Source organism: Methylobacterium sp. E-046 (assembly GCF_022829625.1).
GTDB classification, from domain to species: domain Bacteria; phylum Pseudomonadota; class Alphaproteobacteria; order Rhizobiales; family Beijerinckiaceae; genus Methylobacterium; species Methylobacterium longum.
In genome coordinates, this window is the sequence record NZ_JAKSYP010000277.1 from 113173 (window position 1) to 170843 (window position 57671).

The following is a 57671-nucleotide window of genomic DNA, read 5'->3' on the forward strand; positions in this document are numbered from 1 at the left end:
GACGACATGAGCGACCGCATGAGCGACGACGCGACCCGCCACCGCGCGAAGATGGAGAAGCGCAAGGCCGTGCAGGACGCCGAGGTGGCGGCCAAGACCGTGGAAAAGGGCCTGCTCCTCGTCCATACCGGCCCCGGCAAGGGCAAGAGCACGGCGGCTCTGGGGCTGATGCTGCGGGCGCTCGGCCGCGGCTGGCGGGTCGGCATGGTGCAATTCATCAAGGGCGGCTGGGACACGGGCGAGCGCCACGCCATGGCGGCCTTCGGCGAGCGGGTCGTGTGGCACACCCTCGGCGAGGGCTTCACCTGGGAGACCCAGGACAAGGCCCGCGACATCGCCGCCTGCCGCCACGCCTGGGAGGTCGCCGAAGGCCTGATGGCCGATCCCACGATCCGCCTGCTCGTCCTCGATGAGCTGAACATCGCGCTGCGCTACGACTATCTCGACCTCGATGCCGTCGTCGCCGCCCTGCGGGCGCGCCGGCCGGACCTGCACGTGGTGGTCACCGGCCGCAACGCCAAGCCGGCCCTGGTCGAGGCCGCCGACCTCGTCACCGAGATGGGCAGCGTCAAGCACCACTTCGCCGCCGGCGTGAAGGCGCAGGAAGGGATCGAGTTCTGAGCCCGCCGCGCGCGAAGGCGCCCAAGAAGGCCCTGATGATCCAGGGCACCGGCTCCGATGTCGGCAAGTCGCTGCTCGTGGCGGGGCTGGCGCGCGCCTTCACGGAGCGGGGCCTGAGGGTCCGGCCGTTCAAGCCGCAGAACATGTCGAACAACGCCGCCGTCACCGCCGACGGCGGCGAGATCGGCCGGGCGCAGGCGCTCCAGGCCCGGGCCGCCCGGGTGGCGCCCTCCGTGCACATGAACCCGGTCCTGCTGAAGCCGCAGAGCGAGGTCGGCTCCCAGGTGGTGGTGCAGGGCCGGATGGTCGCCACCGTGAAGGCGCGCGATTACCAGGCCTGGAAACCCCGGCTGATGTCCGCCGTCCTGGAGAGCTTCTCACGCCTCGCGGAGGACGCCGACCTCGTCCTCGTCGAGGGCGCGGGCTCGGCCTCCGAGGTCAACCTGCGCGCGGGCGACATCGCCAATATGGGCTTCGCCCGGGCCACCGACACGCCGGTGGTGCTGGTGGGCGACATCGACCGGGGCGGCGTCATCGCAAGCCTCGTCGGCACGAAGGCCGTGATCGACCCGGAGGACGCCGCGATGATCGCCGGCTTCCTCGTCAACCGGTTTCGCGGGGATCCGAGCCTGTTCGCCGACGGGATGCGGCTGATCGCCGAGCACACCGGTTGGGCGGCGCTCGGCCTCGTGCCGCATTTTCCCGAGGCCGCGCGCCTGCCGGCCGAGGACGTGCTGGGGCTCGCCGGCTCGGAAGCGCGCGGGCCCGGAGCCGTCACGGTGGCGGTGCCGGTGCTGCCGCGCATCGCCAATTTCGACGACCTCGATCCGCTGCGGGCGGAGCCGGGCGTCCGCGTCACGCTGGTCCGGCCCGGGACACCGATCCCCGCCGAGGCCGCGCTCGTGCTGCTGCCGGGCTCCAAAACCACGATCGACGACCTGGAGGCTTTTCGCCAGGAGGGCTGGGACATCGACCTGCGCGCCCATGTCCGGCGGGGCGGGCGGGTGCTGGGACTCTGCGGCGGCTACCAGATGCTGGGCCGGAGCCTCGCCGACCCGCACGGGATCGAGGGGGCGCCCCGCACGGTGCCAGGCCTCGGTCTGCTCGAGGTCGACACCGTGATGACGCCGCAGAAGCGCCTCGCCGCCGTCACCGGCACGAGCCTGCCCGACGGCGTGCCGTTTGCCGGCTACGAGATGCATATCGGTGCGACCGAAGGGCCCGACGCGGCCCGGCCGCTGCTGCGCTTCGCCGACGGGCGCCTGGACGGGGCGGTCTCGGCGGACGGGCGCGTGGCCGGGACCTACGTCCACGGCCTGTTCGCGCAGGATGCGCAGCGGGCGGCCTGGCTCGCGCGCCTCGGGACGGCCTCGGAGGGTGCCGGCTACGAATCCGGGGTCGAGGCGGCGCTGGACGGACTCGCGCGACACATCGCGGCCCATGTCGAATGCGACCGCCTGCTGGCGCTTGCCCGGTAGGCGGGGCGTGAGCCAGGGATGACTCCGTGTCATGCAGGTCCCGCCACGAAGGACCGCACGCGCCCAGAGGAACGCCCCATGCCCCCCACGCCATTCCCCGCCGGGGAGGATCTCGCCGCGAGCACCGTCCGCACCGTGACCCTGCGGCTGATGCCGCTGCTCGGCCTGCTCTACCTGATCGCCTATATCGACCGGCAGAACGTCTCCTACGCCAAGCTGGAGATGGTGGGCAGCCTCGGCCTCTCCGAGACCGCCTACGGGCTCGGGGCCTCGCTGTTCTTCCTCGGCTACTTCCTGTTCGAGGTGCCGGCTAACGTCTTCCTGGAGCGGGTCGGCGCGCGGATCTGGTTCGCGCGGATCATGATCACCTGGGGGATCGTCACGGTGCTCCTCGGCTTCACCCAGGGCACGGCGATGTTCTACGTGCTGCGCTTCCTGCTCGGCGCCGCGGAGGCCGGCTTCTTTCCCGGCGTGCTGTTCGCCCTGACCCTGTGGTTCCCGCATGCGCACCGGGCGCGGATGATCGGCTGGTTCATGATCGCCAGCGCGGTCGCCAACGCGGTCGGCGCGGCGGTGGGCGGGGCGCTGCTCGGCCTGAACGGGCTCCTGGGCCTCCAGGGCTGGCAATGGGTGTTCCTGGCCACCGGCGCGCCGGCGATCCTCATGGCCGCGGTGGTGCTGGTCGTCCTGCCGGACGGCCCTGAGACCGCGCCCTGGCTGTCGCGGGCCCAGCGCGACTGGCTCGCCCGGACGCTCCGGGCGGAACGCGAGGACGGCGGCCATGTCGACCACGGCAATCCCTTCGCCGCGCTCCTCGACCGGCGGGTGCTGATGCTGGCGGGCGTCTACATCTCCCTGCCGCTGGCCGCCTACGGCCTCGGCTACTGGCTGCCCACCGTGGTGAAGGGCTTCGGGGTCTCGAACCTGACGAACGGCTTCCTCAACATCATCCCCTGGATGGTCACGGCCCTCGCCCTCTGGTGGGTCCCGCGCCACGCCGCCCGCACAGGCGCGCAGGGCAACGCCCTGACCTGGCACGTGGTCGGACCGGCGCTGGTCGGGGCGGCGGGCCTGGCGCTCTCCGTCGTCCTGCCGGGCAACGCCGTGAAGTTCGCCTGCTTGTGCGTGGCCGCCGCCGGGACCTTCGCGGCCCAGCCGGTCTTCTGGTCGATGCCCGGGACCTTCCTGCGCGGCGCCTCGGCGGCGGCCGGGATCGCGGCGATCAACTCGGTGGGCAATCTCGGCGGCTTCGTCGCCCAGAACGCCGTGCCGTTCATCCGCGACCAGACCCGGAGCGACCTCGTGCCGATGCTGTTCCTGGCGGCGTGCCTGGCGGTGGGGGCGGGGCTGATGTTCGTGGTGCTCTCCGCCCTGCGCCGGGACGCCGCCCGGCGGGCGGTACCGAATGCGGTGCGGCCGGCCTGAACGGGGACCGGCCTCGTGCGTTATCGTTCCTCAGGCCGACTCCGTCGGCAGGATGATGCACCCCGCGCCCCGCGGGACATCTTTGAGGAGGGTACCGCGATGAGCCAGGGATTTCCGCTCATGATTCTCGCGTTCGGAACGCTCGGCGGCATCTGGTTCCTGGCCGCCGCGGCCCGGAAGCAGGTCGCCGACGCCAAGGGCAGCCCGGAGCGCTCCAACCTGATCCACCAGCACGGCGGCGCGCCGCGGCCGAACATGCCGGGCACCGAGCACTGAGGCGCCTTCAGCCGGCGGCGATCCGCCGGCAATGCTCGAGGGCGGCGCCGATCAGGTTGTCGCTGGCCTCGGGCGTGCGGAACGCCGAATGCGCCGAGAGGGTGACGTTGGGCAGGCCGGCCAGCGGGTGATCCGCCGGCAGGGGCTCGATCGTGAACACGTCGAGTCCGGCCCGCGCCACGCGGCCGGCGCGCAGGGCCTCGATCAGGGCGGGCTCGTCGATCACCGCGCCCCGTGCGGTGTTGATCAGCATCGCGCCCGGCTTCATCGCGGCGATCCGCGCCGCCGACAGGAAGCCGCGGGTCTCGTCGGTGAGGAGCAGGTGGAGCGAGACCACGTCGCTCGCGCCGAGCAATTGCTCCAGGGATACGAAGGCGACACCGGGATGCGTCTTCGGGGTCCGGTTCCAGGCGAGCACGCGCATGCCGATGCCCTGGCAAAGCCGCGCCATCTCGGCCGCGATCCCGCCGAACCCAACGAGGCCGACCGTCTTGCCGGTGAGCTGGATCGCCTCGGTGCGCAGCCAAGTCCCGGCGCGCATCGCCCGGTCCATCTCGGGCAGCCCCCGGGCGGCCGCCCACATCAGCGCGAAGGCGCATTCGGCGACCGCCGTGTCGCCGTAGCCCTTGATGGTGTGGACGGTGACGCCGAGGGCGTCCCGGAGCGCCTCCGGATCCATGTAGCTGCGGGCGCCGGTGCCGAGGAACACCACGTGCCTCAGGCCCGCGCAGGCCCGGGCCACGTCGCCGGGCAGGGCGGTGTGGTCGATCACCGCGATCTCGGCCCCGGCCAGGATGCCGGGCAGGTCCTCCGGGGCGATGCCCGGGTTCTCGTGGATCGCGACGGGTGGATCGTCCGGCCGCAGCAGCCGCCGGGCCACCGCCGCCAGGGTCTCGCTGGCATCCACGAACACCGCGCGCATCGGCGCCTCCGCGTCTGGTCTTGCCCGCCAGGATGCGTCCGGAGGGCGGGCCGTGCCAAGGCCTGGATCGAGGGAAGGCTGGATCGAGAGAAGGCCTGGATCGAGAGAAGGCCTGGATCGAGGGGCGGTCTGGCTCAGCCCATCAGAGCGAGGCAGAAGCCGAGAAGCCCCAGCACGAGCCCGCCCTGGAGCCAGCAGGCCGTCCGGTAGAGCGCCAGCGCCTGGGCGATGTCGTCGGGCGTCGCCTCGGTGCGGCCGCCGCCCATATGGGCGTCCGGGACCAGGGCGCCGTCGTAGACCCGCGGCCCGGCGAGCCGCAGGCCCAGCGCCCCCGCCATGGCGGCTTCCGGCCAGCCGGCATTGGGCGAGCGGTGCCGGCGCGCGTCGCGCATCATCGCGCGGAGCGCCCCGCCGGCGTCGGCGCCGCGCAGGATCGCCGCTCCGGCGATCAGCAGACCGGCGAGCCGCGCAGCCGGCAGGTTCACGCCGTCGTCGAGCCGCGCCGCCGCCCAGCCGAAGGCCTCGTAGCGCGGGCTGCGGTGGCCGATCATGCTGTCGGCGGTGTTGATCGCCTTGTAGAGGGCGCCCCCCGGCAGGCCCAGGCAGCCGATCCAGAAGGCCGGCGCCACGATCCCGTCGGAGAAATTTTCCGCGAGACTCTCGATCGCGGCCCGGCAGACCGCGGGCCCGTCGAGGCGCTCGGGGTCGCGCCCGACGATCATCGATACCGCCCGGCGCCCGGATTCCAGGCCGCCGGTGCGCAGGCCGGTCTCAACGGCGGCGACGTGCTGGTGCAGGCTGCGCTGCGCCGGCAGGCTCGCGCAGAGCAGGCCGAGGAGGAGCAGGGCGGGGAGGGCGCCCGTCAAGCCGGCGAGCCCGGTCAGCGCCCAGGCCACCGTACCCACCACGGCGAGGAGGAGCGCCAGCGCGCCGCAGCCCGCGATCCGCCGCCGGCGCTCCGAGCCGCGGTTGAGGCCGCGCTCCAGGGCGGCGATCAGCCGGCCGATCCAGGTGACAGGGTGACCGACCGCCCTGTAGAGCGCGTCCGGATAGCCGGCCGCCGCCTCGATCCCGAGGGCGACGGCGAGGACGGCGAGCGTGTCAGCGAACGTACCGGGCAGATGGACCATTCGGTGTGGAGCGTTCCCGCGCGTGAGGTCGCCCCGATCGCGCATGGCGGCGATCTCGGCGCACTCCGACAAGCCTTTCCCGACGCGCCGGAGCCCTGGCTCGACCTCTCGACGGGGATCAACCCGGTCCCCTATCGCGTGCCGCCGGTGGAGGCCAGCGCCTGGACCCGCCTGCCCGAGGCCGGCGAGGTTCGCGCGCTCCGGGAGGCCGCCGCCGCGGCCTACGGCGCGCCGGATTCCGACCACGTCGTGCCCGCGCCCGGCACCCAGATCCTGATCGAGACCCTGCCCCGGCTCCTGGCGCCGACCCGGGTGGCGGTCCTCGGGCCGACCTATGCCGAGCACGCCGCCGCCTGGGCGCGGGCCGGGCACGCTGTGACGGAGACCTCGGACATCGACGCCCTCGGCGAGGCCCGGGTGGCGGTGATCGTCGATCCCAACAACCCGGACGGGCGGACCCATCCCCTGGCCGAGCGCCGGGCCCTCGCGGCGGCGCTCGCCGCCCGGGGCGGCCTGCTGGTCGCCGACGAGGCCTTCGCGGACCTGGAGCCGGTGGAGAGCCTGTGCCCGCACGCGGAGCCGGGCACCGTGGTTCTGCGCTCCTTCGGCAAGGCCTACGGGCTCGCGGGCCTGCGCCTGGGCTTCGCGGTCGCCGAGCCCGAAACGGCGGCCCGGATCGCCGCGGCGCTGGGTCCCTGGGCGGTGTCGGGCCCGGCCCTGACGATCGGGCGCGCGGCCCTGTCGGATGCGGGCTGGCGCGCGGAATCCGCGCGGGCGCGGGCCGCCGATGCGGCGCGCCTCGACCGGATGATCGCCCGGGCCGGGGGCCGGATCGTCGGCGGCACGTGCCTGTTCCGGACCGCCGATTTCCCCGACGGGCCGGACCTCTACCGGCGGCTCGCGGCGGCCGGGATCGCGGTGCGGCGCTTCGCCGGGCGCCCGGAGCGCCTGCGCTTCGGCCTGCCGTCCGACAAGGCGGCCTGGTGCCGGCTGTCGCGGGTGCTCAGGTAGAGCGGCCGCCGGGCGGGTGTCGGTGCGGGTGCGGGTCGCGGGCCGCCACGATCACGGCCAGCGCCGAGAAGGCGAGCCCGACCGCGCAGACGCCCCGCCAGCCGACCAGCAGGAAGGCCTGCGAGCCGGCATAGGCGCCGAGCGCCCCGAACACGAACAGGGTCGTGAACAGCACGGTGTTGATGCGGCCCCGCGCCCCCGGGACCAGCGCGTAGGCGCGGGTCTGGTTGGCGATCAGCGCCCCGTTCATGCCGATGTCGATGAGCAGCACGCCGAGCGCCACCGCCAGCAGCGACCACGTGCCCCCCGCCCAGAGCACCACGAAGGAGAGGGCGACCAGCAGGCTGCCGCCGAGGACCACGGGCTTCGCCCCCCGCCGGTCGGTGAAGCGGCCCGAGATCGGCGCCACGAAGGCCCCGCAGACCCCGATCACCCCGAACAGCCCGGCCCCGGCGGCGGTGAGACCGAAGGGCGGCCCCTCGACCAGCAGGGCCAGGGTCGCCCAGAAGGCGTTGAAGCCGGCAAACAGCAGCGCCTGCGACAGGCTGGCCGTGCGCAGGACCGGCTGCGTGCGGGCCAGATGCAGGATCGACAGCATCAGGGCGCGGTAGCGCAGCGGGTGCGTCTGCGCCGTGTGGGGGAGGGTGACCCGCGCGATGCCCGCCATGGCGAGCGCCACCACGGACGCGACCAGGAAGACCGGCCGCCAGCCGAGATGCGCCCCCAGGAAGCCGCTCGCCGTGCGGGCGAGCAGGATGCCGGTGAGGAGCCCGGTCATGACTTGGCCGACGATCCGCCCGCGGCTCGCGTCCGGGGCGAGTTCGGCCGCGAACGGGACCGCCTGCTGGGCCGCGCAGGACAGCACGCCGACCACCAGATGGGCGAGCGCGAGGGAGGCGAGGTTCGGGGCGAGGCCCACGGCCAGCAGGGCCAGGGCGAGGCCGAGGCACTGCCCGACGATCAGGGCGCGGCGCGGCAGAGCGTCGCCGAGCGGCACCAGCCCGACGATGCCGAGCCCGTAGCCGACCAGGGCCGTGGTCGGCACCCACAGGGCGGCGCGGTCGCCGAACTCGGCCACGATCAGGCCGAGCAGCGGCTGGTTGTAGTAGATGTTGGCCACGGCCCCGCCGGCGATCAGCGTGAGGCCGAGCCGGGCCTTCGCGTCGAGGCTCGTGCTCACGGCTGGATCGGGGGCAGGCCAGCGCGCCGCCGTGGGAGGGCCATGGTCGGGTCCATATGCGGGAGGGAACGGCAGGGCCCCGAGCGATACGGGCAGAGCGCGCCGCCCGGCAAGCTGCGGCGATGCATCCCTGCCGCCCCGGGCTGCGCCCCTTCACCGGCGTCGCCGCAGCACCATATGCCGTCGATGCGGTCCGCACCGGCCCCCATGCGGGCGGTGCCGAGACGTGCCGCAGGGCACGGACCCCGGGCGTCGGGGCGAGCGAGGTTCCGCCGGAGATACGGACGACGCGGCGGTTTCGTTCCGTGCGGACGCATCCGCCACCGTCGCAACAGGGAGTACGGAATGCCGAACTACCGCGTCGATTTCGCCAAGGAAATCCTCGGTGTGCCCTTCACGATCGGGTCCGTCGAGATCACCCGGGCCCGGGACCCCGAGCGCGCCCGTCGCGCGGCCGAGCTCCGTTTCGCCCGCCAGCACGGAATCGGCGATTGGCGGGAGCGGGCCGACCTCGCCACCGTGGCCGAGCGGCTCTGATCCGCACACGGCGCCGTCACACGCCCTTCGTGCCGGTCCCTTAGGCGAAGACCTGCGATCCGCGACCGGTCAAGCTCTGGTCGCGGCGGCCGCGCCGCCGTAGAGTGGCGGCGGAACCGGATCCGGCCTCCGCCCGCGGGCCGGTGGCTCCCGGAATCCGATCCAGCACGCTCCCGATCGACGAGCCGGCGTCGGGGAGCCGAAGGCGCTTCAGGTCCGGGCCGGCGGGGTCAGTGCAAGGGTCATGGCGGCGATCTCCTTCTTCGGCGACCTGCTTCAGACCATCAGCGAGCGCGGCCGCGACCTGATCGGCATCGGGCGCGGCGACATGGCCTCCCGGGCCAGCGCCAACGACCTCGTCAAGCTCTGCGAGGACCTGATCTCCCGGCGCGGCGAGGCCTCCGGGGTGGCGCTGGCCCGCCTGATCCTCGACCGCTACGCCAGCTTCGGCCAGGTCGAGCGCCACGTCTTCCTGCGGGCCATCGCCCTGGACTTCGACGCGGACCACGCGGCGGTCGACGCCGCGATCGCCGCCTACCGCGCCACCCCCTCCCGCGCCCGCCTCGGCACCCTGCACGAGGCCGCCGAGCCGCGCAGCCAGGAATTGATCCGCCGCCTCAACCTCGCCCGCGGCGGCACGCTCAGCCTCGTGCGGATGCGCGAGGACCTGTTCGACCTGCGCCGGTCGCTCCGGTCCGGCGAGACGGCAGATCCCGCCCTGCTCGACGCCGTCGACAGCCTGGACTGCGACTTCGAGCACCTGTTCGCCTCGTGGTTCAACCGGGGCTTCCTGGTGCTGCGCCACATCGACTGGACGACGCCGGCACACATCCTGGAGAAGATCATCCGCTACGAGGCGGTGCACGCCATCGCGGACTGGGACGACCTGCGCGCCCGGATCGAGCCGCCGGACCGGCGCTGCTTCGCGTTCTTCCACCCGGCTCTGGCCGACGAGCCGCTGATCTTCGTGGAGGTCGCGCTGACCGACCAGATCGCGCCGGCCATCGCTCCGATCCTGTCGCAGGCGCGCAAGCCCCTGCAGCCGCAGGCGGCCAACACGGCGGTGTTCTACTCGATTTCGAACTGCCAGAAGGGGCTCGCCGGCGTCACTTTCGGCAATTTCCTGATCAAGCAGGTGGTCGAGGATCTCACCCGCGAGATCCCCACGCTCAAGACCTTCGTGACGCTGTCGCCGGTGCCGGGCTTCTCCGCGTGGCTGGCGCGGGAGCGCCGGGCCGACAGCCCGCAGGGGCTCCTGCCCGAGGACATCGAGACCCTGCGGGCGCTGGACGATCCGGACTGGGCGGCCGACAAGACCCGGGCCGAGGCCGTGCGGAAGGCGCTGATCCCGGCCGCCGCGGCCTATTTCCTGCGCGCCAAGAACGAGCGCGGGCGCCCCCTCGACCCCGTGGCCCGGTTCCATCTGGGCAACGGCGCGCGCCTCGACCGCATCAACTTCCTGGGCGACACCTCGAAGAAAGGGCTGGGACAGTCGCATGGTCTGATGGTCAACTACCTCTACGACCTCGCGGCCATCGAGCGGAACCACGAGACCTACGCCAATCTCGGCACCGTCGTGGCCGCACCGGCCGTGACCCGGGAGTTGCGTGCCAAGCTGCCGCCGCCGCGGGCCGTGGTGCTCGCCGAGGCGTAGAAGCGGCGCCGGCCGGAATCGCGCCGTCGAGCCTTCACCGTCGAGCCTTCACCGTCGAGACTTCGCCAGCCCGACTTCGCCGTCAGCCCTCCGCCGTCAGGCGGGCGGCGAAGGCCAGGGTGATGCGCCGGGCCAGGGCCTCGGCGGCCTCGCCCTCCAGGGGAACCCGACGGTCGAGGATCAGGGCCGCCAGCCCGTGCACCAGCGACCAGGCGGCGAGCGTCAGGTCCTCGGCCGGCATTCCCGAGCCGGCCAGCGCGGCCGCCCGCCGCTCCAGGATCCGGTAGGCCTCGGATCCGACCGGGTCCCGGCACGGCCTCGTGAACATGAGCCGGAACAGAGCCGGGTGCCGGCAGGCGAAGGTCACGTAGGCCGCCCCCTGCGCGGCCAGCGCCTGCGCGCCCTGCGCGCCGGCATCGGCCGCCCCCAGCACGGCCGCGAGGTCGGCGAAGCCCCGGGCGGCGACCGCCTCCAGCAGTTCCTCCTTGTCCGCGAAGTGGCGATAGGGGGCCATCGCCGAGACGCCGCAGGCGCGGGCGGCCGCGCGCAGCGACAAGGCCGCCGCGCCGCCGGTTTCCAGCAGGTCCAGGGCCGTCGAGACCAGGGCCGCCCGGAGGTCGCCGTGATGGTAGGCCCCGTCCCGATCGGATGTTGACACTGTAAGCATCCGGATTCATGTTTACGGTGCATACAAACCTGGGAGACCGCGTCATGCAAGGTGCCCCCGTCCGCCGGTCCGTGGATCTCTCCGCCTATCCCGATCTCGTGGTGATCTATCTCGGCTTCCGGGTCTCCCGCTGGCGCGGCCTGCGCGCGCTGGTCGGCCTCGGGCGCGGCATTGCGGCCTCGGTTCGGTCGCGGCCGGACGGTCTCCTGGCCCACGAGACCCTGGTCTTTGGGCTGACCCATGTCGGCATGCGCCAGTACTGGCGCGACCTGGAAAGCCTGGAGCGCTTCACCCGCTCGGAGCCGCACCGCACGTGGTGGCAGGATTTTTCCCGGGATTCCAAGGGCTCCGGCTTCTGGCACGAAGCCTATGGCCGGGGCGGCATGGAGGCGATCTATGTCGGCATGGCGGCGCCGACCGGTCTCGGCCTGTTCGCCCCCGAACGGGTACCGGAGGGGGCCTTCCTGTCGTCGCGGCAGCGGCTCACCGCCTGAAAGGGCTCGCCGGATGGCCCCTCGGGCGGCTATGGGTGCGTGAGACCTAGGCCCGCGACAGCTTAAGCCTCACGATGACGAACCACCTCTTCTCCCTGATCCGGGACGGCGTGCCCGATCCCGCCAAGACCGCGATCGAGACGCCCGAGGGGCGCCGCTACACCTACGCGGACCTGATCGCCCGGTCCGGCGCCTACGCGGCGGCCCTGCGGGCAGCGGGCGTGCAGCCCGGCGACCGGGTGGCCGTGCAGGTGGAGAAGAGCCCCGAGGTCATCCTCCTGTATCTCGGCGTGGTCCGGGCCGGGGCCGTGTTCCTGCCGCTCAACACCGCCTACACGCCGGCCGAGATCGGCTACTTCCTGGGCGACGCCGAGCCCGCATTGTTCGTCTGCGACCCGGGCCGGCGCGACGCGCTGACCGAGGCCGCCGCGGGCGTCCGCACGATCTGGACCCTCGACGGGGCGGGCGGCGGCAGCGCGGCCGACGCGGCGGATCGGCAGGGTAGCGGCGGCGGCGCCTTCGCGGACGTGGTCCGGGGCCCGGAGGATCTGGCGGCGATCCTCTACACCTCGGGCACGACCGGGCGCTCGAAGGGCGCCATGCTGACGCACGACAACCTCGCGTCGAATGCCCGGACCCTCGTCGCGTATTGGCGCTTCACCGCCGACGACGTGCTGATCCACGCCCTGCCGGTGTTCCACACCCACGGCCTGTTCGTGGCGATCAACACGGTGCTGGCCAGCGGCGGCTCCATGCTGTTCCTGCCCCGCCTCGACCCCAAGCTGATCCTGAGCCTGATGCCCCGGGCCAGCGTGCTGATGGGCGTGCCGACCTTCTACACGCGGCTCCTCAAGGAGCCCGGCCTCACCCCGGAGGCGGCCAAGGGCATGCGCCTGTTCGTGTCGGGCTCCGCGCCGCTGCTCGCCGAGACGCACCGGGAATGGCAGGCCCGCACCGGCCACGCCATCCTCGAGCGCTACGGCATGACCGAGACCAACATGAGCACCTCGAACCCCTACGCGGGCGACCGGGTCGCCGGCACGGTGGGCTTCCCCCTGCCGGGGGTGTCGCTGCGGGTGGTCCCGCCCGAGGGCGGGCCGGCCCTGGGCCCGGACACGGTGGGCATGATCGAGGTGAAGGGCCCGAACGTGTTCCAGGGGTACTGGCGCATGCCCGAGAAGACCGCCGCCGAGTTTCGGGCCGACGGATTCTTCATCACGGGCGATCTCGGCAAGGTCGACGCGCGGGGCTACGTCCACATCGTCGGGCGCGGCAAGGACCTGATCATCTCGGGGGGCTTCAACGTCTACCCGAAGGAGGTCGAGACCGAGATCGACGCGCTGCCGGGGGTGATCGAATCCGCCGTAATCGGCCTGGGCCATCCGGATTTCGGCGAGGCCGTCACTGCCGTGGTGGTGGGCGGCGCGGGCTGCCCGGACGAGGCCGGCGTCCAGGCCGCCCTGGAAGGCCGGCTCGCCCGGTTCAAGTGCCCCAAGCGCGTGCTCTTCGTGGACGAACTGCCGCGCAACACCATGGGCAAGGTGCAGAAGAACCTCCTGCGGGAGGCGCATGCGGCGCTCTACCGGGACTGACCGGCCCGGTCCGCCGCAGGGTGCGCGAGCGCGCGGCGCAAGCCTGCGCCGCGCGACCCCGGATCGCGCGCACCGGCGTGACCGCGATGCGGACGTCCGGCGCCGAGCTCGGCCCTCAAATCAGAGGTTGTGCGCCGTCCGCTCGTCCTCCGGCGGCTTGTGGCCGTCCGGATCCGCCACCTTGCGGGCGGCGGCGTTGAGGTTGTCCGGATCGAGGGCGGTCTGGACGAACTCGCGACCGATGTTGGTCACTTCGCGGGCGTAGCGCAGGCCCTGGTCGCGGACCTCGTCGGCCCAGGGGCCGATGTTCTGGTCCTCCTGGCGGGTGCGCGGCAGCAGCGCGCCGAGCAGCAGTCCGGCCGCGACGCCGACAACGCCGACGAGGAGCGGGTTGTCATCCACGAAGCGCTCGACCGCGGTGCGGCCGCGGTTGAGGCCCTCGAGCCCCTGGCTCGTCAAGTCGTCCAGCGCCCGCATGTTGCGGCGGTGGAGGGCACTCCCGCGCTCCCGCGCGTCGTCGTAGACCGCGGAGGCGCGGTCCCGCGCCTGATCGGCCGCGCCGCCGAGACGGTCGCTGATGTCGTCGGCGAGATCCGACACGCTCCGGCGCGCCTGTCCGGCGAGGTCTGCGGCCCGGTCGCCCGCCGCCCGGACACCGTCCCTCGCGGCATCCCCCGTCCCGCCGCCCGACGAGCCGCCGGACGACAGCGGTGCGGTTCCCTGCGGAAGCGGGTCGTGCAGGCCGCGCGGGTCGGGACGGAGGGTGAAATCACCGGCCGCCGCGCCGGGCGCACCCGGATCGCCGAGGCCGGCCGCGTCCGGCCGCAGGCTCCTGTCGCTGGAACCGTGCGGCATCCCCGCCTCGGCGGCGAGCTGTTCGGGGATGCTGGAGGAGGGGGTGGTGCCCGGCTTGTCGGTCATGACGCTATCCTCGGATGTCGGTCGTCGGCGGCGCGCGGTCCGCGCGGGCGGCGCCGGTCTTCCCGGCCTGTGGGCCGGACTCAGGTCGTCGGTCTCAGATCCCGCGTGTCAGATCTCGGTCGTGTCGAGCGGATCCCGGGCCGGGCGCACGGTCGGGAGGTCGGGGTCGTATCCGCGGGCCGCGCCGGTGTTCAGGGTCGGCACGCGCTCGGCCGAGACCTGGGTGCGCCGGCGCTGGGCATCGCGCGCCATCCGGTTGAACAGCAGACCGACGCCGGCCGCGATCAGCAGCACCGGAACGGGGTTGCGGCGCACCGCGTCGAGGGCGCTGTCATAGGTGGTGTTCAGCGCCGGCACGCGCCGGGCATTGCCCAGCATCTCGTCCACGAGATTCGGCACGGAGAGCCGGCCCTGGATGCGGTCGATCGTATCGTCGAGCCGAGCGCGACTCTCCTCGATCTCCTTCTCGAGGTCGTTCATCGTACTCATCCGGACACGCGCTCCGAGAGGGCCTGGGCATCCTGACGGACCTGACGCGTGGTGCGCGTCGGGGCCAGGGTCGAGAGGGAGAGGACGCTGCGGGCCCACAGCGCCATCCCGAGGGCGAGAACCAGCAGCACGCCGCCCACGATCAGGGCCGAGAGCCACTCGGAGCCCACGATGGTGGCGAGCCACTTCACCAAGGCGCCGATCAGGACCAGCAGGGCGACCACGGCGAACACCGCCGAGCCGACCATGCAGGCGAGGCCGACGATGAGCTGGCGGACGTTGCCCGCCATCTCGGCGCGGAACAGCGCGATCTCCTTGCGGGCGAGTTCGTTGGTCTCCCGCAGGGCATCGCCGATCAGGCTCTGGATGCTGGAAGCACCGGGGGAGGCGCCGGCAGAGGTGCCCGCCTGCCGCGGATCAGGACCCTGGGCCATGGCGTCAGGCCCGGAAGCTGTCGCGGGCGTCGCCGTCCGCCGCTTCGGGCGGCAGGCTCGACGACTTGATGAAGCGGGCGGCGATCAGACCGGCCACGAAGGTGCCCACCGCCACCGCCACCGGTGCCCGCCGGGCGAAGGATTCGGCCTCGCTGTAGAACTCGCCGAGGCTGCGCCGCTCGATCGAGGAGCCGAGCTGCTCCAGCCCGTCGGCGGCGCTGTCGAAGAAGGCGCGCACGTTCGGCTTGTCGCCGAGGTCGCGGCCGGAACTGCGGATCGTCTGGGCCAGATCGTGGACCGACTGCGCGGCGTCGCTCTTGCGCTGCTCGACATAGGTCTGCGCCTGCAGCCGCGCCGCGTCGAGGAGCCCGCGCCCGCGCTCCGCTGCCACGTCGGCCAGCCCCTCGACGTCGCCCTGCAGGCCGCGCCACTGAGCGCGCTCGTCCGCAGCCCCGTGCGGCGTCTCGTGGAGCGGATCCGCGAGCGGGTCCTTGTGCGCGTCCTGCGGGAACTCGTTGCCGGCCATCTCGAAAGCACTCCTCGCGGCGCGGGGACGAAGCCGCTCGCGGCGACCGCGGCCCCCGCGATGGCTGAGTAACCGATTGGGCTGCCACCGGTTCCGGCACCGTCTGCGCCCTCGAAGACCGCGCGGCACGCCGCTCAGTCCACGTTCAGGCACGGTCCGGCAGAACTGCCAGGCTTGCGCGCCGCGCGCGCCCCGGATTTCCGTTCGGACCGATCGGAGGCCGCGGGCGCGCGGCGCCGGAACGGAGCCGAAGCGCCTGTCCCGGAACCGCAGGACCGCGACTTGACCCGCGCCCGGCTTCACGCTTGGGTTGCCCCGAGACACAACAAAGGATCGCGCAGGGTCCCCGCGCGTTCTGACATATAAGTGAAGTCCCGATGCAGGCGCGGCGAGATCCTCGACCAGACCCGCGCCCCTGATCCGGAGCCGACCCGAGTGGCACGCCTTGTGATCGTATCGAACCGCGTCGCCGTCCCGGAAGAGGGCGGCAAGGCGGTGGCGGCGGGCGGCCTGGCCGTCGCGGTCAAGGAAGCCTTCACGGCTTACGAGGGGCTGTGGTTCGGCTGGAGCGGCACCATCACGGAGGAGCCCTCGGAGGAGCCGACGCTGATCGACCGGGACCGGGTCCAGTATGCGGTCGTCGACCTCTCGCCGCAGGACCATCTGGAGTATTATGCCGGCTTCGCCAACCGGGCGCTGTGGCCGATCATGCACTACCGGCTCGGTCTCGGCGCCTTCTCGCGCTCGGATTACGCCGGCTACAGCCGCGTCAATCGGACCTTCGCGCGGGCGCTCGCCAAGCTGGTGGAGCCCGACGACATCATCTGGGTCCACGACTACCACCTGCTGCCGCTGGCCGCGGAGCTGCGCGGCCTCGGGCTCGACAACCCGATCGGCTATTTCCACCACATCCCGTGGCCGGCCGCCGACGTGTTCAACTCGCTGCCGGCGAGCGGCGAGCTGCTGCGCGCCATCGTCGACTACGACCTGATCGGCCTGCAGACCGAGGCCGACGTCCAGAACCTGCAGCGCAACCTCGTCGACACCCAGCGGGCGATCCCCCTCGGCGGCGGCTCGCTGATGGTCGACGGCCGCCGCACCCGGATCCGCGCGTTCCCGATCGGCATCGACGTCGCAGGTTTCAAGGAGGCCGCCGAGAGGGCCAACGCCAACAAGGTCGTGCGCGAGACCATCGCGGGCCTGCGCACCCGCAAGCTGCTGATCGGCGTCGACCGGCTCGATTATTCCAAGGGCGTGCCCGAGCGGATGGAGGCGGTGGAGAGCTTCTTCGCCTCCAATCCCGACCAGCGCGGCAACGTCACCTACATCCAGATCACGCCCAAATCCCGCAGCGAGGTGCCGGAATACGAGCAGCTCGCCCGCGACGTGAACGAGAAGGTCGGCGAGATCAACGGCTCGCTGGGCGACCCGGCCTGGACGCCGATCCAGTACATCACCAAGGCCTATCCCCGCCCCGTCCTCGCCGGCCTCTACCGGGCGGCCCGTGTCGGCCTCGTCACGCCCATGCGCGACGGCATGAACCTCGTCGCCAAGGAATACGTGGTCGCCCAGTCCGAGGACGATCCGGGGGTGCTGGTCCTGTCGAAATTCGCCGGCGCCGCCCGGCAGCTGCCCGAGGCGCTGCTGATCAACCCCTACGACCGGTTCGAGGTCGCCGAGGCGATCCGCGCCGCGCTCTACATGCCGAAGGCGGAGCGGCTGGCGCGCTGGAAGCCGATGGTCGAGCGCATGACCCGCGAGGATGTCGACTGGTGGGCCCGCAACTTCCTGGCGGAACTCGAGAATTTCCGCACGGTCGAGCGCGAGCCCCCCGCCGCCGCCGCGGCCGCCGAATAGCCGGCGCCGCCCGCTGCTTCCGCCCGCCGCCACCCGCGTGACCGGACGCCCCGCATGATCGCCGTCGATGACGGGGTGCCGGCGCCCCTCGGCGCCCATTTCGACGGGCGCGGCGTCAACTTCGCCCTGTTCTCCGAGCACGCCACTGCGGTCGACATCTGCCTGTTCGAGCCGGGGGAGCGGCACGAGACCCGCACGGTCCGGCTGCCCTGCCGGACCGACGACGTCTGGCACGGGTACCTGCGCGGGGTGCTGCCGGGCCAGCTCTACGGCTACCGGGTGCACGGCCCCTGGGATCCGGCCTCCGGCCACCGGTTCAACGCCTCGAAGCTCGTCCTCGACCCCTACGCCCGGGAGATCCGCGGCAGGATCCGCTGGCACGACGCGCTCTACGGGCACCGCCGGGGCCGGGAGGACCGGATCGACCGGCGCGACAGCGCCGTCTACATGCCGAAAGGCGTGGTCACCGCCCCCGAGGTGCCCGACCTCGCCCTCAATCCGGTGCGCCGGCCGCTCGCCGAGACGGTGGTGTACGAGGCGCACGTCAAGGCGCTGACCCGCACGCATCCCGACATCCCCGAGGCGGAGCGCGGCACCTACGCGGCGCTCGCCCACCCGGCGATCATCGAGCACCTCGTCAAGCTCGGCGTCACCGCCCTGGAACTCCTGCCGATCCAGGCCTTCGCGGACGACCGCTTCCTGGTGGAGAAGGGGCTCGTCAATTTCTGGGGATATCAGCCCGTCGGCTATTTCGCGCCGGATCCACGCTACCTGGGGGAGGGCGGCCTCGGCGGCCTCAAGGCGGCGATCCGGGAGCTGAACGCCGCCGGGATCGAGACCTGGCTCGACGTGGTCTACAACCACACTGCCGAGGGCGACCATACCGGTCCGACCCTGTCGTTCCGCGGCATCGACAATGCCAGCTACTACAAGCTGGACCCCGCCGATCCGCGCCGCAACCTCGACTGCACCGGCTGCGGCAACACCTTCGACGCGAGCCACCCGCGGGTGATGCAGCTCGTCCTCGATTCCCTGCGCCACTGGGTCACCGCCTACGGCATCGCGGGCTTCCGCTTCGATCTCGCCTCGAGCCTCGGGCGGGCGCCGATCGCCTTCACGCCGCAGGCGGCCTTCTTCCAGGCGGTGGCGCAGGATCCGGTCCTCGCCCGGATCAAGATGGTGGCCGAGCCCTGGGACATCGGGGAGGGCGGCTACCAGCTCGGCGGCTACCCGCGGGGCTGGAGCGAGTGGAACGACAAGTTCCGCGACGCCACGCGCGGGTTCTGGAAAGGCGATGCCGGCACCCTCGCCAAGGTCACCCAGGGCCTGACCGGCTCGCGGGAGGTCTTCGCCCCGTCGGGGCGCTCGCCGCTGGCCAGCGTCAACTTCATCGCCAGCCACGACGGCTACACGCTGGCCGACACGGTGTCGTACGAGGCGAAGCACAACGCGGCCAACGGCGAGGACAACCGCGACGGGCATAACCACAACGTCAGCCGCAACTACGGGGTCGAGGGCGACACCGACGATCCGGCGATCCTGGCGCTCCGCGCCCGCCAGACGCGCAACATGCTGGCCACCGTGATGCTGGCCCAGGGCGTCCCGATGCTGCTGATGGGCGACGAGCGCTCCCGCAGCCAGGGCGGCAACAACAACGCCTACGCCCAGGACAACCCGACGAGCTGGATGGACTGGGACACCGATCCGGATCCGCGTCTCACGGACTTCGTCGCCAACCTGCTGGCCCTGCGCCGGGCCCAACCGGCCCTGCGGCGGCGGCGCTTCTTCACCGGCGCGCTGATCGATCCGGACGAACCCCTGCGCGACGTGCACTGGCTCGCGCCGGAAGGCACCGAGATGGAGGGGCGCCACTGGTCCGACGACGGGCTCCAGGTGTTCGGGATGCAGATCGGCAACGACGGCGATCCGGGCGACCGGCTGCTGATGCTGTTCAACGCCGGAGAGGGGGCCTGCACGTTCCGCCTCGCCCCGGTGATCGGCGGGCCGTGGATGCCGGTCTTCGGCACGGGGGCGCCCGACGGCGCGCTCCCGCCGGATGGGGCCTCGGCCTGCGCGGCCGGCGCCGCCGTGCCGCTGCCCGGCCGGACGGTGCTGGTGCTCACGGCCCCCGGGACCGAGCACGGGAGCCGGGGCGGGTAGGGGCCCGGGCCGGGAGGACCGTCGTCGGAGCGCGCGCAGGTCCGGCGCGGGCATCGGCCGCGCCTTCGGGGCACGATCCCTCCCCATCCCGGGATGCCCGCCTCAGCGGGACCCGATGGCATCCCACAGGCACCGCCCGCGGCCGGAGGGCTCCGTCAAAACCTCCTCCGAGGTCTCCTTCGAGGTCTCCTTCGGGGTCGCGGCCGCGCTTCGGCCCGTCGGGTGGGCCGTCGAGGGCGCGCGTGCACGCGACGCGGGTTCCCGGCGGATGGCCGGACCGGGGGCTCTCGCGTCCCCGGCGAGGGAGATCGCGCGCGCAGATCCCGTCGCCCCCGCCGCGTCCCCATTGCCACACGCCCATCCCGCCATAGCTGCGCTGCGGGAACCGGAACGAGCCCGGGGCCTTCTCCCACCACTGGTAGATCCTGCCGCGCTTGCGCCCCGGTGCGCGCGGCCAATGACGAGGACGGTGGCCCGATGCGGCGCGCCCACAGCATGGAATTCGGGGCCGAGATGGTCGAGGGCGGCGTCCGCTTCGCCCTCTGGGCGCCCACCGCCAAGAGCGTCGACCTCGTCGTCGACGGCATCGACCATCCCCTGCCCGAATCCGGCGGCGGCTGGCGTCGCACCGCCCTGCCCGGGGTGAAGCCCGGCGCCCGCTACGGCTTCCGCATCGACGGCGACCTCGTCGCCCCCGACCCCGCCTCGCGCTTCCAGCCGGAGGACGTCTCGGGCCTCAGCGAGGTCATCGACCCGCGCGCCTTCGAATGGTCCGACGAGACCTGGGCCGGGCGGCCGTTCGAGGAGGCGGTGATCTACGAGTGCCATGTCGGCACCGCGACGCCGGAGGGCACCTATGCCGGCCTGCAGGCGCGGCTGCCCGACCTCAAGGCGCTCGGCGTCACCGCCATCGAGCTGCTGCCGCTCGCCGACTTCAAGGGCTCGCGCAACTGGGGCTACGACGGCGTGCAGCCCTACGCCCCCGACGGCGCCTACGGCCGCCCGGACGATCTCAAGCGCCTGGTCGACGCCGCCCACGGGCTCGGGCTGATGGTCTATCTCGACGCGGTCTACAACCACTTCGGACCGGCCGGGAACTATCTCCACGCCTACGCCAAGACCTTCTTCACCGAGCGCCACCAGACCCCCTGGGGCGCGGGCATCAACTTCGACGGCAAGGAGAGCGGCGCCACGGTGCGGCAGTTCTTCATCCAGAACGCCCTGTACTGGCTGGAGGAGTACCGCTTCGACGGCCTGCGCTTCGACGCCGTCCACGCGATCCTCGACGATTCGCCCCGTCACTTCCTGGCCGAACTCGGCGAGACGGTCCGGAAGGTCTTCCCGGACCGCCAGATCCACCTGATGCTGGAGAACGAGGCCAACCAGGCCCGCTGGCTGGAGCGCGACGCCGCCGGCCGGCCGAAGATGCACGACGCCCAGTGGGCCGACGACCTGCACCATTGCTGGCACGTCCTGCTGACCGGCGAGGATGCCGGCTACTATAAAAGCTTCGCCGACAAACCGGTCGCGCACCTCGCCCGCTGCCTCGCCGAGGGGTTCGCCTACCAGGGCGAGCCGTTCGCGACCCTCGATAACCACCCGCGCGGCGAGCCCTCCGGGCACCTGCCGCCCTCCGCCTTCGTGACCTTCCTGCAGAACCACGATCAGGTCGGCAACCGCGCCTTGGGCGAGCGGCTCAACCATCTGGCCGATCCGAAGAAACTCGACCTCGCCCGGGCCGGCCTCCTGCTGGCGCCGCAGATCCCGATGCTCTGGATGGGCGAGGAATGGTCGGCCTCGGCGCCGTTCCTGTTCTTCGTCGACTTCGCGCCGGACGAGGACCTGAACAAGGCGGTGCGCGACGGCCGGCGCCGGGAGTTCAAGAGCTTCGCGGCGTTCGCGGACGACACGTCGAAGATCCCCGATCCCACCGAGCGGGAGACCTTCGAGGCCTCGAAGCTCGACTGGTCCGAGCGGGGGCGCTCGCCCCACCGGGAGGTGCTGGCCGAGACGACGCGGCTCCTCGGGCTGCGCCGCGACGTGGTCGTGCCCCTGGCGAAATCCGGCTACGACGGCGCCGCCGCCACGATGCCGCGCGCGGACGTGGTCGACTGCACGTGGCGCTTCGGCGCCGGCACCCTGCGCTTCGTCGCCAATGTCGGGGCGGAGCCGTTCGCCCTCGATTCCAACGGCGCCCGGGTGGTCTGGACCAACGCGCCTGACGGGACCGGACGCGACCTGCCCCCCTGGACCGGCCTGTTCCTGACGGAGTCCCGCTCGTGAGCGCCCTGGAACAGCTCGCCGACTTGGTCGGCGTCGCGGCCGGCTACACCGACGCCTTCGGCAAGCCCGTCGAGACGCCGCTGGAGGTCCGTGGCGGCCTGCTCGCGGCGCTCGGCTTCGCGGTCGATGACGCGGCGGCGGTGGCCGAGAGCCTCGAACGGGTCGAGAGCCTGCGCCGCGGCCTGATCCCGCCGCTCCTGCCCGTGGAGGCCCGCCGCGCCGCGCGCGTCCCGGTGCGCCTCCGCGACGGCGCGCCCCACACCCTGGTCTGGCGCCTTGTGGACGAGCGCGGCACCGCCCGCGAGGGGCGGGCCAACCCGCACGGGTCCGAGCCCGGCTTCGAGCTGCCGCCGCTGACCCCGGGCTACCACCGCCTCACCGTGCAGGCCGGCCAGACCCGCACGGAATCCTGGGTAATCGCCGCGCCGCAGCGCTGCTGGCGCCCGCGCCCCTACACGGAGGAGGGCGCCTCCGACTGGGGCATGGCCGCCCAGCTCTACGGCCTGCGCTCGGGCACCAATATCGGCATCGGCACCTACGCGGATGCCGGCGAGGCCGCCCGGGAGGCGGCCTTGCGCGGGGCGGCGTTCCTGGGCCTCAGCCCGGTCCACGCCCTGTTCGGCTCCGACCGGACCAAGATCTCGCCCTACTCGCCGTCCTCGCGCCTGTTCCTCGAGACGCTGTTCATCGCCCCGCGCAACCTGCCGGGGCTCGCCGGGTCCCGGGCCGAGGCGCTGCTGGACGAGCGCGCCGACGCGATCACGGCGCTCCGCGAGGCGGCGCTGGTCGACCACCAGGGCGTGCACGACGTGCTCGACCCGGTGCTGCGCGCCCTCTGGGCGGAGTCCCCGGCGCGGGCCGGCACCGACGCGGGCTTCGAGCGCTTCCGCCAGGAAGGCGGCGAGGATCTCGAATCCCACGCCGTGTTCGAGGCGCTGTCCGAGCATTTCCGCCAGCAGGGCGCCCAGTGGCTGGGCGACTGGCCGGAGGCGTTCCGTCGCGCCGGCACCGGGGCGGTGCGGAGCTTCGCGGCGGAGAACGCGGAACTGGTCGGCTACCACGCGTGGCTGCAATACCTCGCCGACCGGCAGCTCGCCGAGGCCTCCGCGGCGGCGCTCGGCGCCGGCATGCGGGTCGGGCTATACCGCGACCTCGCGGTCGGCGCCGACCGGGGCGGCTCCGAGATCTGGTCCCATCCCGAGCGCTTCGCCGACCGGGTGTCGATCGGCGCGCCGCCGGACCTGCTGGCCCCCAAGGGTCAGAACTGGGGCCTGCCGGCCTTCGACCCGCTGGCGATGGAGCGTGACGGGCTCGCGGCCTTCCGCGCCCTGGTCCAGGCCAACATGCGCCACGCCGGCGCGATCCGCATCGACCACGCCTTCCAGCTCGCCCGCCTGTTCCTGATCCCGCTGGGCGCGGGCGCCCAGGCCGGCGCCTACGTGGCCATGCCGTTCGAGCCGATGCTGGCGGTGCTGCGGCTGGAGAGCCACCGCAACAAGTGCCTCGTCATCGCGGAGGATCTCGGCACCGCCCCGGAGGGCTTCTCCGACGCGCTGATGCGGGCCGGGGTGCTGAGCTACCGGATCCTCGCCTTCGAGCGCGAGGCCGAGGGCCGGTTCAAGCCGCCCTCCGCCTATCCGCGGGACGCGCTGACCGCCATCACCACCCACGACCTGCCGACCTTCGTGGGCTGGTGGCGCGGCGTCGACACCGACACCCGCCAGTCGCTCGGCCTCTACGACCAGGATCGGGCCGAGACCGAGCGGGCCGAGCGCGTGGTCGAGCGCCGCCGCCTCGCCGAGGCACTGGCGGCTGAGCAGCTGCTCCCCTCCGCCGAGCCGCCGGATGCCGCGCCCTTCGAGGCCGCCGCCCGCTACCTCGCCCGCGCGCCCTCGATGCTCACCGCCGTCCAGTACGAGGACGTGGTCTCCGAACTCGCGCAGGCGAACGTGCCGGGCTCGACGGAGGGCTACCCGAACTGGCGGCGCAAGCTCGACCGGGACCTCGTGGACATCGCCACCCCCGGCGGCCCGCTGGCGAAGCTCGCGGCTTCCCTCTCGGCGGAGGCGCGGGGTCCGCGCTCGGGCGCCGCGCGGCTCGCCTCGCCGCCGCCGCGCTCGACCTACCGGCTGCAGTTCCACAAGGACTTCACCTTCGCGGATGCGGGCCGGATCGTCCCCTACCTGCACCGGCTCGGGATCAGCCACGTCTACGCCTCGCCCCTCCAGAAGGCGCGACCCGGCTCGACCCACGGCTACGACATCGTCGACCACGGCGCGATCAACCCGGAGCTCGGCGGCGAGGACGGCTTCATCCGCCTCTCCGAGACGCTCCACGCCCACGGGATCAAGCTCCTCCTCGACATCGTCCCGAACCACATGGGGGTCGGCGGCGCCGACAACCCGTGGTGGCTCTCGGTCCTGGAATGGGGCTCCCTGTCCCCGTTCGCCGACGCCTTCGACATCGACTGGCAGCGGCTCGGGGCCGGGCGCAACCTCGTGATCCCGTTCCTCGGCGACCGCTACGGCGAGGCCCTGGAGAAGGGCACGCTGGAGCTGAGGTTCGACCCCGAGACGGGCGCCTTCAGCGTCTGGCACTACGAGCACCAGCTACCGATCCGGCCGCTCAGCTACCCGACCATCCTCAACCGGGTCATCGCCGCCATCGGGGCCGTGGACGACGACACCACCGCGGAGCTGCTCGCGATCTCCGAGCGCCTGCGGGCCATGTCGATCGACACCGACGAGACCCGGAGACGGGGCTTCCCCGAGGAGGCCGAGGGTCTGAAGCGCCGCCTGGCCGAGATCTACGGCGTGTCGCCGCTGATCCAGGAGGCCACCGCCAGCACGCTGGCCCTGCTCAACGGCTTCAAGGGCCGCCCGGACAGCTTCGGGCCGCTGCACCGGCTCCTGGAGGCGCAGGCCTACCGGCTGGCCCATTGGCGGGTGGCGTCGAGCGACATCAACTACCGCCGCTTCTTCGACGTGAACTCCCTGGCCGGCCTACGGGTCGAGCTGTCCGACATCTTCCACCGCTCGCACGAGACCGTGTTCCGGCACGTCCGCGAGGGCCGGATCGACGGCTTGCGCATCGACCACATCGACGGGCTCGCCGACCCGCTGGGCTACGCGCGGGCGCTGCAGGCGGCCGTCGGGCCGGGCTTCTACGTGGTGGTGGAGAAGATCCTCGAGCCCGGGGAGCGGCTGCGGCCCTGGCCGGTGGCCGGGACCACGGGCTACGACGTGCTCAACCAGCTCGACGGGATCCTGGTCGACAAGACCCGGCGCGGGAAGGTCGAGCGCCTCTACACCTGGGCGACGGGCTTCGACGAGCCCTACGGCTTCCAGCTCCGGGCCGCCAAGGCCGAGATCCTGGAGATCAGCTTCGCCAGCGAGCTGGAGGTGCTGACCACCGACCTCAAGGAGGTCGCCGACGCCGACCGGCGCACCCGCGACTTCACCGTCAACGCGCTCCGCCGGGCGCTGATCGAGGTCATCGCGCGCTTCCCGACCTACCGGAGCTACCTGCCGCCGGAGCTGGAGGAGGGGGATGTCGAGCCCGAGGACGTGCGCCTCATCGAGGGCGCGGTCGCCAAGGCCAAGCGCTGGTCGAGCCTGCCGGACCGCTCGGTCCACGACTTCGCCGCCGACGTCCTGCTCGGGCGCATCGAGACGGTGGGTCCGGGCCGGCCGGACCCGCGGGTGGTCCTGCGCTTCCGCCGCCGGTTCCAGCAGCTCACCGGCCCGGTCATGGCCAAGAGCCTGGAGGACACGCTGTTCTACCGGTACAGTTGCCTGCTCGGTCTCAACGAGGTCGGCGGCGATCCGGGCGAGTACGGCATCGACGCGGAGCATTTCCACGACCTGCAGACCGCCCGCGCCCGCGACTGGCCGAGCGCCATGATCACCACGGCGACCCACGACACCAAGCGCGGCGAGGATGCCCGCACCCGGCTGCTGGCCCTGTCGGAGATCCCGGAGGAATGGGCCAAGGCCTGGGACCTGTGGCAGCGCACCGCCGGTCCGCATCTCGCCCGCATCGACGGCGAGCCGGCCCCCGACGCCAACGACCAGTGGATGTTCTTCCAGGCGATCCTGGGCGCTTGGCCGCTGGACCTGCTGGAGCGGGGGGAATCCGGTGCGATCGCGGAGTTCCGCGACCGGCTCATCGCCTACGGCGAGAAGGCCATGCGCGAGGGCAAACGCCGGTCGAGCTGGGTCAACGTCGACGAGGTCTACGAGGGCGCGGTCCGGAAGCTGTTCACCGCCCTGATCGCCCCGGGCTCGGAGTTCCTGACCGAACTCCGGCCCTTCGCCCGGCGGCTCGCCCATCTCGGCATGCTGGCGAGCCTCGGCCGGACGGTCCTGAAATGCACTCTGCCGGGCCTGCCTGACACCTACCAGGGCACGGAGGTGTGGGACTTCTCCTTCGTGGACCCCGACAACCGCCGCCCGGTGGACTACCCGGCGCTGGAGCGGATGCTGGAGACGGGCGGGGCGCCCGCGGCGCTGCTGGCGCACTGGCCGGACGGGCGGGTCAAGCAGGCGACCCTCGCGCGGCTGCTCGCCGAGCGGGCCGAGCGCCCGGACTTCTACGCCAGCGCCGCCTACGAGCCGGTCACGGCGACGGGGATGCGGGCCGCCCACGTCATCGCCTACCGGCGGACCGATCCCGTCCAGGAGGGTGGCGACCTGTTCGTGGCGGTGCCGCGCCTGGTGGCCGGCTTCGTCGGCGAGGCGGGCTGGTCGGGGGAGGCCTTCGCGGGCACCCGGGTCGAGTTCGGGGCGGGCACGCGCTGGCGGGACCTCGTCTCGGGGCGGATTGTGGCGGGGGAGGGCGCCGATCTCGGCGAACTCCTGCGCGACCTGCCCTACGCGGTGCTGCGGCGGGACCTTTGAGGGCAGCCGGATCCGCCTCTCCCTCCCACCCCCGGTTGGGGGTGGCGGCCCTCGCCTCCGCGCGGGTCAGCAGAGGAGGGGGCGGGTTCAGGAAGGGGCGCGATCCGCAGGGAAGGCACAGCCCCAGCCTGCGCCGTCGCTCCCCGTGCCCGGCCCGCGTCGCGGGCCATCCGCCCCCGGAGAGGGGGGAGGCCGGGCACGGGGCAAGCGCGCCCCTCCGCAGGCTTGTCATGCAACGCTGCTGAGACAAGTCGGACCGCACCGCGAGGCACGCCCGGGCTGTTCGGGCGTTACGACACAGGAACGGGAGCCAGAAGCCAGCATGAACGCACCGACCAAAGCCGCTGCGACGACCGGGGCCGAGGCCGTCCTGCCGGCCGGGCTGGCGCCCCGCGCCGCGGGGCCGCGGATCTACAACCTGTTCCCGCTCCTGGTCGGGCGCGTCTCGGACTGGACGGCCGAGCTGCCGCGGATCGCCAGCCTCGGCTTCGATTGGATCTACCTCAATCCGTTCCACCAGACCGGCGGCTCGCGCAGCCTCTACGCGGTGGCCGATCCGGAGCGCCTCGACGAGCGCTTCCGCGATCCTGACGGCACGCCGGACGACGATCAGATCCGCGGCTTCTGCGCCGCCGCCCAGGCGGCCGGCCTGTCGGTGATGACCGACCTCGTCATCAACCACACCGCCGACAACGCGCGGCTGGCCACCGAGCGGCCCGACCTGTTCATGAAGGAGCCCGACGGCTCGATCATGCACCCGGCGGCGGTCGACCCGGACGACCCGTCGATCCGCACCGTCTGGGGCGATCTGGCCGAGCTCGACTACCACACGCCGGCCGCCCGGGATGAGCTGACCCGGATCTGGGGCGCCTACGTCGCCCGGCTCCAGGGGCTCGGCGTGGCCGGGTTCCGCTGCGATGCCGCCTACAAGGTGCCGCCGGAGACCTGGCGCGTCCTGATCGGGGAGGCCAAGGGGCGCGCTCCCGCCTGCCTGTTCGCCGCCGAGACCCTGGGCTGCACCTTCGAGGAGGCCCGCGCCACGGCGGGGGCCGGCTTCGACTACCTGTTCAACTCCTTCGCGTGGTGGGACCTGAAGAAGCCCTGGGCGCTCGAGCAGTACGAGCGCCTGCGGGTGCTGGCGCCCTCCATCGCCTTCCCGGAAAACCACGACATGACGCGGCTCGCCGCCGAGATCGGCGGCGGCCCGGAAGCGGTGGCGGCGCATCTGCGCACCCGCTACGCGCTCGCCGCCTTCTTCTCGGCCGGCGTGCTGATGCCGATCGGCTACGAGTGGGGCTACCGCCGGGCGCTGCACGTGGTCGAGACCACCCCGCGCGACCGCGAGACCGAGACCGGCATCGACATCTCCGGCTATGTCCGGGCGATCAACGCCCTGCGGGCGGAGCTGCCGGCCGCCAATGTCGAGGGCGCGCAGATCCGCCTCTCGGCCCCCGACAGCGACTGCGTGGCGCTCGGCCGCTTCGATACCGGCCATCCGGCCTCGGCCCGGCACGGGCTGATCGTGCTCTACAACCCCACCGGCAAGCCGGTGCCGGTGGATGCGGGCGCGCTGATCGCCCGCACCGGCGGCATGCTCGGCGCCTTCGTCGACCGGACGCCCGAGGCCGAGCCGATCGCCTTCCATCCCGGCAGCGCCATCGACCTGCGCCCCGGAGAGCTGCGCATCCTGGCGGCCGGCGCCCAGCAGGTCGCCCGGCAGCCGGAGCGCGGCACCCCGGACGGCGAGGGGCGGGTGGTGATCGAGGCGGTCAGCCCCGAGCTCGACGGCGGCCGCTCGGCGGTGAAGCGGATCGTCGGCGAATCCCTGCGGGTCGAGGCCGACATCTTCTCCGACGGCCACGAGATCATCGCCGCCGCGATCCTGTCGCGGGTCGCCGGCGGCGAGGCGTGGCGCGAGGACCCGATGGTCTTCGTCGACAACGACCGCTGGGCCGGGCACTTCCCCCTGGAGCGCAACGCCCGCTACGAGTTCACCCTGATCGCGTGGCGCGACGCCTTCTCGTCCTGGGTGCGCGACACCCTCAAGAAGCGCGCCGCCGGGATCGACGTGCGCCTCGAGACGATCGAGGGCGTGGCGTTGGTCGGGACCGCCGCGTCCCTCGCCCGCACCCGCGGCGGCCGCGACGCCGAGCGCCTCGCCGCCCTGGTGGCGGCGCTCGCCGCCGAGGAGACGGGCTCGGCCGCCCAGCTCGACCGGATCCTGGCCCCCGACGCGTCGGGCCTCGTGCGCAGGAACGCCGAGCGGGTGAACCTCACCCGCTATCCCGTGACCCTGCCGGTGATCGCCGACCGCCTCGCGGCCCGGTTCTCCGCCTGGTACGAGATCTTTCCGCGGTCCCAGTCGATGGACGTGAACCGCCACGGCACCTTCGACGACGTGATCCGGCGCCTGCCGGAGATCCGCGAGCTCGGCTTCGACGTCCTCTACTTCACGCCGATCCACCCCGTGGGCCGCACCAACCGCAAGGGCAAGAACAACACCCTCAAGGCCGAGCCCGGCGATGTCGGCTCGGTCTACGCGGTGGGCGCCGAGGAGGGCGGCCACGAGGCCGTGCATCCCGACCTCGGCACCCTCGCGGATTTCGAGCGGCTGGTGGCGGCGAGCCACGCCTACGGGATGGAGATCGCCCTCGACTTCGCGATCCAGTGCTCGCCGGACCATCCCTGGATCAAGAACCACCCCGAATGGTTCGAGTGGCGCCCCGACGGCACGCTCAAGTTCGCCGAGAACCCCCCGAAGAAGTACGAGGACATCTCGAACGTCCACTTCTACGGTGGCGCCCTGCCCTCGCTGTGGATCGAATTGCGCGACATCCTCCTCGGCTGGTGCGCGCGGGGCGTGCGCATCTTCCGGGTCGACAACCCGCACACCAAGCCGATCCCGTTCTGGGAATGGGTGATCGGCGAGGTCAACGGCCGGTATCCGGACGCGATCTTCCTCGCCGAGGCCTTCACCCGGCCGAAGATGATGATGAAGCTCGCCAAGGCCGGCTACCAGCAGAGCTACACCTACTTCACGTGGCGCAACACCAAGCAGGAGCTGACCGACTACGCCCTGGAGTTGGCCGGCCCGATGGGCGAATACTACCGCCCCAATTTCTTTGCGAACACCCCCGACATCAATCCTTACTTCCTTCAGACCAGCGGACGCGCGGGCTTCGTCATCCGCGGCACGCTCGCCGCAACCCTCTCGTCGGTCTACGGCATCTACAACGGCTTCGAATTGTGCGAGGCCGCGCCGTATCCCGGCAAGGAGGAGTATCTGAATTCCGAGAAATACGAGCTGAAGGCCTGGGACTACGACCGGCCCGGCAACATCCGCGACCACATCGTCAAGCTGAACAAGATCCGGCGCGAGAACCCCGCCCTCTGGGACTTCCGCAACGTCACCTTCACGGGCGCCTGGAACGACAACATCATCGCCTACGCCAAGACGACGCCGGAGGGCGACAACTGCGTCTTCACCATGGTGAACCTCGATCCGAAGAACCGCCAGGAATGCACCTACGAGGTGCCGCTCTGGCTGCTGGGCCTGCCCGACGACGGCGCCGTGGAGGTTGAGGATCTGCTCCAGGGCTACACGTTCGAGCTGCGGGGCAAATCCCACCGCATCGCCCTCGATCCGGCCGAGCGATCCTGCGTCATCTGGCGCCTCCGGGCGCCGCGGCGGGTTGCGGGCTGAGGCTGCCCGTGGCACTCGACCATGATTCCTGATCCCGACGACGGGCCCGCCCGTCGCCGACCATGGCTCCGCGCGGCCGACCGCCCGCGCCCCGGCCGGTCCCGACCGCCGGTCCCAGTCCCTTCGACCGATGAGGCAGCGACGCGATGATCGATCGCAGCGACCCGCAATGGTACCGTGACGCCATCATCTACCAGATCCACGTCAAGTCGTTCTTCGACTCGAACAACGACGGGATCGGCGATTTCGTGGGCCTGACCCAGCGCCTCGACTACGTGCGCGACCTCGGCGTCACGGCGATCTGGCTGATGCCGTTCTACCCCTCGCCGCTCCGCGACGACGGCTACGACATCGCCGATTACGAGGGCATCAACCCGTCCTACGGGACCATGGAGGATTTCAGGGCCTTCGTGGCGGCGGCGCACGAGCGCGGCCTGCGGGTGATCACCGAACTCGTGATCAACCACACCTCGGACCAGCACCCCTGGTTCCAGGCCGCCCGGGAAGCCCCGCCCGGCTCGCCCGAGCGCGACTTCTACGTCTGGTCGGACACCGACGAGCCGTACCGGGACACGCGGATCATCTTCCTCGACACCGAGGCCTCGAACTGGACCTGGGACCCGGTCGCCAAGCAGTATTTCTGGCACCGGTTCTACAGCCACCAGCCCGACCTGAACTTCGACAACCCGAAGGTGCTGGACGCGGTCATCGCCACGATGCGCTACTGGCTCGACATGGGTGTCGACGGGCTGCGCCTCGACGCGATCCCCTACCTGATCGAGCGCGACGGCACGAATTGCGAGAACCTCTCCGAAACGCATGACGTCATCAAGAAGATCCGGGCGGCGCTGGATGCCAGCTACCCCGACCGGATGCTTCTGGCCGAGGCCAACCAGTGGCCCGAGGAGACGGCGCAGTATTTCGGCGACGGCGACGAATGCCACATGGCGTTCCACTTCCCGCTGATGCCGCGGATGTACATGGCGATCGCCCGGGAGGACCGGCACCCGATCACCGACATCATGCGCCAGACCCCGGAGATCCCCGAGGGCTGCCAGTGGGCGATCTTCCTGCGCAACCACGACGAGCTGACGCTCGAGATGGTCACGGCGGAAGAGCGCGACTACCTCTGGTCGTTCTACGCCGCCGAGCGCCGCGCCCGGATCAACCTCGGCATCCGCCGCCGCCTCGCGCCGCTCCTGGAGAACGACCGGCGCAAGATCGAATTGATGAAGTCCCTCGTCCTGTCGATGCCCGGCACGCCGGTGCTCTACTACGGCGACGAGATCGGCATGGGCGACAACATCTACCTCGGCGACCGCGACGGCGTGCGCACGCCGATGCAATGGTCGCCCGACCGCAACGGCGGCTTCTCCCGGTCGAACCCGCAGCGGCTGTTCCTGCCGGCGATCCAGGATCCGATCTACGGCTTCGACGCCATCAACGTCGAGGCGCAGACCCAGGCGCAGACCAGCCTGCTGAACTGGACGCGGCGCATGATCGCGATCCGCAACAACAGCGTCGCCCTCGGCCGCGGCACGATCCAGTTCCTCTATCCGTCGAACCGGAAGGTGCTGGCCTGGATCCGCGAGCACGAGGACGAGCGGATCCTGTGCGTGGCCAACCTGTCCCGGGCGCCCCAGGCCGTGCAGCTCGACCTGTCGGAGCTGCGCACCGCGGTGCCGATCGAGCTGACCGGCGGCACCGAGTTCCCGCCGATCGGCGACCTGCCCTACCTGCTGACCCTGCCGTCCTACGGCTTCTACTGGTTCTCGCTCAGCGCCGCGCGCTCCGGCGTGGTCGGCCCGCAGCAGGAGCCGCCGGAGCTGTTCACCCTGGTGCTCACCGGCGGCATCGAGAGCCTGATGTCGGGCCGCGAGCGCGTCGCCTTCGAGCGCACGGTGGTGCCGTCGTTCCTGATGAGCCGGCGCTGGTTCGGCGCCAAGGGCTCGCGGATCCGGGCCGTGAAGGTCATCGACTGCGCCGCCCTGAAGGACGGGGACGGGAGCGCGCGCTTCCTGCTGCCGCGGCTGCAGGTGCAGCTCGCCACCGGCGAGACCCAGGACTACTTCGTGCCGGTGGGGGTCGAGGAGGGCCGCGAGGACGAGACGCTCCTGCCCTTCGCGGTCGCCCGGGTCCGGCGCGGCCCGCGCACCGGCCTGCTCTACGGCGCGGCCGGCTCCAACAGCTTCGCGGCCTGCCTGATCGAGGACATGCGCCGGGGCACCGAGCTGCCCACGGAGAGCGGACGGCTGGTCTTCTCCACCACCTCGGCCTTCGACCCGGAGGTCACGGTCGACGTGGCCGACATCCGCCGGCTCTCGGCCGAGCAGAGCAACACCTCGATCGCCATCGGGTCGAAGATGATGCTCAAGCTGCTGCGCCGCCTGCAGCCGGGCACGCACCCGGAGATCGAGGTCGGGCGCTTCCTCACCGAGGAGGCGGGCTTTTCCAATACGCCCGCGCTGCTCGGCACGCTCGAGCACGTCGCCGAGGATGGCACCCGGACGGCCCTCGCCGTCCTCCAGAAGTTCGTCATGAACCAGGGCGACGCCTGGACCCTGATGCTGGAGGGCCTGCGCCGGGACTTCGAGACCGTGGTGCTCACCCCGGAGAGCGAGGCCGCCACCCCCGCGGAGGCGTTCCAGGCCCACGGGCCCTGGGCGGACCTGCTCGGGCGGCGCACCGCCGAGATGCACGCGGCGCTGGCGATCGAGACCGACGATCCGGCCTTCGCGGCCGAGCCCTTCACGGAGGACGATCTCGCGGTGCTGGCGCGCGACGCCCGCCACCAGGCCGAGCGCGCCTTCCGGGCGCTCAAGGGCCTGGCCGACCGGGGCCTCGACGCCGGCAAGCCGGCCTGCGCGGAGCTCGGCCAGCGCCGTCAGCAGGTCGAGGCGCTGATCGACGTGCTCACCGCCGAGCCGCCGCTGGGAGCCCACAAGACCCGCATCCACGGCGACTACCATCTCGGGCAGGTGCTGGTCGCCGAGAGCGACCTGATCATCGTCGACTTCGAGGGCGAGCCCTCGCGCCCGGCCGACGAGCGCCGGGCCAAGTCCATGCCGCTGCGCGACGTGGCCGGGCTGATGCGCTCCTTCGCGTACGGGGCCGAGACCGTGACCCGCGAGATCGCCGCCCGGTTCGGCGACACCGAGGAGCGGGCGCGGGACGCCGCCGCCGCGTGGCGGGGCATGATCGAGGCGGCGTTCCTGACCGGCTACCAGTCGGCCGTGGCGGGGTCGCGGGCGGCGGTGACCGACCCGGATACCGGGGCCCGGCTGCTGCGCCTCTGCCTGCTGACCAAGGCCCTGTACGAGGTCGATTACGAAGCCAACAACCGGCCGGACTGGATCGAAATCCCCGCCCGTGGGGTTCTCACCATTCTGGACACGGACGGACACGAGCCCGGAGCAACTGAATGACGGCGATCGACGAGACCTTCGCAAGGCGGGCCGATCCGGAAGTGGGAGCGGCATCGCACGCGGATGTCCCGGGCTCCGGCGGCACCGCGCAGCCGCCGAGCGTCCACCCGGACGCGATCACCGCGCTGATGGACGCCCGCCACGGCGATCCCTTCGCGGTGCTCGGTCCCCACCGGGTCGGACCCGGGGCCTGGGAGGTGCGCGCCGTGCTGCCGGAGGCACGCTCCGCCGCCCTGGTGATGGACGGCCGCACCGTGCCGTTCGAGAAGCGCCACCCGGACGGGTTCTACGTCGCCCGGGTCGAGGGCGAGGGCCGGCCGCTCTACGAGATCGAGGTCGAGTCCTGGGACGGAACCAAGCGCCGCCGCTACGACCCCTACGGCTTCGGCTCGTCGATCGAGCAGTACGACGTCGCCTCCCTGCGCGAGGTCGGCACCAACCTCGTCTACCGGATGCTGGGCGCCCAGTCGGGCCAGCTCGACGGCATCGACGGCTTCCGCTTCGCCGTCTGGGCTCCGAACGCCCGCAAGGTCAGCGTGGTGGGCGACTTCAACGACTGGGACGGGCGGCGCCACCCGATGCGGCTCTGGCAGGATGGCGGCATCTGGGAGCTGTTCGTGCCGGGCCTCAAGGCCGGCGTGCGCTACAAGTTCGAGATCCGCGGGCCCGACGGCGCCCTGGTGCCGCTGAAGGCCGATCCCGTGGCCTTCGCGGCCCAGCACCCGCCGGAGACCGCCTCGGTCACCCACGGGACCAGCGAGTTCGACTGGCGCGATTCCGGCTGGATGACCACCCGGGGTGCCAAGGATCCGCGCCACGCGGCGATCTCGGTCTACGAGGTCCATCTCGGCTCCTGGGCGCGGGTGCCCGAGGAGGGCAACCGCTACCTCACCTACAAGGAGCTCGGCGACCGGCTGATCCCCTACGTCAAGGATATGGGCTTCACCCATATCGAGATGCTGCCAATCACCGAGTTCCCCTTCGACGGGTCCTGGGGCTACCAGCCGGTCTCGCTGTTCGCGCCGACGAGCCGCTTCGGCACGCCGGACGACTTCGCGGCCTTCGTGGACGCCGCCCACGAGGCCGGCATCGGCGTCCTGCTCGACTGGGTGCCGGGCCATTTCCCGCTGGATGCCCACGGGCTCGGCCTGTTCGACGGGACCCACCTCTACGAGCATGCCGACCCGCGCCAGGGCTTCCACCAGGATTGGGGCACCTACATCTACAATTTCGGGCGCACGGAGGTCGCGACGTTCCTGGCCGCCAACGCCCGGTTCTGGCTGGAGCATTACCACCTCGACGGCCTGCGCGTGGATGCCGTCGCGTCGATGCTCTACCTCGACTACTCCCGCCGCCAGGGCGAGTGGATCCCGAACCGGTACGGCGGCAACGAGAACCTCGACGCCATCGACTTCCTGCGCAAGACCAACGAGGCGACCTACAGCCACGCCCCGGGGACGATCACGGTGGCGGAGGAATCGACCTCGTGGCCCGGCGTCTCCCATCCGACCTACACGGGCGGCCTGGGCTTCGGCTTCAAGTGGAACATGGGCTGGATGCACGACACCCTGCATTTCATGCAGGAGGATCCGATCCATCGCCGCTACCACCACCACAACCTGACCTTCGGGCTGCTCTACGCCTTCTCGGAGAATTTCATCCTGCCGCTCTCCCACGACGAGGTGGTGCACGGGAAGGGATCGCTCCTCGGCAAGATGCCGGGCGACCGCTGGCAGAAATTCGCGAATCTCCGGGCCTATTACGGCTTCATGTGGGGGCATCCCGGCAAGAAGTTGCTGTTCATGGGCGGCGAGTTCGGCCAGGAGCGCGAGTGGAACCACGACAACAGCCTGGACTGGCACCTGCTGGAGGATCCCCTGCACAAGGGCGTCCAGAGCGTGGTCCGTGACCTGAACCGGCTCTACGTCGCGACCCCGGCCCTCCACAGCCGCGACGTCGAGCATACCGGCTTCCAGTGGCTGGTGGCGGACGATCAGGACAACAGCGTCATCGCCTGGGCCCGCAAGGGCGCCAAGCCCGGCGAGGTCGCGATCGTGGTGTCGAACTTCACGCCGGTCCCGCGGGAGGGCTACCGGATCGGCGTCCCGCAGGCGGGCTTCTACCGGGAGGCGTTCAACTCGGATGCCGGGGTCTATGGCGGCACGAACCTGGGCAACCAGGGTGGCCGCCACACCGACGCGGAGGCGAGCCACGGCCAGGGGCAGAGCCTGTCGCTGACCCTGCCGCCGCTCGCCACGATGATCTTCCTGCTGGACGGCTGAGCCGCGTCATCCGGAGGGCGCGGGGATCGGCGCCCTCCGGGAATGGACCTGCGCGGCTTGAGACGACGGCGTGCCGGTCGCGCGACAAAGCCCCTTCACCGATCTGGCGGAGGGGCGTCTCGCGATCCCGGCCCGCGTGCCGCTGCCGGCCATCCCGAGCACCGCGTCGGCGCATGCCGACGCCGCTGCCGGGATCGGGCGCGGCATCCCCGACAAGGTCGACGAGGTGCGCCGACGAGATGCAAAGCGCCGAGACGCTCGCGGCCCGGGAGAACACCCCCGGGACGGAGCGGGAAGCCTGCACGGCGCTCGCCCGGTGGGGCGTCGCCTCAGGCCGCCCGCCAGCGCAGCGCCGTGCTGTTGCCGATCGCGCGGCCGTAGAGGCCGGCGTAATTGTCGGCCGCCTGGTCCCAGCCGAAACGGGCCGACATGGCCCGCCGCCGCATGGCGTTGAGGCGCTTCTTCTGGCCGAAGGCCTCCAGCGCCCGCCGGACCGCCGCCCCGAAGGACGCGGCCGAGGCTTCCCCGAAGGTGAAGCCCGTCACCCCGTCCTCGACGGTGTCGGCGAGGCCCCCGGTCCGGCGCACGATCGGCAGGGAGCCGAAGCGCTGCGCGTACATCTGGGCGAGGCCGCAGGGCTCGAAGCGCGAGGGCATCAGCAGGAAGTCGCTGCCCGCGAACATCCGCCGGGCCTGTGCCTCCTCGAAGCCGACATGCACGCCGACCGCGTCGGGATGGCGCTTGGCCAGCCCGCGGAGCGCCTGCTCGAACCGGCCCTCGCCCTGGCCGATCACCACGAGCTGGCCGCCCTCGGCCACGATCGCCTCGGCGGCCTGCAGGCTGAGGTCGATGCCCTTCTGGTGCACGAGGCGCGATACGATGGCGAAGAGCGGGCCGCGGGAGACCGCCAGCCCGAACTGCTGGCGCACCGCCTCGGCGTTGGCGCGCTTGCCCTTCCAGTCGTCGACCTCGAAGCGCGTAGCGAGGTGCGAATCGGTGCTCGGGTCCCAGGTCTCGTCGATGCCGTTGAGGATGCCGGCGAGCCGGCCCTGGCCGGCGCGGGTGCGCAGGAGCCCGTCGAGGCCGCAGCCCATCTCGGGGGTCTGGATCTCCCGCGCGTAGGTCTCGCTCACCGTGGTGACCTGCGAGGCGTAGAAGATGCCGGCCTTCAGGAAGGAGAGCTGGCCGTAGAACTCGGCCCCGTCCACCTGGAAGGCCGTCTCGGGAACGCCGAGCCGGGGCAGGGCGTCCCGGGGAAACAGGCCCTGATAGGCGAGGTTGTGGATCGTCAGCACGCTCGGCACCCGCCGGCCGCGCCAGGCGAGGTAGGCCGGCGCCAGGGCCGCCTGCCAGTCGTTGAGGTGCAGGAGATCGGCGGCCCAATCGGGATCGGCGCCGGCGGCGAGTTCCGCCGCCGCGAGGCTGAGGCGGGCGAAGCGCAGGTCGTTGTCGCCGAAATCGCCGTGCTGGTCGCCGTAGGGGGTGCCGTCGCGCTCGTAGAGCTCGGGGTTCAGGAGGACGTAGATGCGCAGCCCGTCGGCCGCCTCGATCAGCCCGAGGTCGCAGGGCGGCACGCCCGCGAACCCGTCGAGGCGGGCGACCACCGGAATCTCCGGGAAGGCGGCGCGGACCTGCCGGTAGCCGGGAATCAGGACGCGGATGTCGTAGTGCGGCACCAGGGCCCGGGGCAGGGCGGCCGACACCTCGCCGAGCCCGCCGGTCTTCACGAAATCGGCCATCTCGGGGGTGGCGTAGAGGATGCGGCGGCGCAGCGAGGTGGGGCGGGCCGGAATCGTCGGGCGGGCCTCGTCCCCCGCGCCGGATGTCCAGCCGGCGTAGGAACCACCGCGACGCGCATCGAGCATGGGGATCGACCCTGGCCGAGCGGAATGCCCCGATCTGGCAGCGGATCGGGCAGGCAGGGCTGTCGCGACCTCAACCACGTTGAATGCTCCTCCACCGCAACGGTTCCGTTGCGACGCACAAACTAGGCCATCGGCAACCTTAAGCTGAGGTTACCCATACCGCAGTGCGGCGAGAAAGCACTTGGAAAAATCGGCCCGGGTTCGCCGAAGACGCCCTCAGGACCGCCGCAGGATCAGCCCCTCGTCGGGGCCCAGGGTCAGGGCGGCGTCGGCGGTGTCGCCCGCCCGCCCCGCGCGGGTCGAGAGCAGCACCGTCCAGCCGCCCGCGGGCAGCGGCAGGTCCCGCGCCGCGGCACCGAAGTTCAGGATCACCCGCAGGACCTGGTCGTCGGCGAAGCGCTCGTAGGCGAAGACCTCCCCTTCACCCAGCGGCACCGCCCGGTAACCGCCCACGGAGAGGGCCGCGTGGTCGCGCCGCAGGGCCAGCAGGCGCCGGTGCAGGGTGAGCATCGAGCCCGGGTCCGAGCGCTGCGCCTCGACGTTGCGGGTCGCCCAATCCTCAGCCAGCGGCAGCCAGGGCTCGGCCGTGGAGAAGCCGGCCTGCGGGCTGTCGTCCCACTGCATCGGCGTGCGCTCCGGGTCGCGGCCGTGGCCGGGCTCGTTGTGCTCCCACGGGTCGCGGGCGCGGTCCGGCGGAATCGGCACGTGGCCGAGCCCGATCTCGTCGCCGTAATAGAGGGTCGGGGTCCCCCGCAGGGTGAGGAGCAGCATCGCGGCGATGCGGGCCTGCGCCGGCCCGACCCGGGCGGCGATGCGCGGCTGGTCGTGGTTGCCCAGGACCCAGTTCGGCCAGCCGCCCTCGGGCAGGGCCGCCTCGTACTGCGCCACGAGATCGGCCACCGCATCGGCGCGCCACGGGGTCTGGATCAGCTGGAAGTTGAACGGCAGGTCGGCGCCCGTCAGGTCCGGGCCGTAATAGGCCACCAGCCGCTCCACCGGCAGGTAGATCTCGCCGATCAGGACACGCGCGCCGTAGTCGCGCAGCACCGACCGCATGCCGGCGATCACGTCGAAGATCTCGGGCCGGTCGGCGGAGTAGACCTGGGTGAAGCGGTTGATCTCCGGCGCGCCCGGCGCGTAGTCGGGATTGGCCGGGTTGTCGCGGAATCCGGCATCCTTCATCAGGTGCCAGATCACGTCGACCCGGAAGCCGTCGACCCCGCGCTCCAGCCAGAAGCGGAGCACGTCGTGCATGGCCGCGCGCACCGCGGGGTTGCGCCAGTTCAGATCCGGCTGTGCGGCCAGGAAAGCATGGTAGTAGTATTGGCCGGTGGCCGCATCGCGCGTCCAGGCCGGGCCGCCGAAATTCGACAGCCAGTTGTTCGGCGGGCCGCCATCGGGGGCGGGATCGCGCCAGATGTACCAGTCCCGCTTCGGGCTCGACCGCGACGACCGGCTCTCCGCGAACCACGGATGCGCGATCGAGGAGTGGTTGGGCACGAAATCGAGGATCACCTTCAGCCGGCGCCGATGGGCTTCCGCCACCAGGGCATCGAAGTCGGCCAGCGAGCCGAACAGCGGGTCGATCCCGCAGTAATCCGCCACGTCGTAGCCGAAATCCGCCATGGGCGAGGGGTAGACCGGTGAGATCCACACGGCGTCGACTCCGAGCCAGGCGAGGTAGTCGAGCCGCGCCGTGATGCCGGGCAGGTCGCCGACCCCGTCGCCGTTCGTGTCCTGAAAGGAGCGGGGATAGACTTGGTAGACGGTCCCGCGCTTCCACCAGACGGTGTCGGTCATGCTTCCCCTCTCGCGTTGCCGGCCGAGGCCTCACCTGCAGCCCGACCCGGTGACGACCACCGGTGAAGGCCGGTGGATTCCTGAGGCCCGGCCCCCGGTTCGGGCCTGTCCCGCGGGTGTGCCCGACCCGTGTGTCTAGAATGTCACGTTCACACGCTATATGTTTCCCGGCATGCCCATGCCCTCCGCCAAGGCATCGCTGCCACGACTTCGCCGGAAGCCGACCGCATCGTCGGACGCTTCGGGGCACGGATCGCCCGTCCGTTCATGCGGCGGCAATCCATCAAGAGAGATAATCCGCCCACGAAATGCCCGGGCTGAGAATCCGGGGGGACGACTTTGGGGGACCTGCACGTGCTGAACGACGTTCTGATCCGGCCAGTGCCGCATGAGGCCGCGCGCGACGAGCGCCCGTCCGAGGTCCCGGCCACGGCCTCATGGACCGCCCCGGCGCTGTCCGCAAGTGGCGACGCGGTGGTGGACCTGCGGGAATCGATCCGCGCCAAGCTCACCTTCGCGCTCGGCCGGACCCCCGAGACCGCCCGCCCCCGCGACTGGTTCGCGGCGACCGCCCTGGCCCTGCGCGAGCGGATCGTGGCGGCCGCGCTGGCCGCCGAGCGCGGCGTCCCGAACAAGCGCGTCTACTACCTGTCGCTGGAATTCCTGATCGGCCGGCTGATGTCGGACGCGATGAACAACCTCGGCCTCACCGACACCACCCGGGCCGCGCTCCGGGAACTCGGGGTCGAGCTCGACGCCGTGCAGGAGGCCGAGCCCGATGCCGCGCTCGGCAATGGCGGCCTCGGACGGCTGGCCGCCTGCTTCATGGAGAGCATGGCCAGCATCGGCCTCCCGGCCATGGGCTACGGCATCCGCTACGATCACGGCCTGTTCCGCCAGTCCTTCGAGGACGGTTGGCAGCGCGAGGCGCCGGAGACCTGGCTCGCCGAGGGTAACCCCTGGGAATTCCCCCGGCCCGAGGCGACCTACGCCATCGGATTCGGTGGGACCGTCACGCTGTCCTCCGCGGAGCAGGGGGTGATCCGGCGCCACTGGCAGCCGGCCGAGACCGTGCGGGCGGTGGCCCACGACGTGCCGGTGGTCGGCTGGCGCGGGCGCCACGTCAACGCCCTGCGCCTGTGGAAGGCCGAGGCCGGCGAGCCCGTGGACCTCGCCCGGTTCAACGGTGGCGACCATGTCGGCGCGGTCGCGGCGCGGATGCGCGCCGAGGCGATCTCCCGGGTGCTCTATCCGAGCGATTCCTCGGCCGAGGGCCAGGAGCTGCGCCTGCGCCAGGAATACTTCTTCACCGCGGCCTCGATCCAGGATCTCGTGGCCCGCCACGTGGCCGAGCGCGGCGACGTGCGGTCCCTGCCGGACCACGCGGCGATCCAGCTCAACGACACGCACCCGGCGATCGCGGTGCCGGAGCTGATGCGCCTCCTGCTGGACGTGTACGGCCTGTCCTGGGAGGATGCCTGGCACGTCACCACCCACACGCTGCACTACACCAACCACACCCTCCTGCCCGAGGCGCTGGAGACCTGGCCGGTGGAGCTGATGGAGCGGCTGCTGCCGCGCCACATGCAGATCATCTACCTGATCAACTGGATGCATCTGGAGGAGCAGGCCAAGCACGGCCGGCAGGGGCCGGCGGATGCCGCGGCCTACCTCGCGTCGATCTCGCTGATCGAGGAGTCGCACGGGCGGCGGGTGCGCATGGGGCACCTCGCCTTCCACGGCGCCCGCCGGGTCAACGGCGTCTCGGCGCTGCACACCGACCTGATGCGCTCGACGGTCTTCTCCGACCTGCACGCGCTGGATCCCGACAAGATCGTCAACAAGACCAACGGCATCACCTTCCGCCGCTGGTTCCACAACGCCAATCCGGGCCTCACCCGGCTCGCCGTGGAGACCGTGGGGACGGGGGTGCTCGACAACCCCGAGTTGCTCCGCGGCCTGGAGGTCCATGCCGAGGATCCGGCCTTCGTGGCGCGCTACGCGGCCGTGCGCCGGGAGCGCAAGGAGGCGCTGGCGGCGCTCATCGCCGAGCGCACCGGCATCGACGTCGATCCGGCCGCGCTGTTCGACGTCCAGGTCAAGCGCATCCACGAGTACAAGCGCCAGCTCCTCAACATCATCGAGACCGTGGCGCTCTACCAGGCGATCAAGGCCGAGCCGCACCGGGACTGGACGCCCCGGGTCAAGATCTTCGCCGGCAAGGCGGCGCCGAGCTACGTGCAGGCCAAGCTGATCATCAAGCTCGCCTGCGACGTTGCCAAGGCGGTGAACGACGATCCCGAGGTCGCGGACCGGCTGAAGGTGGTGTTCCTGCCGAACTACTCGGTGAGCCTCGCCGAAGCGATCATCCCGGCCGCCGACCTGTCCGAGCAGATCTCCACGGCCGGCATGGAGGCGTCGGGCACCGGCAACATGAAGTTCGCCCTCAACGGCGCGCTCACGGTGGGCACCCTCGACGGGGCCAACATCGAGATCCGCGACCATGTCGGGGCGGACAACATCTTCATCTTCGGCCTGGAGGCGGACGGCGTCCGCGCCCGCCAGGCCGAGCCGGACTACGCGGCCAAGGCGATCCAGGCCTCGCCGCGGCTGGCCGCGGCCCTCGACATGATCGCCGCCGGGCGGTTCTCGCCGGAGGAGCCGGGCCGGTTCCGGCCGCTCACCGACGACCTGCGCCGCCGCGACCAGTACCTGCTCACCGCCGATTTCGACGATTACTGGCGGGTGCAGCGCGCCATCGACGCCGCGTGGCGCGACCCGCGCGGCTGGTGGGCCACGGCGATCCGCAACACCGCCCGCATGGCGTGGTTCTCCTCCGACCGGGCGATGCGCGAATACGCCGAGGAGATCTGGCGGGTGCGGCTGAGCTGAGCCCTCGACCCGCTCCCGCGCGGGAGCGGGTCGCCGGTGCGCATGCGGAGGCCGCCCGCACGCGAAGATCATCCGCACGCGGAGGCCGCCTGAGGGCGGCCGCGGCTCTCAGGCGGCGCGAACGCCGACCAGGAAGCGGCCCACCTCCGCCGAGAGCCGCTCGGACTGGCGCGACAGGGCGGTGGCGGCCGCGAGCACGTGATCGGCCGCCACCCCCGTCCGCCCTGAGGCCTCGGCCACCCCGGCGATGGTGCCGGTCACCTCCGTGGCGCCCCGCGTCGCCTGGGCGATGGTGCGCGCGATCTCCTGCGTCGCCGCGCCCTGCTCCTCCACGGCCGACGCGATCGCGACCGCGACCCCGTTGATCTCGCGGATCCGCGCGGTGATCGTGCCGATCGCGCCGACCGCGGCACCGGTCACGCCCTGAATCCGGCCGATCTGCTCGGCGATCCCGTCGGTCGCCCGGGCGGTCTTCTCGGCGAGGTCCTTCACCTCGCCCGCCACGACCGCGAAGCCGCGGCCGGCCTCGCCGGCGCGCGCCGCCTCGATGGCGGCGTTCAGCGCCAGCAGGTTGGTCTGGCCGGCGATGGACGAGATCAGCCGCACCACGTCGCCGATCTCGGAGGCCGCATTCTGCAATTCTGAGACGAGGCCGGCGGTCTGGTCGGCCTCGCCGACCGCCTGCTGGGCGAGGTCGGATGAGCCGCTCGCCTGGCGGCCGATCGCCCGGATGGCGCTGCCGAGCCGCTCGGTCGAGGCCGCGACGGCGTTGATGTCGGCGGAGGCCGCCTCCGCGGCCGACGCCACCGCGCCGGACTGGCTGGCCGTCTCCTGGGCGGTCTCGGTCATCTGGTGGGCGGTGCCCTCGAGTTCGTTCGCCGCGGACGAGACGCGGTCCACGATCTTGGCCACCGCCTCCTCGAAGGTCCGGGCCAGGTCCATCATGGCGCCCTTGCGCGCGGCGGCGGCCGCGGCCTCCGCGAGGTGCTTGCGCGCGGCTTCCGCCTCGGCGTTGCGGGCCACCATGGACTTGATCGCCTCCACCGCCCGGCCGACCATCCCGATCTCGTCGCCCCGTCGCGCCTCCGCGATCGTGGCCTCGGTATCGCCCCGCGCCATGCGCTGCAGCACGGCGACGAGACGGTGGAGGGGTCGCGTGACGCCGAGCACCACGATCGCGGCGGAAAGGCCCAGGGCGGCGAGCAGGCCCGCCAGGGCGGAGCCGATCAGCACCATCCGGGCCTGCCCGGTCTCCCGCCGCGTCGCGATCTTCGCCTCGCCGAGACGGGCCGCCGCCAGCGCCTCGTAATCCTGGGCCGCCCTGTCGAACCGGGCCCGGATGTCGCGCGCCTCGACGAGGCCGACCTGGATCGCCGCGGGCCGATCGTTCCGGAGGGCGAGGTCGTTGGAACGGTCGAGCCGATCGAAATAGTCCCGGGCTATCTTGCCGATGGTGCGCTGGATGTCCTGAACCTCCTGTCGCCGGGAGCCCGCAGCCAGCGTCTCGATGCTGTCGGCCACCGCCTTCACGGATTCGTCGTAGCGCCTGCGATAGAGGGGGAGATCGCTCTCCGGCCGGCCGATGAGGAGGTTGCGGTTCATGAGGGCCGCGTTGAGGAAATGCTCGCGGACCTGCGCAAATGTTTCCAGGCGAACGAAGTAATAATCGACCAGATAATCATTCCTCCGCTCCATCAGATCGAGCGCAGATATCGAGTAGTATATCAGCATCGCGCTGACCAGCACCATGATCGAGATCGGCGCCGACATCTTCACCGACAACCTCATTTTTCTGAGAAAGTCCATCAGCGATTGTCCCCAATTGGAATCGAATGACGGTTTAACACATCGCTTTTGCTTGGATCCAGTCTCGATCGAATGAATTTTTACTCAGAACATCTCGAATGATCTTCGCCTGAGCCGGGTTCCCGATCGACACGGCGCGTCCGGCAGGCATATGTCGAGACGATCCCGGGCGCCCGGATCCGCAGGGCAGGGGCAGGCCGCGGCCCGAGGCGCGCGCCGACGGGGTCCCCGCCTCCGGATCGGATCGCGGCCCGTCCCGTGCGACTGCCGAACCCGGACTTTCCGGCTCCGGCGCCGCCGGGATCCCGGAGGGCCGCCGGAAGGCTGCGGAGGACGGCGGAGGACGGCGGTCCGGCGCGCGCCGTCGTCCGCCCCATCACCCGCCCCGTCATCCCCGCCCCGTGAGGACCGGATTCACGCCCCCCCGATACGCCTGAGCCGCAGCGCGACGCGGCGCAGGTCGCGCCGGAGCCGGTGGCGCAGGCGCGCGGCGCGCGCGGCGAGGCCCAGGGGGCGCCGGCAGAAGAGATGCGACACGCGCCCCAGCCGCGGCCCCGGATCCGGCACGCCCTTGCGCAGGGCGATGTCGGGCCGCTCCGCCGATTGGGCGAGGCGCACCGCGCGCGCGGCCCGGAGGGTGACGCTGCGGAACATCGCGCGCGTGTAGTAGGAGAAGGCATCGTAGGCGACGAGGTCGTGCGCCCGCCCGGTCGCCGGGTCCTGGACCGTCAGCGTGCCCGCCCGCGGCCCGTAGGTCACGAGGATCCCGATCACGTCGCGGGGGCGGTCGAGGGGGATGTCGACGCGCGCGCCCTCGGGAATCTCCAGGAAATCCAGCGGGATGCCGTTACGCTGCACGGCGAACCCGCAGGTCAGGCCGGGGAGGGTCCGCAGCGGCAGGGACTCGAACCGGCCCGGCAGCCCCCGGAACTGGGCGACGTAGGCGCGGCCCGGCTGCGGCGCGCGCAGGAAGCTGTAGACCAGGGTGCCGTAGAGGTCGGCGCCGGCCGGTGTGACGTGGGTCCCGTCGGTCAGGAGGTAGGTGATGTCGCCGGCACCCGCCGCCGCCACCGGGGCGGCGATGTCGAGATACGGGATGCCGTAGAGGGCGCGGTACTCCGCCAGCAGGCCGGCGACGGGCTCGGCCGCGTAGTCGACCCCGCCCTGGTGGAGATTCAGGAAGGCGACGGGCAGGTTCCGCCGGGCGGTCGCCGCGAGGATGTCGTCGAGATAGGCCCGCATGGTCGCGCCGTCGAAGTAGCGGACGTTGCCGGTGAACAGCTCCAGGAGGACGAAGTCGCAGGGGTGTGCGTCCAGGATCTCGTCGATCAGGCAGGCGATGGAGGGCAGGGAATGGCCGCCCCAGCCGCTCCGCAGGACGGTGAGGGGGCGCCCCTCGGCCTCGGCCAGGGCATTGGCCCGCTCGACGTAGCCCGGCAGCTCCGTGACGCTGTAGCCGAGACAGAGGACGCGGACCATCGGGACTCGGGCTCGGGGCCGGCCATGCACGCCGACCCGGCGCGGGTATCAGCCGATCGCCGCCGCGTCGAGGCGGCCACCGTCAGTCGAGCACGATCGGGTAGCAGCGGGCGCCCACCGAGGCGGCGAGCACCTGGACGGCGCCCACGGTCGAGACGTCGCCCGCCACGTGGACCACGTCGGTGGCGCGCAGGCTCGGCAGATGGGCGGTGAGCGGGCCGGAGCGCACGTCCGGCGGGCGCTGGCGGCCGCGGTCGGCGCAGAGCACGATCCGGGCGACGCCGGTGCGGCGCAGCCAATCCAGGCTCTCGCGCATGTAGAGGTCCAGCGCGTCCCGGGCCCCGACGGCGAGCGCCATCTCGCGGGCGGGCTCGACGTAGCGGGCCGCCCGGGCGATCGCCCAGATCGCGCCGAATCCGGCACCGGCCGCCACCAGCACGAGGCGCCCGCCCCCGGGTCGGTAGTGACCCCGGCCGACGGGCCCCTTCAGGCGCACCGGCTGGTCGAGCCGGAGGGCGTCGAGGGGGTCGCCCTCGGGGTCGCGGGCGACGTGGAACACGGCCTCGTTGATCTCGGTCGCGCCGTCGACCCGCTGGGTCGGGGACAGCGTCATCGTGGGCAGCCCCGCGAAGGTCACCAGCGCCTGATGGCCGGGCTCGCAGGTCGGGCGCCGGGTCAGGGTCGCCACGACCTCGACGATACCGGGGCTGAGCCGGCGGATCTCCGTGACCGTGCCCTTGCGGACGGCCACGGGCGGCGGCGGCGCCTCCTCGTGAGCCTGGATCGGGGCGCCCGGAAGGGGCGGCCGCAGGATCTCGGCCCGGGCCCGGCGGGCCGGGTGGCGGCGGCCGGACGGCGCCGCGCTCCCTTGCGCGACGCCCTGGCCGGCGATCAGGTTGCCCGACTGGGCTTGCAGCGGCGCGATCATGCCCTCGGCGAGCGCCGCCTCCAGCGGCGTGTCGCCGGTCGAGACGCGCACCGACCGGCCGTTGACGACGAGCGAGCAGCGCGCGCCCATAGTCTGCCCCCCCATAGTCTGCCCCCCCACGGCCTGACCCCGCATGACTTCGGCGGATCAGCGGGGCCGAACCAGGAGCGTGTCGACGAGGGCCGCCCAGCGCTCCCGGGTCGCGCGGACATCGTCGGTCGGGGCGGATTCCGTGAGGAGCTGGCGCTGCGCCCGCAGCGACTCGACCTCCCGACGCTGGGCCCGGAGCACCGCCTTGACCACCTGGAGCTCGGTCTCGAGCCGGGCGATCTCCTCGGCCTCGTCCGGGTCCTCCGCGAGATCCTCGGCCGCCGCGTCGGCGCGGAGCGGATCGCGGCCCGACAGGGGCAGGCGGGTGCGGGCCTGCTGCTCCATCCGGACCGGCCGGGCCATCAGGCGGCGCACGAGATCGGAGCTGCCTGACTGCTGGTTACGCCTCGCCGCCTCGGCCATCCGACCATCCCCATCGCGGGCGAAGCGCCCGTCCATCAACAGGAGCTTGATCGGACATGGTTAAGGGCGGCTTAAGCCGCCTCCGTGGCCGCCCGCTTCGTGACCCCGGCGACGAGCCCGCAGGTCTCGATCCGGGCCGCCCGCACCTCCGGGGGGAGATCCGGGCCCAGCCCCTGCTCCAGGGCCCACAGCGGGGCGTCGCCCACCGGCGCGCCATGGGCGGCCTGCGTGCCGTAGGCGCAGTGCTTGCGCCCGAGATCCTGGAGCGCCGGGACCATCGTCTCCGGCTGGTTCAGGTTGGCCACCACGAGGCCGAGCATGGCCATCAGCTTCTGCTTCTGCGCGGTCATGTCGTCGGGGAAGAGGCCCCGCAGCTGAGGGGCGATCTCGAACAGCCGGCCGTCGAACAGGTCGGCCGCCGTCCCGGCGATCGGCCGCACCGTCGCGAACTGTCCCGGACGAGCTTGACCTGTTCGGGCGTCCTCGCATCACCGGCCGGAGGAATCCCGCCCCGGCCCATACACCCGGTCGAAGCCTTCAAAATCACCAGACCCGACGATCAGGCCGCTTCCGGCGCCGCTCCGACGATCTGGCGGGCCTGCAGCAGGGTCATCGGCTCGCCGAAGGCCGGTCCGAGGGCGTATTCGCAGCCGAGCCCGGCGAGCGCCTGGGCGTCGGCCTCGGACTCGCAGCCCTCCGCCACGATGGCGAGCTTCAGCTCGCTGGCCATCCGGACGATGGAGCGCAGGATCGCGGTCTGGCCGGTGCCGATCTGGCGCACGAAGGTCGCGTCGACCTTGATCGTGTCGAAGGGGAAGCGCTGGAGGTAGGACAGGGCCGAGTAGCCGGTGCCGAAATCCGACAGGCACAGGCCCGCCCCGAGATCGTGGATCCGCGCCAGCATCTGGGCGGCGTATTCCGGGTTCTCCATCACGAGGCTCTCGCTGAATTCCAGCTTGAGCGAGCCGGGGAGCGCCCCGGAGCGGGCCAGGACGGTCTTCACGTCGTGCAGCAGGTCGTGGCGCAGGAGCTGGCGCGAGGACAGGTTGCAGGCCGCGAAGATCGGCGGCTCGACCTCCAGGGAGCGCTGCCACGCCGCGAGTTCGAGGGCGGTGCGCTCCAGGGCGAAGATGCCGAGATTGACGATGAAGCCGCTCTCCTCGGCGAGCGGCAGGAAGGTCGAGGCGGGCACGCGCCCGAGCTTCGGGTGGTCCCAGCGCAGCACGGTCTCGAACCCCGCCACCGTGCGGTCCTCGAGCCGCACCACCGGCAGGAACAGCACCCGCATCTCGTTGCGCTCGATCGCCTTGCGCAGGTCGCCCTCCAGCATCAGCCGGTCCGAGCGGTCGGTGCGCATGTGGGCGCGGAACACCTCGATCCGGTCGCCGCCGTTGCGCTTGGCCTGGATCATGGCGATCTCGGCGCTCTTGAACACCTCGTCGCGCTTCAGGTTGGCGCCGGCCTCGTAGAGGGCGAGCCCGATCGAGACGGTGAGGAAGATCTCCCGGTCGGCGTAGGTGATGGGGGTGGCGATCGCCCGGCGGATCATTTCGGCGAAGGCCAGGATCCGGTCGGGGTCGCGCTCGGAGAGGAGGATCACCGCGAACTCGTCGCCCGCGACCCGGGCGAGGGTGTCCTGCGGGCGCAGCAGGCGTCCGAGCCGGCGCGACAGGGTCAGCAGGATCGAATCGCCCGCCGAGAGGCCGATGGCGTCGTTGATGCCCTTGAACCGGTCGACGTCCAGCACGATCACGGTGGGCTTGAGGCGCGGGTCCTGGCCGGCGAAGGCGAGCGCGGCGTCGAGGCGGTCGCCGAACAATTCGCGGTTCGGCAGGCCGGTCAGGCTGTCGTGCACGGCGTCGTGGAGCAGGCGCTCCTCGGCGGTCTTCACCTCGGTGACGTCCGCGATGGTGCCGACCACGCGGATCACCTCGCCGTCGGCGCCGATCACGGGCCGCGCCTTCAGCCGGTACCAGAAGAACGTGCCGGCGGCCGAGCGCAGGCGGAAATCGTGGACGATGCGGCCGCGCCGCTCCTCGATCACCGTGTCGAGGGCCGCCGAGTAGCGCTCCACGTCGAAGGGGTGGAGCGCGCCGAGCCAGTTGGTCGCCGGCCCCTCCAGGGTGCCCCGGGCGAGGCCGAGCTGGCCCTCGATCTCCGGGCCGACGAAGACTCGGTCGGCCGGCACGTCCCAGTCGAACACCACGTCGCCGGCCCCGGTGAGCGCCAGCGCCCGCCGCTCCGTGTCGGACACGAGGGCGTGGCTGAGGCCGCCGCCCGCGAAGGCGTGCTGGAGCACCGTGAAGCCGATCAGCATCACGATCAGCACGAGGCCGCCGATGAGGGCCGGCTGCACGAGGTCGCTGCCGATCTGGCCGGTGACCGCGAAGCCCGCCGCCGTCACCCAGACGACGAGCAGCAGCCAGGTCGGCACCAGCAGGATCGCCCGGTCGTAGCCGTTATGGGCGGCGAGGTAGACGATCAGCAGCAGGCCGATGCCGGCCACCGCCGCGATGGAGATGCGCGCCACGCCGGCCGCCACCGGCGGGTCGAACACCGCGAGCCCGACGAGGCCCGCCAGGAAGGCGAGCCAGAAGAACGCCACGTGGCTGTAGCGCACGTGCCAGCGGGCGAGGTTGAGATAGGCGAACAGGAAGACCAGCAGGGTCGCCCCGAGCACCGCCTCTGCGGAGGCCCGGTAGACCCGCTCGGCGAGTTCGGTGACCGGGAAGACCCGCTGCAGGAAGCCGAAATCGATGCAGGCATAGGCCAGCACCGACCACGCGAGCGCGGCGGCGGCCGGGAAGATGATCGCGCCCTTGACCACGAACACGATGGTCAGGAACAGCGCCAGCAGCCCGCTGATGCCGATGATGATGCCCTTGTAGAGGGTGAGGCCCGCGGCCTTCCGGCGATAGGCGTCCTGATCCCAGAGATGGAGCTGGGGGACGTTGGGGCCGCGCAGCTCGGCCACGTAGGTGATGGTGGTGCCGGGATCGAGGGTGATGGTGAACTGGTCGGCCTCGGGGTTCTCGTCGCGCTCCGGGCGGATGCCCTGGCTCGCCGTGATGGCGGCGATGCGCGAGCCGCCGAGATCGGGCCAGATCACCCCGGAATCGACCAGCCGGAAATGGGGCGCGACCAGGATGCGGTCGATCTGCTCGTCGGTATCGTTCGTGAGCGCGAACACGATCCAGTCGGGCCGGGCGCCGGCGTCGCGGGCCTTCACGACGATGCGGCGGACGATCCCGTCCTTGCCGGGTGCGGTCGAGATCTGGATCAGGTCGCCGTCCGAGCGGTAGCGCTCGATCGCGGTGGTCAGGTCAATCACCGGCGCGTCGAGGGTGACGCGGACCGCCTCGACGGCCCGGGCCGGCCCGCTGAGCGCGAGGGCACCGACGAGACCGCCGACCAGGGTCAGGAGGAGGGCGAGGATGCGCAAGGGTGTCTTGGTGTCCGGCCGTGCGAGAAGCGGCGTCGGCCGCCCGGGCGGCCTCGATCGATAGGTGCGGGCCTGACCGGGGGCAAGATCCCCCGGGATCGGTCCACATGCCGCGGATCGCGCCCTTTTGCGGCCAAATCAAGTTGGGCGGGGCGGGGGCGGACGTTCCGGGACGTCTCAGGGCCGGTCCGGCCCGGATTTTCCCGCCCGCGCCTTCAGCCCCCGAGGCTGACGGATGCCCGCACCGCCGCTTGCGCGGGGACGAGCGTCCCCCCGGCTGATCCCCGCCTCCGCGGGGGACGGAGGGGGCGCCACGCAGGTCCGGGCGATCGAATCGGGACTCAGGACGCCCGGAGCGCGGCCGCGATCTTGTCGAGGGTCGGCAGCTTGCGGATCGGGCCGATCGCCGCCAGCGTCGGCGTGCCCCGCAGCATCGCGGCGGCGGCGGCGCGCACGTCCGCGACCGTGACGGCGTCGACCTTGTCGATCACCTCCCCGGCGGGGATCACCCGGCCCCAGGCCAGGATCTGGCGGGCGTTGCGCTCGATGCGGCCGCCCGGCGTCTCCAGGGCCGAGAGCAGCGACACCTTCAGCTGCGCCTTGGCGCGGGCGATCTCGGGGGCGTCGAGGTCGCGGGCGGCCCGGGCGGTGGCGGCGAGCGTCACGTCGACGAGTTCGGGCAGGTCCGCCCCGGCGGTGCCGGCCCCGATGCCGAACAGGCCGCAATCCGAGAAGGGCCAGTGGAAGGCCTGGATCTCGTAGGCGAGGCCGCGGGTCTCGCGCACCTCCTGCCAGAGCCGCGAGGTCAGGCCGCCGCCCAGCACCTGCGCGAACATGTGCAGCGCGTAGTAACCCTCGTCCCGGAAGGAGAGGCCCGGCAGGCCGATCACCACGTTGGCCTGCTCGAGCTTGCGCGGCATCCGCCGCTCGCCGCCGCGGTAGAGGCCCGGCACCGCCTCGGGCGCGGCCTTCGCCGGCAGGGCGCCGAAATGGCGCTCGGCCGCGTCCACGATCGCCTCGTGGGTGACGGCGCCGGCGCCGGCCACGACGATCCGGTCCGGGGTGTATTCCCGGTCGAGATACGCGCGGATCCCGGCCTCGTCGAAGCTCCGGATCGTCTCCGGCCGCCCGAGGATCGGCCGGCCGACCGGCTGGTCCGGGAAGGCGGCCTCCGTGAAGGCGTCGTAGACCACGTCGTCGGGGGTGTCCTCGACGGCGGCGTATTCCTGCAGGATGACGCCCTTCTCCCGGGCGAGTTCGCCCGTGTCGAACACCGAATCGGTGAGGATGTCGCCGATCACGCCGAGGGCGAGGCCGGCATCCTCGCCGAGCACCCGGGCGGTGTAGCTCGTCCCCTCGGTCGAGGTGGCGGCGTTGATCTCGCCGCCGACATTCTCGATCTCCTCGGCGATGTCCTTCGCGGACCGGGTGCGGGTGCCCTTGAACGCCATGTGCTCGATGAGGTGCGACAGGCCGGCCTCGTCGGCGCGCTCGTTGCGCGAGCCGGCCCCGACCCAGACGCCGAGGCTGGCGGTGGCGACCCCCGGCATCGGCTCGGTGACCACCGTGACGCCGTTCGCGAGCCGCGTGGTGCGTAAGGACGGGGAGGCGGCGTGGGTGGAGAAATGCTGGTTCATCGACGGCTCGTCGCGCGGGGGGCCGGATCGGACGCGGAGGCCCTCCCCGCTCTGCGGGGGCGGGTGGACCCGGACGGGGATCGGGTCGGGACGGGGTCCGGCGCGGGGCGAACCCGGCTTCCGGACGGGGCGACAGCCGTCACGAGGGTCGAGCGATGTCCTGCACCGCCGCCCCCCGCTCCCGGCCGTGCTGCCGATTGCCCCACGCTCACGCCCCCCTCGCGATGCGGGCGCGCTCGCGGATCAGCGCCTCCACGGCGGCCTGGTCGTTCCCCACCCGGGTCAGGCGCTCGGGCCGGTCCATCAGGTCGGCGAGGTGCGGGGGCAGGGGCGGGCGCAGGCCGCCCGTGGCCTTGGCGACCGCGTCCGGGAACTTCGCCGGATGGGCGGTGGCGAGCGCCACCACCGGGGTCGCCGGGTCCTTCTCCAGCAGCCGCCGCCCGGCATGCACGCCGATGGCGCTGTGGGGGTCGAGCACCACGCCGGTGGCGGCCTGGGTCAGGGCGATCTCCGCCATGACCTCGGCCTCCGGGACCGCGACGGCGTCGAACTCCGAGCGGATGGTGGCCAGCACCTCCGGGCTCAGCGAGAAGCCGCCGGACTGCCTCAGCCCGGCCATCAGCCGCGACAGGGACGACGCGTCCCGCCCGAGGGCCTCGAACAGCAGCCGCTCGAAGTTCGAGGAGATCTGGATGTCCATGGAGGGCGAGGTGGTGGGCACCACGCCGCGCAGGTCGTAGGCGCCGTGCTCCAGGGTCCGGACCAGGATGTCGTTGGCGTTGGTGCCGATCATCAGCCGCTCGATCGGCAGGCCCATCTGCTTGGCGACCCAGCCGGCGAGGACGTCGCCGAAATTGCCGGTCGGCACCGCGAAGGAGACCGGCCGGCGGGGGCTCCCCAGCGCCACCGCGCTGGTGAAGTAGTACACGGCCTGCGCGGCCACCCGGGCCCAGTTGATCGAATTGACCCCCGACAGCCGCACCGAATCGGCGAAATCGGCGTGCTGGAACAGGGCTTTGACGAGATTCTGGCAATCGTCGAAGGTGCCGTCGACCGCGAGCGCGTGGACGTTGTCGGCCGGCACCGAGGTCATCTGCCGCCGCTGCACCTCCGAGACCCGCCCGTGCGGATAGAGGATGAACACGTCCACCCGGTCGAGGCCGCCGAAGGCCTCGACCGCCGCCGAGCCGGTATCCCCCGAGGTCGCACCCACGATGGTGGCGCGGGCGCCGCGCTGGGCGAGCACGTGGTCCATCAGCCGCCCGAGCAGTTGCATCGCCACGTCCTTGAAGGCGAGCGTCGGGCCGTGGAAGAGTTCCAGCAGGAACAGGTTGTCGTCGAGTTGGGTCAGCGGGCAGACCGCCGGATGGCGGAACGTCGCGTAGGACGCGTCGATCATCCGGTCGAGGTCCGGGCCGGCGACGTCGCCGTCGATCAGCGGGCGCAGCACCCGCTTGGCGGCTTCCGCGTAGGGCCGGCCGGCGAGCGCGGCGATCTCCGAGTGGCCGATCTGCGGCCAGGTCTGCGGCACGTAGAGCCCGCCGTCGCGGGCCAAGCCCGCGAGGAGCGCATCCGAGAACGAGAGCGGCGCGGCCTCGCCGCGGGTCGAGACGTGGAGCACAGGGGCCTCCGAGGGGAAGGCGCTCCCTCTACACGATGCGGACGGCCCTGTCGAAAGCCCTGGCGGCGCGTCGAGCCCTGGCGGCGTGCCGGCCCACCCCTCGGCGGGGCCGGCGGTCTTTACCGGGGCCGAACCGCCCGGTTCAGGGCCGGTTTCGCGGCCGCGCCGGTGAGCCGGACCGGCCCCGCGGCCTCCGTGCCGGCGGGGCGGAGCGCGTCTCGGAGCGCGTCGACGGGATCCGAATCCGCGCCCGCGCCAGCGACGCGGCGCTGCTGTCCGGCACCGCCTCCCCCGCCACCGCCGGCACCGCAGACGACGGGCGCGCACGTCACCTTCGGGCGCGAGGATGCCCGCATCGACGTGAAATGCGACGACGAACCGGTGCGGGCCTGCGCCGACATCACCCTGCAGAGGCGCGACAAGCCGGCGACGCCGCGGCCCGAAGCCCGATAGGCCGCCCCCGCCCCGGACCGGATCCGTCGCATCCGGCACCGGTCCCGGTCGATCGCTGCGGAAGCCCCGTCGCCCCGGGCGGTGCCGGTCGGGGCGGCGCCGCGCTCGGCGACGTCGGCCCCGTCCTGGGCCGCTCGGCCGCGCCCGCGGTGAGGCACACTGCGCCTCCGCCGAGCCCTCCGAAGGCCTCCAGCCGGGGACCGCACGGATCCGCGACCGATCCGCGGAAGCCGCAGGCCCGCGCGGGGCTTGCGCTGCGACGCGCGCGCCTGCGCCGAGGGCGCTCCGCCGGCGGACGCCCTCAGGCGCTGGTGCCCGGCGCCTTGGTCAGGCGGCAGCCGGTGATGCGCCATTGCCCGTCCGCCTCCTGGGCGAGGCTGTACTCGGCGGTCCAGTCGACGCCGTACTCGTCCTGGATCGCCACCGACTGGATCACGCCCGCCTCCTCGGTGTCCCGCGCCTCGCCGAACACGAAGCTGCGGTGGCGGTAGACCGGCCGGTACTGGTTCCGGACCATGCCGATGAACAGGTCGGCGTTCGGGAAGAGCGCCCGAATCCCCGGGCCGGCCTGCGCGTAGGCGGTCTGCGCGTCGTCGCGGCCGAGGGCCTGCTCCTGCTTGGCGATCACCGCCCGGGCCGCCATGCGCCCGGCCTCGTCGGCCGCCGCCGGTCCCGCGGGGCCGAGGCCGAGGACGAAGCCGAGGAGGAGGGCGGGCCACGCGCGCATCGACGGTCACTCCGGCTGGACGGATCCAAGATCTATCATCGCCCTACGGACATGGTCTTCGGTTCGGCGACGACAATCGCCACGCGACGTTCCTGGCAGATTAGCGGAACGGAAATCCGTGTTCACCGCGGCGCGCGCGATCCCGCGGGGCGCGCACGGGTTGAGCAGCCATCGCGTTCCGGTTGTGCAAGCCGCTGGAAAGATGGGCATTTCCCCTCCGCGGCGGCGCCGCGGGTTTGACCCCCCGCCGTGCTTTTGCGAGCCTTTGCGCGCCGAGTCGGTTCGGGGGACCGGCCGGGCGAGCCAGGACGATGATGCAGAGCCACGCGGACGACGATGCTGCCGCCCGGGCAGTTCCCGCTCCGGACCTCGCCGCCGGCCGGGTATCCGCCGACGGCGCGCCGGCCATGAGCGTCGGGGTGTTCATCCCGATCGGCAACAACGGCTGGCTCCTGTCGGAGAACGCCCCGCAGTACCGCCCGAGCTTCGCGCTCAACAAGGCGATCACCCTGAAGGCGGAGGGCTACGGGCTCGATTTCGCCCTGTCGATGATCAAGCTGCGCGGCTTCGGCGGCAAGACCGAGTTCTGGGACCACAACCTCGAATCGTTCACCCTGATGGCCGGGCTCGCGGCCGTCACCACCCGGATCAGGCTGTTCGCCACCGCGGCGACCCTGTGCCTGCCGCCCGCCATCGTCGCCCGCATGGCCGCGACCATCGACTCGATCTCCGACGGGCGCTTCGGCGTGAACCTCGTCACCGGCTGGCAGAAGCCGGAATACGACCAGATGGGCCTATGGCCCGGCGACGCGTATTTCGCGAAGCGATACGACTACTTGGCAGAGTATGCTCAGATCCTGCGCGAGCTGTGGGAAACCGGGGTGAGCGACCGGAAGGGCACGTTCTTCCAGATGAACGATTGCCGGTTGAGCCCCCGGCCGCAGGTGCCCGTGAAGATCATCTGCGCCGGCCAGAGCGGGGCGGGCCTCGCCTTCACGGCCCGCTACGCCGACTACAATTTCTGCCTCGGCAAGGGCCTCAACACGCCCACCGCCTTCGCGCCCGTGGTGGAGAAGCTCGCCGAGGCCCGCGCGCAGACCGGACGGCGTGTGACCGCGTTCGCCCTGTTCATGATCATCGCCGACGAGACCGACGGCGCCGCGCTGGCGACCTGGGAGCACTACCGGGCGGGGGCCGACGCCGAGGCGATCGCGTGGCTCGGCCTCCAGGGCGCGGCCGACACCCAGTCCGGCGGCGATACCAACGTGCGCCAGCTCGCCGACCCGACCTCGGCGGTGAACCTCAACATGGGCACCCTCGTGGGCAGCTACGCCAGCGTCGCCGCGATGCTCGACGCCATCATGACCATCGACGGGGTGGAGGGCGTGCTCCTGGTGTTCGACGACTTCCTGAAAGGCCTCGACGCCTTCGGGACGCGGATCCAGCCGCTGATGCGCACGCGCCGGCACGCCGCCGCAGCGCTCGCCGAGGTCGCCTGATGGACGCGCCCGCAGGCCACCGCGACCCGCACGGCCGCCACGGCGGCGTCGTCCTGCCGGCCCGGCCCGAGCCCATCGCCTTCGACCCCGCCACGACCGTGCTGATCGTGGTGGACGTCCAGAACGCCTACGCGAGCCCGGACGGCTACCTCGACCGCGCGGGCTTCGACGTGTCGGGCACCGGTCCGGTGATCGCGCGGATCGCCCGGGCGGTGGCGGCCGCGCGGGCGGCCGGCATCGGGATCCTGTGGTTCCAGAACGGCTGGGATCCGGCCTATGCCGAGGCCGGCGGCCCGGGCTCGCCGAACTGGCATAAATCCAACGCTCTCAAGACCATGCGTCGGAATCCTGAGGTGAACGCGCAGCTCCTGGCCAAGGGTTCCTGGGACTACGCCCTGGTGGATGCCCTCGCGCCGGAGCCCGGCGACATCGTGATGGGCAAGCCGCGCTACAGCGGCTTCTACAACACTCCCCTCGACAGCACCCTCAGGGCCCGGGGCGCGACCACGCTGGTGTTCACCGGCATCGCCACCAACGTCTGCGTGGAATCGACCCTGCGGGACGGATTCCACCGGGAATACTTCGGGATCGTCCTGGCCGACGCCACCCACCAGGCCGGCCCGGAGAGCCTGCAGCACGGGGCGCTCGCCAACATCGAGACCTTCTTCGGCTGGGTCTCGGACGTGGCGTCGTTCGAGGCGGCGCTCGCAGCAGGCCCGCACGCGGCGGTTGATGCGGTCGGGGTCGATATGGCCGGATAAGTGCATTGCGTGCCCCGCCGGTCACCGGCAGGGTGCACGAACGCCGCCGCGACGCGGCGCCTCCCGCGCGGCCTGTCCGAGCCCGGACGACAGGTCGAACGCGGGAGGCGTCGGGAGCATGCCGAAGCAGGTCGTGATACCGCCGGGGACCGGCAAGCCGCTGGCCCCCTACGTGCCGGGCACGCTGGCCGACGGGGTGCTGTACGTCTCGGGCACGCTGCCGCTGGATGCCGACGCCCACGTCGTCCATGCCGGCGACGCGGCGGCCCAGACCCGCCACGTG

Annotated in this window: 39 protein-coding genes (1 of these 39 running past the window's edge); 20 read left to right on the forward strand and 19 right to left on the reverse strand. The window is 72.2% G+C overall.

Features of this window, described 5'->3' with window-relative positions:
- Positions 1-18: 18 nt before the first annotated feature.
- The 4 genes from cobO to MKK82_RS30365 all read left to right on the forward strand — a co-directional run bounded on the left by cobO (position 19) and on the right by MKK82_RS30365 (position 3800).
- A complete protein-coding gene (cobO, locus tag MKK82_RS30350; protein WP_238289677.1) occupies positions 19-621 on the forward strand; it encodes a cob(I)yrinic acid a,c-diamide adenosyltransferase in 603 nt (200 codons plus the stop codon).
- Between the two features lie 35 nt (positions 622-656).
- A complete protein-coding gene (locus MKK82_RS30355) occupies positions 657-2099 on the forward strand; it encodes a cobyric acid synthase (RefSeq protein ID WP_243987812.1) in 1443 nt (480 codons plus the stop codon).
- Positions 2100-2177: 78 nt separating this feature from the next.
- The gene (locus MKK82_RS30360; protein ID WP_238289600.1) at positions 2178-3524 is read left to right on the forward strand and encodes an MFS transporter; all 1347 of its coding nucleotides are present in this window, start codon (positions 2178-2180) and stop codon (positions 3522-3524) included.
- Positions 3525-3623: 99 nt separating this feature from the next.
- The gene (locus tag MKK82_RS30365) at positions 3624-3800 is read left to right on the forward strand and encodes a hypothetical protein (RefSeq protein WP_238289602.1); all 177 of its coding nucleotides are present in this window, start codon (positions 3624-3626) and stop codon (positions 3798-3800) included.
- Between the two features lie 7 nt (positions 3801-3807).
- Here the strand turns inward: MKK82_RS30365 and MKK82_RS30370 are convergent, their stop codons facing one another.
- Both MKK82_RS30370 and cbiB read right to left on the reverse strand, forming a co-directional pair.
- A complete protein-coding gene (locus MKK82_RS30370; protein ID WP_238289604.1) occupies positions 3808-4722 on the reverse strand; it encodes an NAD(P)-dependent oxidoreductase in 915 nt (304 codons plus the stop codon).
- A gap of 134 nt (positions 4723-4856) precedes the next feature.
- Positions 4857-5852 (reverse strand): adenosylcobinamide-phosphate synthase CbiB, encoded by a 996-nt coding sequence (cbiB, locus tag MKK82_RS30375; protein ID WP_238289606.1) that lies wholly within the window; start codon positions 5850-5852, stop codon positions 4857-4859.
- Here cbiB and cobD point away from each other — a divergent pair.
- Positions 5844-6863, forward strand: coding sequence for a threonine-phosphate decarboxylase CobD (cobD, locus tag MKK82_RS30380; protein ID WP_238289609.1), 1020 nt, complete (start codon positions 5844-5846; stop codon positions 6861-6863). The two genes, cbiB and cobD, sit on opposite strands and share 9 nt — an antisense overlap.
- Here the strand turns inward: cobD and MKK82_RS30385 are convergent.
- A complete protein-coding gene (locus MKK82_RS30385) occupies positions 6856-8043 on the reverse strand; it encodes an MFS transporter (protein WP_238289611.1) in 1188 nt (395 codons plus the stop codon). The genes cobD and MKK82_RS30385 overlap by 8 nt on opposite strands.
- 345 nt (positions 8044-8388) lie before the next feature.
- Here MKK82_RS30385 and MKK82_RS30390 point away from each other — a divergent pair, with 345 nt between their 5' ends.
- On the forward strand, positions 8389-8580 hold the full coding sequence (locus MKK82_RS30390; RefSeq protein ID WP_238289613.1) for a hypothetical protein: 192 nt from the start codon (positions 8389-8391) through the stop codon (positions 8578-8580).
- Between the two features lie 244 nt (positions 8581-8824).
- Positions 8825-10234, forward strand: coding sequence for a malonyl-CoA decarboxylase (locus tag MKK82_RS30395; protein ID WP_238289615.1), 1410 nt, complete (start codon positions 8825-8827; stop codon positions 10232-10234).
- A gap of 82 nt (positions 10235-10316) precedes the next feature.
- On the opposite strand, the gene MKK82_RS30400 is transcribed toward MKK82_RS30395, so the two are convergent.
- Complete coding sequence (locus tag MKK82_RS30400; RefSeq protein WP_238289617.1) at positions 10317-10901, reverse strand: TetR/AcrR family transcriptional regulator; 585 nt, start codon at positions 10899-10901, stop codon at positions 10317-10319.
- 44 nt (positions 10902-10945) lie between these two features.
- Here MKK82_RS30400 and MKK82_RS30405 point away from each other — a divergent pair, with 44 nt between their 5' ends.
- On the forward strand, positions 10946-11395 hold the full coding sequence (locus MKK82_RS30405) for a monooxygenase family protein (RefSeq protein WP_243987813.1): 450 nt from the start codon (positions 10946-10948) through the stop codon (positions 11393-11395).
- Between the two features lie 74 nt (positions 11396-11469).
- The gene (locus MKK82_RS30410; protein WP_238289621.1) at positions 11470-12987 is read left to right on the forward strand and encodes a malonate--CoA ligase; all 1518 of its coding nucleotides are present in this window, start codon (positions 11470-11472) and stop codon (positions 12985-12987) included.
- 120 nt (positions 12988-13107) lie between these two features.
- Here MKK82_RS30410 and MKK82_RS30415 read toward each other — a convergent pair whose 3' ends face one another.
- The 4 genes from MKK82_RS30415 to MKK82_RS30430 form a co-directional block, all read right to left on the reverse strand.
- On the reverse strand, positions 13108-13908 hold the full coding sequence (locus MKK82_RS30415; RefSeq protein ID WP_238289622.1) for a hypothetical protein: 801 nt from the start codon (positions 13906-13908) through the stop codon (positions 13108-13110).
- Positions 13909-14016: 108 nt separating this feature from the next.
- A complete protein-coding gene (locus MKK82_RS30420; RefSeq protein ID WP_238289623.1) occupies positions 14017-14388 on the reverse strand; it encodes a DUF3618 domain-containing protein in 372 nt (123 codons plus the stop codon).
- Between the two features lie 5 nt (positions 14389-14393).
- Complete coding sequence (locus MKK82_RS30425) at positions 14394-14831, reverse strand: phage holin family protein (protein ID WP_238289624.1); 438 nt, start codon at positions 14829-14831, stop codon at positions 14394-14396.
- Between the two features lie 4 nt (positions 14832-14835).
- The gene (locus MKK82_RS30430; protein WP_238289625.1) at positions 14836-15357 is read right to left on the reverse strand and encodes a hypothetical protein; all 522 of its coding nucleotides are present in this window, start codon (positions 15355-15357) and stop codon (positions 14836-14838) included.
- Between the two features lie 435 nt (positions 15358-15792).
- Here MKK82_RS30430 and MKK82_RS30435 point away from each other — a divergent pair, with 435 nt between their 5' ends.
- From MKK82_RS30435 to glgB, 7 genes are all read left to right on the forward strand, one after another.
- The gene (locus MKK82_RS30435; protein ID WP_238289626.1) at positions 15793-17214 is read left to right on the forward strand and encodes a trehalose-6-phosphate synthase; all 1422 of its coding nucleotides are present in this window, start codon (positions 15793-15795) and stop codon (positions 17212-17214) included.
- Positions 17215-17268: 54 nt separating this feature from the next.
- Positions 17269-19374 carry a glycogen debranching protein GlgX gene (glgX, locus tag MKK82_RS30440; protein WP_243987814.1) on the forward strand — a complete coding sequence of 702 codons (2106 nt, stop codon included), beginning with the start codon at positions 17269-17271 and terminating at the stop codon, positions 19372-19374.
- Positions 19375-19851: 477 nt separating this feature from the next.
- Positions 19852-21657 (forward strand): malto-oligosyltrehalose trehalohydrolase, encoded by a 1806-nt coding sequence (treZ, locus tag MKK82_RS30445; protein WP_238289630.1) that lies wholly within the window; start codon positions 19852-19854, stop codon positions 21655-21657.
- Complete coding sequence (locus tag MKK82_RS30450) at positions 21654-26555, forward strand: malto-oligosyltrehalose synthase (protein WP_243987815.1); 4902 nt, start codon at positions 21654-21656, stop codon at positions 26553-26555. The genes treZ and MKK82_RS30450 overlap by 4 nt, the downstream gene beginning before the upstream one ends.
- Positions 26556-26877: 322 nt before the next feature.
- Positions 26878-30258: a maltotransferase domain-containing protein gene (locus MKK82_RS30455; RefSeq protein ID WP_238289635.1), complete on the forward strand. Its 3381-nt coding sequence runs from the start codon at positions 26878-26880 to the stop codon at positions 30256-30258.
- A gap of 146 nt (positions 30259-30404) precedes the next feature.
- Positions 30405-33683, forward strand: a complete 3279-nt coding sequence (gene treS / locus MKK82_RS30460) for a maltose alpha-D-glucosyltransferase (RefSeq protein ID WP_238289637.1) — start codon at positions 30405-30407, stop codon at positions 33681-33683.
- On the forward strand, positions 33680-35965 hold the full coding sequence (gene glgB / locus MKK82_RS30465) for a 1,4-alpha-glucan branching protein GlgB (protein WP_238289638.1): 2286 nt from the start codon (positions 33680-33682) through the stop codon (positions 35963-35965). Before treS ends, glgB begins: the two co-directional genes overlap by 4 nt.
- Positions 35966-36294: 329 nt before the next feature.
- On the opposite strand, the gene glgA is transcribed toward glgB, so the two are convergent.
- Both glgA and MKK82_RS30475 read right to left on the reverse strand, forming a co-directional pair.
- Positions 36295-37830, reverse strand: coding sequence for a glycogen synthase GlgA (gene glgA, locus MKK82_RS30470; RefSeq protein WP_238289640.1), 1536 nt, complete (start codon positions 37828-37830; stop codon positions 36295-36297).
- A gap of 216 nt (positions 37831-38046) precedes the next feature.
- Positions 38047-39630 (reverse strand): alpha-amylase family glycosyl hydrolase, encoded by a 1584-nt coding sequence (locus MKK82_RS30475; protein ID WP_238289642.1) that lies wholly within the window; start codon positions 39628-39630, stop codon positions 38047-38049.
- Between the two features lie 453 nt (positions 39631-40083).
- Between MKK82_RS30475 and MKK82_RS30480 the strand changes: the two genes are divergently transcribed.
- The gene (locus MKK82_RS30480; protein ID WP_238289680.1) at positions 40084-42522 is read left to right on the forward strand and encodes a glycogen/starch/alpha-glucan phosphorylase; all 2439 of its coding nucleotides are present in this window, start codon (positions 40084-40086) and stop codon (positions 42520-42522) included.
- Positions 42523-42630: 108 nt separating this feature from the next.
- On the opposite strand, the gene MKK82_RS30485 is transcribed toward MKK82_RS30480, so the two are convergent.
- The 9 genes from MKK82_RS30485 to MKK82_RS30525 form a co-directional block, all read right to left on the reverse strand.
- Positions 42631-44217, reverse strand: a complete 1587-nt coding sequence (locus MKK82_RS30485) for a methyl-accepting chemotaxis protein (RefSeq protein ID WP_243987830.1) — start codon at positions 44215-44217, stop codon at positions 42631-42633.
- A 525-nt stretch (positions 44218-44742) separates the two neighbouring features.
- A complete protein-coding gene (locus MKK82_RS30490; protein ID WP_238289644.1) occupies positions 44743-45807 on the reverse strand; it encodes an SGNH/GDSL hydrolase family protein in 1065 nt (354 codons plus the stop codon).
- An 82-nt stretch (positions 45808-45889) separates the two neighbouring features.
- Positions 45890-46825, reverse strand: a complete 936-nt coding sequence (locus MKK82_RS30495) for a ferredoxin--NAD(+) reductase (RefSeq protein ID WP_238289684.1) — start codon at positions 46823-46825, stop codon at positions 45890-45892.
- Positions 46826-46882: 57 nt separating this feature from the next.
- Positions 46883-47248, reverse strand: coding sequence for a hypothetical protein (locus tag MKK82_RS30500; RefSeq protein ID WP_238289646.1), 366 nt, complete (start codon positions 47246-47248; stop codon positions 46883-46885).
- A 71-nt stretch (positions 47249-47319) separates the two neighbouring features.
- On the reverse strand, positions 47320-47688 hold the full coding sequence (locus tag MKK82_RS30505) for a globin domain-containing protein (protein ID WP_238289648.1): 369 nt from the start codon (positions 47686-47688) through the stop codon (positions 47320-47322).
- 119 nt (positions 47689-47807) lie between these two features.
- Positions 47808-50684 carry an EAL domain-containing protein gene (locus MKK82_RS30510; RefSeq protein ID WP_409566841.1) on the reverse strand — a complete coding sequence of 959 codons (2877 nt, stop codon included), beginning with the start codon at positions 50682-50684 and terminating at the stop codon, positions 47808-47810.
- 347 nt (positions 50685-51031) lie between these two features.
- A complete protein-coding gene (locus tag MKK82_RS30515) occupies positions 51032-52327 on the reverse strand; it encodes a M16 family metallopeptidase (RefSeq protein ID WP_238289653.1) in 1296 nt (431 codons plus the stop codon).
- A gap of 208 nt (positions 52328-52535) precedes the next feature.
- Positions 52536-53948, reverse strand: a complete 1413-nt coding sequence (gene thrC, locus MKK82_RS30520) for a threonine synthase (protein WP_243987817.1) — start codon at positions 53946-53948, stop codon at positions 52536-52538.
- Between the two features lie 754 nt (positions 53949-54702).
- On the reverse strand, positions 54703-55128 hold the full coding sequence (locus MKK82_RS30525) for a DUF4864 domain-containing protein (protein WP_238289659.1): 426 nt from the start codon (positions 55126-55128) through the stop codon (positions 54703-54705).
- Between the two features lie 407 nt (positions 55129-55535).
- On the opposite strand from MKK82_RS30525, the gene rutA reads away from it, so the two are divergent.
- The 3 genes from rutA to rutC form a co-directional block, all read left to right on the forward strand.
- A complete protein-coding gene (rutA, locus tag MKK82_RS30530; RefSeq protein WP_238289686.1) occupies positions 55536-56627 on the forward strand; it encodes a pyrimidine utilization protein A in 1092 nt (363 codons plus the stop codon).
- A complete protein-coding gene (gene rutB, locus MKK82_RS30535) occupies positions 56627-57388 on the forward strand; it encodes a pyrimidine utilization protein B (RefSeq protein WP_238289661.1) in 762 nt (253 codons plus the stop codon). Before rutA ends, rutB begins: the two co-directional genes overlap by 1 nt.
- A gap of 118 nt (positions 57389-57506) precedes the next feature.
- Positions 57507-57671, forward strand: partial view of a pyrimidine utilization protein C gene (gene rutC / locus MKK82_RS30540; protein ID WP_238289663.1) — the 5' portion only. It continues 222 nt past the right edge of the window; 165 of the gene's 387 nt are visible here — the first part of the coding sequence; it begins with the start codon at positions 57507-57509; the stop codon falls past the right edge of the window.

Bases quoted from the DNA above. Each gene is read 5' to 3' on its own strand.
- cobO (WP_238289677.1), top strand. From the start codon at position 19: ATGAGCGACGACGCGACCCGCCACCGCGCGAAGATGGAGAAGCGCAAG.
- MKK82_RS30355 (WP_243987812.1), top strand. From the start codon at position 657: ATGATCCAGGGCACCGGCTCCGATGTCGGCAAGTCGCTGCTCGTGGCG.
- MKK82_RS30360 (WP_238289600.1), top strand. From the start codon at position 2,178: ATGCCCCCCACGCCATTCCCCGCCGGGGAGGATCTCGCCGCGAGCACC.
- MKK82_RS30365 (WP_238289602.1), top strand. From the start codon at position 3,624: ATGAGCCAGGGATTTCCGCTCATGATTCTCGCGTTCGGAACGCTCGGC.
- MKK82_RS30370 (WP_238289604.1), bottom strand. From the start codon at position 4,722: ATGCGCGCGGTGTTCGTGGATGCCAGCGAGACCCTGGCGGCGGTGGCC.
- cobD (WP_238289609.1), top strand. From the start codon at position 5,844: ATGGACCATTCGGTGTGGAGCGTTCCCGCGCGTGAGGTCGCCCCGATC.
- cbiB (WP_238289606.1), bottom strand. From the start codon at position 5,852: ATGGTCCATCTGCCCGGTACGTTCGCTGACACGCTCGCCGTCCTCGCC.
- MKK82_RS30390 (WP_238289613.1), top strand. From the start codon at position 8,389: ATGCCGAACTACCGCGTCGATTTCGCCAAGGAAATCCTCGGTGTGCCC.
- MKK82_RS30395 (WP_238289615.1), top strand. From the start codon at position 8,825: ATGGCGGCGATCTCCTTCTTCGGCGACCTGCTTCAGACCATCAGCGAG.
- MKK82_RS30400 (WP_238289617.1), bottom strand. From the start codon at position 10,901: ATGCTTACAGTGTCAACATCCGATCGGGACGGGGCCTACCATCACGGC.
- MKK82_RS30405 (WP_243987813.1), top strand. From the start codon at position 10,946: ATGCAAGGTGCCCCCGTCCGCCGGTCCGTGGATCTCTCCGCCTATCCC.
- MKK82_RS30410 (WP_238289621.1), top strand. From the start codon at position 11,470: ATGACGAACCACCTCTTCTCCCTGATCCGGGACGGCGTGCCCGATCCC.
- MKK82_RS30415 (WP_238289622.1), bottom strand. From the start codon at position 13,908: ATGACCGACAAGCCGGGCACCACCCCCTCCTCCAGCATCCCCGAACAG.
- MKK82_RS30420 (WP_238289623.1), bottom strand. From the start codon at position 14,388: ATGAACGACCTCGAGAAGGAGATCGAGGAGAGTCGCGCTCGGCTCGAC.
- MKK82_RS30425 (WP_238289624.1), bottom strand. From the start codon at position 14,831: ATGGCCCAGGGTCCTGATCCGCGGCAGGCGGGCACCTCTGCCGGCGCC.
- MKK82_RS30430 (WP_238289625.1), bottom strand. From the start codon at position 15,357: ATGGCCGGCAACGAGTTCCCGCAGGACGCGCACAAGGACCCGCTCGCG.
- glgX (WP_243987814.1), top strand. From the start codon at position 17,269: ATGATCGCCGTCGATGACGGGGTGCCGGCGCCCCTCGGCGCCCATTTC.
- treZ (WP_238289630.1), top strand. From the start codon at position 19,852: ATGCGGCGCGCCCACAGCATGGAATTCGGGGCCGAGATGGTCGAGGGC.
- MKK82_RS30455 (WP_238289635.1), top strand. From the start codon at position 26,878: ATGAACGCACCGACCAAAGCCGCTGCGACGACCGGGGCCGAGGCCGTC.
- treS (WP_238289637.1), top strand. From the start codon at position 30,405: ATGATCGATCGCAGCGACCCGCAATGGTACCGTGACGCCATCATCTAC.
- glgB (WP_238289638.1), top strand. From the start codon at position 33,680: ATGACGGCGATCGACGAGACCTTCGCAAGGCGGGCCGATCCGGAAGTG.
- glgA (WP_238289640.1), bottom strand. From the start codon at position 37,830: ATGCTCGATGCGCGTCGCGGTGGTTCCTACGCCGGCTGGACATCCGGC.
- MKK82_RS30475 (WP_238289642.1), bottom strand. From the start codon at position 39,630: ATGACCGACACCGTCTGGTGGAAGCGCGGGACCGTCTACCAAGTCTAT.
- MKK82_RS30485 (WP_243987830.1), bottom strand. From the start codon at position 44,217: ATGGAGCGGAGGAATGATTATCTGGTCGATTATTACTTCGTTCGCCTG.
- MKK82_RS30490 (WP_238289644.1), bottom strand. From the start codon at position 45,807: ATGGTCCGCGTCCTCTGTCTCGGCTACAGCGTCACGGAGCTGCCGGGC.
- MKK82_RS30495 (WP_238289684.1), bottom strand. From the start codon at position 46,825: ATGGGCGCGCGCTGCTCGCTCGTCGTCAACGGCCGGTCGGTGCGCGTC.
- MKK82_RS30500 (WP_238289646.1), bottom strand. From the start codon at position 47,248: ATGGCCGAGGCGGCGAGGCGTAACCAGCAGTCAGGCAGCTCCGATCTC.
- MKK82_RS30515 (WP_238289653.1), bottom strand. From the start codon at position 52,327: ATGAACCAGCATTTCTCCACCCACGCCGCCTCCCCGTCCTTACGCACC.
- MKK82_RS30525 (WP_238289659.1), bottom strand. From the start codon at position 55,128: ATGCGCGCGTGGCCCGCCCTCCTCCTCGGCTTCGTCCTCGGCCTCGGC.
- rutA (WP_238289686.1), top strand. From the start codon at position 55,536: ATGAGCGTCGGGGTGTTCATCCCGATCGGCAACAACGGCTGGCTCCTG.
- rutB (WP_238289661.1), top strand. From the start codon at position 56,627: ATGGACGCGCCCGCAGGCCACCGCGACCCGCACGGCCGCCACGGCGGC.